Origin of the sequence: Pseudomonas sp. Yb2C2, assembly GCF_052112325.1 — a bacterium.
GTDB classification, from domain to species: domain Bacteria; phylum Pseudomonadota; class Gammaproteobacteria; order Pseudomonadales; family Pseudomonadaceae; genus Aquipseudomonas; species Aquipseudomonas marginalis.
In genome coordinates this window covers 1-52,138 of record NZ_JAVAJK010000033.1, presented here as the reverse complement: position 1 = coordinate 52,138, position 52,138 = coordinate 1, and the positions used below count along the sequence as shown (strand labels likewise).

At 61.2% G+C, this 52,138-nt stretch carries 51 protein-coding genes and 1 other RNA gene; 29 read left to right on the top strand and 23 right to left on the bottom strand.

Annotated elements, in window-relative coordinates; all coding sequences use genetic code 11:
* Nucleotides 1–573, top strand: a 573-nt coding sequence (locus tag Q8X51_RS29935; protein ID WP_407694993.1) for a hypothetical protein, incomplete at its 5' end; no start/stop codon positions are given.
* Here Q8X51_RS29935 and Q8X51_RS29930 read toward each other — a convergent pair.
* Entirely contained in the window at nucleotides 570–1,034 is a 465-nt protein-coding gene (locus Q8X51_RS29930; protein WP_065926671.1) for a TIGR02444 family protein, read from the bottom strand. The genes Q8X51_RS29935 and Q8X51_RS29930 overlap by 4 nt on opposite strands.
* Before the next feature lie 50 nt (nucleotides 1,035–1,084).
* Here Q8X51_RS29930 and Q8X51_RS29925 point away from each other — a divergent pair, with 50 nt between their 5' ends.
* From Q8X51_RS29925 to Q8X51_RS29915, 3 genes are all read left to right on the top strand, one after another.
* The gene (locus Q8X51_RS29925; protein WP_065926670.1) at nucleotides 1,085–2,995 is read left to right on the top strand and encodes an ATP-binding cassette domain-containing protein; all 1,911 of its coding nucleotides are present in this window, start codon (nucleotides 1,085–1,087) and stop codon (nucleotides 2,993–2,995) included.
* Nucleotides 2,995–3,567 carry a mechanosensitive ion channel family protein gene (locus tag Q8X51_RS29920; RefSeq protein ID WP_003176850.1) on the top strand — a complete coding sequence of 191 codons (573 nt, stop codon included), beginning with the start codon at nucleotides 2,995–2,997 and terminating at the stop codon, nucleotides 3,565–3,567. Before Q8X51_RS29925 ends, Q8X51_RS29920 begins: the two co-directional genes overlap by 1 nt.
* Nucleotides 3,568–3,658: 91 nt before the next feature.
* Nucleotides 3,659–4,291, top strand: coding sequence for a LysE family transporter (locus tag Q8X51_RS29915; RefSeq protein ID WP_027608340.1), 633 nt, complete (start codon nucleotides 3,659–3,661; stop codon nucleotides 4,289–4,291).
* Nucleotides 4,292–4,442: 151 nt separating this feature from the next.
* Here Q8X51_RS29915 and Q8X51_RS29910 read toward each other — a convergent pair whose 3' ends face one another.
* The 4 genes from Q8X51_RS29910 to Q8X51_RS29895 are packed head-to-tail and all read right to left on the bottom strand — an operon-like array spanning nucleotide 4,443 to nucleotide 7,586.
* A complete protein-coding gene (locus tag Q8X51_RS29910; RefSeq protein ID WP_065926669.1) occupies nucleotides 4,443–5,183 on the bottom strand; it encodes a penicillin-binding protein activator LpoB in 741 nt (246 codons plus the stop codon).
* A gap of 3 nt (nucleotides 5,184–5,186) precedes the next feature.
* Nucleotides 5,187–5,774 (bottom strand): penicillin-binding protein activator LpoB, encoded by a 588-nt coding sequence (lpoB, locus tag Q8X51_RS29905; protein WP_027608342.1) that lies wholly within the window; start codon nucleotides 5,772–5,774, stop codon nucleotides 5,187–5,189.
* A gap of 35 nt (nucleotides 5,775–5,809) precedes the next feature.
* On the bottom strand, nucleotides 5,810–6,181 hold the full coding sequence (locus tag Q8X51_RS29900) for a YcfL family protein (RefSeq protein WP_015886478.1): 372 nt from the start codon (nucleotides 6,179–6,181) through the stop codon (nucleotides 5,810–5,812).
* A 10-nt stretch (nucleotides 6,182–6,191) separates the two neighbouring features.
* Nucleotides 6,192–7,586, bottom strand: coding sequence for a COG3014 family protein (locus tag Q8X51_RS29895; RefSeq protein ID WP_065926668.1), 1,395 nt, complete (start codon nucleotides 7,584–7,586; stop codon nucleotides 6,192–6,194).
* Nucleotides 7,587–7,854: 268 nt separating this feature from the next.
* On the opposite strand from Q8X51_RS29895, the gene Q8X51_RS29890 reads away from it, so the two are divergent.
* Together Q8X51_RS29890 and Q8X51_RS29885 are read left to right on the top strand one after the other, a co-directional pair.
* A complete protein-coding gene (locus Q8X51_RS29890; RefSeq protein WP_074847955.1) occupies nucleotides 7,855–9,750 on the top strand; it encodes a cytochrome c/FTR1 family iron permease in 1,896 nt (631 codons plus the stop codon).
* A gap of 1 nt (nucleotide 9,751) precedes the next feature.
* Complete coding sequence (locus Q8X51_RS29885) at nucleotides 9,752–10,207, top strand: YaiI/YqxD family protein (protein WP_065926879.1); 456 nt, start codon at nucleotides 9,752–9,754, stop codon at nucleotides 10,205–10,207.
* 29 nt (nucleotides 10,208–10,236) lie between these two features.
* Here the strand turns inward: Q8X51_RS29885 and elbB are convergent, their stop codons facing one another.
* Nucleotides 10,237–10,902: an isoprenoid biosynthesis glyoxalase ElbB gene (gene elbB / locus Q8X51_RS29880; protein ID WP_065948752.1), complete on the bottom strand. Its 666-nt coding sequence runs from the start codon at nucleotides 10,900–10,902 to the stop codon at nucleotides 10,237–10,239.
* A gap of 116 nt (nucleotides 10,903–11,018) precedes the next feature.
* On the opposite strand from elbB, the gene Q8X51_RS29875 reads away from it, so the two are divergent.
* The gene (locus tag Q8X51_RS29875) at nucleotides 11,019–12,254 is read left to right on the top strand and encodes a sterol desaturase family protein (protein ID WP_065926665.1); all 1,236 of its coding nucleotides are present in this window, start codon (nucleotides 11,019–11,021) and stop codon (nucleotides 12,252–12,254) included.
* On the opposite strand, the gene Q8X51_RS29870 is transcribed toward Q8X51_RS29875, so the two are convergent.
* Nucleotides 12,235–12,873, bottom strand: coding sequence for a DedA family protein (locus tag Q8X51_RS29870; protein WP_065926664.1), 639 nt, complete (start codon nucleotides 12,871–12,873; stop codon nucleotides 12,235–12,237). The two genes, Q8X51_RS29875 and Q8X51_RS29870, sit on opposite strands and share 20 nt — an antisense overlap.
* A gap of 208 nt (nucleotides 12,874–13,081) precedes the next feature.
* On the opposite strand from Q8X51_RS29870, the gene hemB reads away from it, so the two are divergent.
* Both hemB and ppk1 read left to right on the top strand, forming a co-directional pair.
* Nucleotides 13,082–14,095, top strand: a complete 1,014-nt coding sequence (gene hemB / locus Q8X51_RS29865) for a porphobilinogen synthase (RefSeq protein ID WP_065948754.1) — start codon at nucleotides 13,082–13,084, stop codon at nucleotides 14,093–14,095.
* A gap of 18 nt (nucleotides 14,096–14,113) precedes the next feature.
* Complete coding sequence (gene ppk1 / locus Q8X51_RS29860) at nucleotides 14,114–16,339, top strand: polyphosphate kinase 1 (protein ID WP_407693703.1); 2,226 nt, start codon at nucleotides 14,114–14,116, stop codon at nucleotides 16,337–16,339.
* 168 nt (nucleotides 16,340–16,507) lie between these two features.
* Here ppk1 and ppx read toward each other — a convergent pair whose 3' ends face one another.
* Nucleotides 16,508–18,010, bottom strand: coding sequence for an exopolyphosphatase (gene ppx, locus Q8X51_RS29855; RefSeq protein ID WP_027608352.1), 1,503 nt, complete (start codon nucleotides 18,008–18,010; stop codon nucleotides 16,508–16,510).
* Between the two features lie 495 nt (nucleotides 18,011–18,505).
* Between ppx and Q8X51_RS29850 the strand changes: the two genes are divergently transcribed.
* From Q8X51_RS29850 to Q8X51_RS29825, 6 genes are all read left to right on the top strand, one after another.
* Entirely contained in the window at nucleotides 18,506–19,165 is a 660-nt protein-coding gene (locus Q8X51_RS29850) for a DUF1120 domain-containing protein (RefSeq protein ID WP_065926662.1), read from the top strand.
* 83 nt (nucleotides 19,166–19,248) lie between these two features.
* Nucleotides 19,249–19,896, top strand: a complete 648-nt coding sequence (locus Q8X51_RS29845) for a DUF1120 domain-containing protein (protein ID WP_161985716.1) — start codon at nucleotides 19,249–19,251, stop codon at nucleotides 19,894–19,896.
* Between the two features lie 92 nt (nucleotides 19,897–19,988).
* Complete coding sequence (locus Q8X51_RS29840; RefSeq protein ID WP_074847951.1) at nucleotides 19,989–20,702, top strand: fimbria/pilus chaperone family protein; 714 nt, start codon at nucleotides 19,989–19,991, stop codon at nucleotides 20,700–20,702.
* A gap of 135 nt (nucleotides 20,703–20,837) precedes the next feature.
* On the top strand, nucleotides 20,838–22,346 hold the full coding sequence (locus Q8X51_RS29835; protein ID WP_407693702.1) for a fimbria/pilus outer membrane usher protein: 1,509 nt from the start codon (nucleotides 20,838–20,840) through the stop codon (nucleotides 22,344–22,346).
* Complete coding sequence (locus tag Q8X51_RS29830; RefSeq protein ID WP_407693701.1) at nucleotides 22,228–23,214, top strand: fimbria/pilus outer membrane usher protein; 987 nt, start codon at nucleotides 22,228–22,230, stop codon at nucleotides 23,212–23,214. Before Q8X51_RS29835 ends, Q8X51_RS29830 begins: the two co-directional genes overlap by 119 nt.
* A gap of 58 nt (nucleotides 23,215–23,272) precedes the next feature.
* Nucleotides 23,273–23,779, top strand: coding sequence for a hypothetical protein (locus tag Q8X51_RS29825; RefSeq protein WP_083221267.1), 507 nt, complete (start codon nucleotides 23,273–23,275; stop codon nucleotides 23,777–23,779).
* On the opposite strand, the gene Q8X51_RS29820 is transcribed toward Q8X51_RS29825, so the two are convergent.
* Genes Q8X51_RS29820 through Q8X51_RS29805 form a run of 4 tightly spaced genes read right to left on the bottom strand, consistent with a single transcriptional unit; the run spans nucleotide 23,760 to nucleotide 26,599 of the window.
* Entirely contained in the window at nucleotides 23,760–24,497 is a 738-nt protein-coding gene (locus tag Q8X51_RS29820; RefSeq protein WP_027608358.1) for an amino acid ABC transporter ATP-binding protein, read from the bottom strand. The genes Q8X51_RS29825 and Q8X51_RS29820 overlap by 20 nt on opposite strands.
* The gene (locus Q8X51_RS29815; protein ID WP_065926657.1) at nucleotides 24,484–25,134 is read right to left on the bottom strand and encodes an amino acid ABC transporter permease; all 651 of its coding nucleotides are present in this window, start codon (nucleotides 25,132–25,134) and stop codon (nucleotides 24,484–24,486) included. The genes Q8X51_RS29820 and Q8X51_RS29815 overlap by 14 nt, the downstream gene beginning before the upstream one ends.
* The gene (locus Q8X51_RS29810) at nucleotides 25,131–25,799 is read right to left on the bottom strand and encodes an amino acid ABC transporter permease (protein ID WP_017736949.1); all 669 of its coding nucleotides are present in this window, start codon (nucleotides 25,797–25,799) and stop codon (nucleotides 25,131–25,133) included. Before Q8X51_RS29810 ends, Q8X51_RS29815 begins: the two co-directional genes overlap by 4 nt.
* Before the next feature lie 14 nt (nucleotides 25,800–25,813).
* A complete protein-coding gene (locus Q8X51_RS29805; protein WP_027608360.1) occupies nucleotides 25,814–26,599 on the bottom strand; it encodes a transporter substrate-binding domain-containing protein in 786 nt (261 codons plus the stop codon).
* 255 nt (nucleotides 26,600–26,854) lie between these two features.
* On the opposite strand from Q8X51_RS29805, the gene Q8X51_RS29800 reads away from it, so the two are divergent.
* The 5 genes from Q8X51_RS29800 to Q8X51_RS29780 all read left to right on the top strand — a co-directional run bounded on the left by Q8X51_RS29800 (nucleotide 26,855) and on the right by Q8X51_RS29780 (nucleotide 32,087).
* Nucleotides 26,855–27,550: a FadR/GntR family transcriptional regulator gene (locus Q8X51_RS29800; protein ID WP_074847946.1), complete on the top strand. Its 696-nt coding sequence runs from the start codon at nucleotides 26,855–26,857 to the stop codon at nucleotides 27,548–27,550.
* A gap of 121 nt (nucleotides 27,551–27,671) precedes the next feature.
* Nucleotides 27,672–28,001 carry a thioredoxin TrxA gene (gene trxA, locus Q8X51_RS29795; protein ID WP_015886460.1) on the top strand — a complete coding sequence of 110 codons (330 nt, stop codon included), beginning with the start codon at nucleotides 27,672–27,674 and terminating at the stop codon, nucleotides 27,999–28,001.
* A gap of 234 nt (nucleotides 28,002–28,235) precedes the next feature.
* Nucleotides 28,236–29,495, top strand: coding sequence for a transcription termination factor Rho (gene rho, locus Q8X51_RS29790; RefSeq protein WP_003176825.1), 1,260 nt, complete (start codon nucleotides 28,236–28,238; stop codon nucleotides 29,493–29,495).
* Nucleotides 29,496–29,652: 157 nt separating this feature from the next.
* The gene (ubiD, locus tag Q8X51_RS29785; RefSeq protein WP_027608362.1) at nucleotides 29,653–31,119 is read left to right on the top strand and encodes a 4-hydroxy-3-polyprenylbenzoate decarboxylase; all 1,467 of its coding nucleotides are present in this window, start codon (nucleotides 29,653–29,655) and stop codon (nucleotides 31,117–31,119) included.
* Nucleotides 31,119–32,087: a CDP-6-deoxy-delta-3,4-glucoseen reductase gene (locus Q8X51_RS29780; RefSeq protein WP_074847944.1), complete on the top strand. Its 969-nt coding sequence runs from the start codon at nucleotides 31,119–31,121 to the stop codon at nucleotides 32,085–32,087. The genes ubiD and Q8X51_RS29780 overlap by 1 nt, the downstream gene beginning before the upstream one ends.
* A gap of 34 nt (nucleotides 32,088–32,121) precedes the next feature.
* Here the strand turns inward: Q8X51_RS29780 and Q8X51_RS29775 are convergent, their stop codons facing one another.
* Nucleotides 32,122–32,604 carry a sn-glycerol-3-phosphate transporter gene (locus Q8X51_RS29775; protein WP_323146231.1) on the bottom strand — a complete coding sequence of 161 codons (483 nt, stop codon included), beginning with the start codon at nucleotides 32,602–32,604 and terminating at the stop codon, nucleotides 32,122–32,124.
* Between the two features lie 329 nt (nucleotides 32,605–32,933).
* Here Q8X51_RS29775 and Q8X51_RS29770 point away from each other — a divergent pair, with 329 nt between their 5' ends.
* Nucleotides 32,934–35,321, top strand: coding sequence for a TonB-dependent receptor plug domain-containing protein (locus tag Q8X51_RS29770; RefSeq protein WP_407693700.1), 2,388 nt, complete (start codon nucleotides 32,934–32,936; stop codon nucleotides 35,319–35,321).
* Nucleotides 35,322–35,348: 27 nt separating this feature from the next.
* Nucleotides 35,349–36,002 (top strand): gamma-glutamylcyclotransferase, encoded by a 654-nt coding sequence (locus tag Q8X51_RS29765; protein ID WP_065926652.1) that lies wholly within the window; start codon nucleotides 35,349–35,351, stop codon nucleotides 36,000–36,002.
* Here Q8X51_RS29765 and glpT read toward each other — a convergent pair.
* Both glpT and Q8X51_RS29755 read right to left on the bottom strand, forming a co-directional pair.
* Entirely contained in the window at nucleotides 35,999–37,336 is a 1,338-nt protein-coding gene (gene glpT, locus Q8X51_RS29760; protein WP_074847938.1) for a glycerol-3-phosphate transporter, read from the bottom strand. The genes Q8X51_RS29765 and glpT overlap by 4 nt on opposite strands.
* Before the next feature lie 230 nt (nucleotides 37,337–37,566).
* Nucleotides 37,567–38,544: an NADPH:quinone oxidoreductase family protein gene (locus Q8X51_RS29755; protein WP_137211702.1), complete on the bottom strand. Its 978-nt coding sequence runs from the start codon at nucleotides 38,542–38,544 to the stop codon at nucleotides 37,567–37,569.
* 150 nt (nucleotides 38,545–38,694) lie between these two features.
* Here Q8X51_RS29755 and Q8X51_RS29750 point away from each other — a divergent pair, with 150 nt between their 5' ends.
* Nucleotides 38,695–39,102 carry a flagellar basal body-associated protein FliL gene (locus Q8X51_RS29750; RefSeq protein ID WP_027608369.1) on the top strand — a complete coding sequence of 136 codons (408 nt, stop codon included), beginning with the start codon at nucleotides 38,695–38,697 and terminating at the stop codon, nucleotides 39,100–39,102.
* 121 nt (nucleotides 39,103–39,223) lie between these two features.
* On the opposite strand, the gene Q8X51_RS29745 is transcribed toward Q8X51_RS29750, so the two are convergent.
* From Q8X51_RS29745 to Q8X51_RS29730, 4 genes are all read right to left on the bottom strand, one after another.
* Nucleotides 39,224–40,342, bottom strand: a complete 1,119-nt coding sequence (locus tag Q8X51_RS29745; RefSeq protein WP_407693699.1) for an ABC transporter permease — start codon at nucleotides 40,340–40,342, stop codon at nucleotides 39,224–39,226.
* Entirely contained in the window at nucleotides 40,342–43,059 is a 2,718-nt protein-coding gene (gene rbbA / locus Q8X51_RS29740; protein ID WP_407693698.1) for a ribosome-associated ATPase/putative transporter RbbA, read from the bottom strand. Before rbbA ends, Q8X51_RS29745 begins: the two co-directional genes overlap by 1 nt.
* A complete protein-coding gene (locus Q8X51_RS29735) occupies nucleotides 43,056–44,021 on the bottom strand; it encodes an HlyD family secretion protein (protein WP_407693697.1) in 966 nt (321 codons plus the stop codon). The genes rbbA and Q8X51_RS29735 overlap by 4 nt, the downstream gene beginning before the upstream one ends.
* A gap of 136 nt (nucleotides 44,022–44,157) precedes the next feature.
* Nucleotides 44,158–44,607 carry an EVE domain-containing protein gene (locus Q8X51_RS29730; protein ID WP_065948758.1) on the bottom strand — a complete coding sequence of 150 codons (450 nt, stop codon included), beginning with the start codon at nucleotides 44,605–44,607 and terminating at the stop codon, nucleotides 44,158–44,160.
* Between the two features lie 121 nt (nucleotides 44,608–44,728).
* Here Q8X51_RS29730 and Q8X51_RS29725 point away from each other — a divergent pair, with 121 nt between their 5' ends.
* Nucleotides 44,729–44,950 carry a hypothetical protein gene (locus Q8X51_RS29725; RefSeq protein ID WP_162556796.1) on the top strand — a complete coding sequence of 74 codons (222 nt, stop codon included), beginning with the start codon at nucleotides 44,729–44,731 and terminating at the stop codon, nucleotides 44,948–44,950.
* Nucleotides 44,951–44,957: 7 nt separating this feature from the next.
* Here the strand turns inward: Q8X51_RS29725 and Q8X51_RS29720 are convergent, their stop codons facing one another.
* The 4 genes from Q8X51_RS29720 to Q8X51_RS29705 form a co-directional block, all read right to left on the bottom strand.
* A complete protein-coding gene (locus Q8X51_RS29720; RefSeq protein ID WP_407693696.1) occupies nucleotides 44,958–45,587 on the bottom strand; it encodes a 5-formyltetrahydrofolate cyclo-ligase in 630 nt (209 codons plus the stop codon).
* Nucleotides 45,588–45,645: 58 nt separating this feature from the next.
* A non-coding RNA gene (gene ssrS / locus Q8X51_RS29715) (6S RNA) lies at nucleotides 45,646–45,824 on the bottom strand.
* A 30-nt stretch (nucleotides 45,825–45,854) separates the two neighbouring features.
* The gene (locus Q8X51_RS29710) at nucleotides 45,855–46,172 is read right to left on the bottom strand and encodes a cell division protein ZapA (RefSeq protein WP_027608375.1); all 318 of its coding nucleotides are present in this window, start codon (nucleotides 46,170–46,172) and stop codon (nucleotides 45,855–45,857) included.
* A complete protein-coding gene (locus Q8X51_RS29705; protein WP_007982902.1) occupies nucleotides 46,169–46,378 on the bottom strand; it encodes a TIGR02449 family protein in 210 nt (69 codons plus the stop codon). Before Q8X51_RS29705 ends, Q8X51_RS29710 begins: the two co-directional genes overlap by 4 nt.
* Nucleotides 46,379–46,516: 138 nt before the next feature.
* On the opposite strand from Q8X51_RS29705, the gene Q8X51_RS29700 reads away from it, so the two are divergent.
* From Q8X51_RS29700 to Q8X51_RS29680, 5 genes are all read left to right on the top strand, one after another.
* A complete protein-coding gene (locus Q8X51_RS29700) occupies nucleotides 46,517–47,074 on the top strand; it encodes a YecA/YgfB family protein (protein ID WP_407693695.1) in 558 nt (185 codons plus the stop codon).
* Between the two features lie 24 nt (nucleotides 47,075–47,098).
* Entirely contained in the window at nucleotides 47,099–48,421 is a 1,323-nt protein-coding gene (gene pepP / locus Q8X51_RS29695) for a Xaa-Pro aminopeptidase (protein WP_065926645.1), read from the top strand.
* Entirely contained in the window at nucleotides 48,418–49,605 is a 1,188-nt protein-coding gene (ubiH, locus tag Q8X51_RS29690) for a 2-octaprenyl-6-methoxyphenyl hydroxylase (RefSeq protein WP_065948761.1), read from the top strand. Before pepP ends, ubiH begins: the two co-directional genes overlap by 4 nt.
* A gap of 61 nt (nucleotides 49,606–49,666) precedes the next feature.
* Nucleotides 49,667–50,884: a 2-octaprenyl-3-methyl-6-methoxy-1,4-benzoquinol hydroxylase gene (locus Q8X51_RS29685; RefSeq protein ID WP_176718760.1), complete on the top strand. Its 1,218-nt coding sequence runs from the start codon at nucleotides 49,667–49,669 to the stop codon at nucleotides 50,882–50,884.
* A 95-nt stretch (nucleotides 50,885–50,979) separates the two neighbouring features.
* Complete coding sequence (locus Q8X51_RS29680; RefSeq protein WP_053127831.1) at nucleotides 50,980–51,984, top strand: extracellular solute-binding protein; 1,005 nt, start codon at nucleotides 50,980–50,982, stop codon at nucleotides 51,982–51,984.
* The last annotated feature ends 154 nt before the right edge of the window (nucleotides 51,985–52,138 follow it).

Genomic DNA, 52,138 nt, shown 5'->3' with positions numbered 1-52,138 from the left:
GCGAAGCCAGTTGCTAAAACCGCTGCTGCGAAACCAGCCGCGAAGCCAGTTGCTAAAACCGCTGCTGCGAAACCAGCCGCGAAGCCAGTTGCTAAAACCGCTGCTGCGAAACCAGCCGCGAAGCCAGTTGCTAAAACCGCTGCTGCGAAACCAGCCGCGAAGCCAGCGGCTAAAACCGCTGCTGCGAAACCAGCCGCGAAGCCAGTTGCTAAAACCGCTGCTGCGAAACCAGCCGCGAAGCCAGCGGCTAAAACCGCTACTGCGAAACCAGCCGCGAAGCCAGTTGCTAAAACCGCTGCTGCAAAGCCGGCCGCGAAGCCAGTTGCTAAAACCACTGCCGCCAAACCAGCCGCCAAACCTACTGCTGCAAAGCCAGCCGCCAAGCCAACTGCAAAGCCTGCTGCTGCAAAGCCAGCCGCCAAGCCAGTTGCAAAGCCTGCTGCTGCGAAACCAGCACCGGCCAAGCCAGCAGCACCTGCTGCTACCCCGGCAGCGACCACCGCTCCAACCGCATCGGCCAGCAGCACCCCTGCACCGGTAGCGCCAAGCACCACCCCAACCAGCGCTTCCTAAGTGCCGGTGATCATGACGCGCAGCTGCTGCAGCGCGTCATGGTCAAGGTTGGCGGCATCCTCAGCCGCCAGTCCTTCCAACCACCGCGGTTGAGTCATCTCCCCTTTCGGCCATGCCTGCGTCAACGCTTCCAGGCGCGTCAGCAATTGCCGTTCGGCATCCAGTTCCAGGGCTTTGACCCGCTCGCGCAGCGCCGCCAGTTGCTCATCCTGCTGCACCTTGGCACGCCATTGCACACGCAACTGCCGCAAGGGTTCGATCACCTGCGCCTGCCACGGCCGGGCCAGCTGTTGCAGGGTGCGCATACGCTCCGGCTCGAGTGCCACGCCCCGCTGTTCCAGCCACGCGCCGCAGAGCAACAGGCACACGTCCGCCCCTTGCTCCTGCAAGCGCAGGCAGGCGGCTTCGACGCCCGGACGGGCGTAAGTCGAGAGAGCAAAGCTCCACAGGTCAGCGTTCATATTCACACCCAAGCCAGCGGCCAACGAAGCTGGTAGACTCCGCCGCCATTATGATCCGACTTCAAAGCCTAACATTACAGCGTGGCCCGCAACGTCTTCTCGAAGACGCCGAGCTGACCCTGCACGCCGGTCACAAAGCCGGCCTGATCGGTGCCAACGGCGCCGGCAAATCCACGTTGTTCGCCCTGTTGCTGGGTGAGCTGACCCCGGATTCCGGGGACTGCTTGCTGCCGGCCGACTGGCGCATCGCCCATATGCGCCAGGAGATCGACACCCTGGACCGCATCGCGATCGACTACGTGCTCGATGGCGACCTGCGCCTGCGCCAGGTGCAGCACGACCTGGCCGAGGCCGAGAAAGCCCAGGACGGCGCCGCCCAGGCCCGCCTGCACGCGGAACTCGACAGCGCCGACGGCTACACCGCCGACGCCCGCGCCCGCAAGATGCTTGCCGGTCTTGGCTTCACCAACGAACAGATGGATCGTCCGGTCGCCGACTTCTCCGGTGGCTGGCGCATGCGCCTTAATCTGGCCCAGGCGCTGATGTGCCCCTCGGACCTGCTGCTGCTCGACGAACCGACCAACCACTTGGACCTCGATGCGATCCTGTGGCTGGAGGACTTCCTCAAGAGCTATCAGGGCACCTTGCTGCTGATTTCCCACGACCGGGACTTCCTCGACGCCGTGGTCGACAACATTGCCCACGTCGAACAGAAGAAGATCACGCTCTACCGTGGCGGCTACACCGCGTTCGAACGGGCGCGTGCCGAGCGCCTGGCCCAGCAGCAGCAGGCGTTCGAGAAGCAGCAGGCGCAGCGCGCGCACATGGAAAGCTACATCGCCCGGTTCAAGGCCCAGGCCACCAAGGCCCGCCAGGCCCAGAGCCGGATCAAGGCCCTGGAGCGCATGGAAGAACTGTCGGCGGCCCACGTCGATTCGCCGTTCGACTTTGTGTTCCGCGAATCGGTGAAAATCTCCAGCCCGTTGCTGGACCTCTCGGATGCCCGCCTGGGGTATGGCGAGAAAACCATCCTGGAGAAGGTCAAGCTGCAGCTCACCCCAGGTGCGCGCATCGGTTTGCTCGGCCCGAACGGCGCGGGCAAGTCGACGCTGATCAAGAACCTGTCGGGCGAGCTGCAACCCCTGGCCGGTCGTTTGACCCGTGGCGAGAACCTGGTGGTGGGCTACTTCGCCCAGCATCAGCTGGACTCCCTCGACGCCAAGGCCAGCCCGTTGCTGCACCTGCAACGCCTGGCGCCGACCGAGCGCGAGCAAACCCTGCGTGACTTCCTCGGTGGCTTTGACTTCCGTGGCGCGCGCATCGATGAGCCGGTGCTGAACTTCTCCGGCGGCGAAAAAGCCCGCCTGGCCCTGGCGTTGATTGCCTGGGACCGCCCGAACCTGCTGCTGCTCGACGAACCGACCAACCACCTCGACCTGGAAATGCGCCTGGCGCTGACCATGGCCTTGCAGGAGTTCAGCGGTGCGGTCCTGGTGGTGTCTCACGATCGCCACTTGCTCAAGAGCACCACCGACAACTTCCTGCTGGTAGCGGATGGCAAGGTCGAAGAGTTCGACGGCGACCTGGACGACTACGCCCGCTGGCTCACGGACTACCGCCTGCGCAATGCGCCGGTCAGCAACACCCCGGTCAACCCGGACAAGACCGATAAGAAAGCCCAGCGCCAGGCCGCTGCCGCACTGCGCCAGCAGTTGGCGCCGCACAAGCGCGAAGCCGACAAGCTTGAGGCCGAGTTGGGCAAAGTGCACGAGCGCCTGGCCAAGATCGAAGCCAGCCTGGGCGACAGCGCCGTGTACGAGGCTGCGCGCAAGGATGAGCTGCGCGACCTGCTGGCCGAACAGGCCAGGCTCAAGGTGCGCGAAGGGCAATTGGAGGAAACCTGGATGGAAGCCCTCGAACTGCTGGAAACCCTGCAAGCGGAGCTGGAGGCGCTGTCCTGATGGAAGCCTTGCAACTGCCGTTGCCTGCGCAATGGATCGAGCCTGTATGGATCGGCGTGCAAATCCTGCTGATCCTGCTGGCCGGCTACCTCGCCCAGCGGTTTGTCGCCAAGGGCCTGACGCGCCTGGGTGAGCGCTACCCGTTTCCGCCACAACTGCTGATGCCCCTGCGTGGCGGATTGCGCTGGCTGATCATGGGCAGTGCGTTGATCTTTGTGCTGGGCCGGCTGGGTGTGTCCGCCACGGTGTTGTGGACCGCGCTGTCGGGGTTTGTCGCAGTGGCGGCAGTGGCGTTCTTCGCCATGTGGTCGGTGTTGTCCAACCTGCTGTGTGCGATCCTGATCTTTACCGTCGGACCGTTTCGCCTCGGTGACATCGTCGAGTTGGTGGATACCGTCGACAAGCCCGGCGTGAAGGGCAGGGTAGTGGCGATCAACTTGCTCTACACCACACTGATCGAAGTGGAAGCGGCAGGCACCGACAGCGCCATCGTACAGGTGCCTAACAGCCTGTTCTTCCAGCGCTCGGTGCGGCGTTGGCCCGGCACCCATGTGTTCCCTGGCGACCGCTAGCATTTACCGCGTGTAAAAATCTATAGCCAGCCTCTGCTCGGCGGAGTTAGCTTAAGGCCCGACAATCGCTGACTCTTCCCCGAGGTGTGCTATGGCACTCGACACGTGGCTGGCCTTTTTCCTGGCCAGTTGGATCATCTCCCTTTCCCCTGGCGCCGGCGCCATCGCTTCGATGTCCAGCGGCCTGCAATACGGCTTCCTGCGCGGTTACTGGAACGCCATTGGCCTGCAACTGGGCCTGGCCATGCAGATTGCCGTGGTAGCGGGCGGTTTGGGTGCCATTCTGGCGGCGTCGTCGACCGCGTTCTATGCGATCAAGTGGTTTGGCGTGGCGTACCTGGTGTACCTGGCCGTCAAGCAATGGCGTGCCTTGCCCATGGACATGGCCGATGACGCGGCGATACGCCCGCTCGGCAAGCCGATGGCGATGATGTTCCGTGGTTTCCTGGTCAACGCCAGCAACCCCAAGGCCCTGGTGTTCATGCTGGCGGTGCTGCCGCAGTTCGTGAATCCCCAGGCGCCGTTGCTGGTGCAGTACCTGATCATCGGTGCGACGATGATCAGCGTCGATATGATCGTGATGGCGGGGTACACAGGGTTGGCGTCGAAAGTCTTGCGCCTGTTGCGCACGCCTAAGCAGCAGAAGCGTGTGAACCGCACGTTTGCCGGCTTGTTCGTGGGGGCTGCGGGTTTCCTGGCCAGCTTGCATCGCGCAACGGCGTAAACCTCGGTACCTCTGAAGAAACCGAGTTAAAAGTGTGGGAGGGGGCTTGCTCCCGATGGCGGTGTCTCAGTTACAGCTAAGCTGACTGACACCCTGCTATCGGGAGCAAGCCCCCTCCCACATGGGTTGTGTGTTTCCAAAGGATTACCCTTCAGCGCAGGATCTTCGGCGCTTCATCCCTTGGCAGGTTATTGCGCAACACCGGCTGGCCAGGCTCTTGATAGCCGCCGCCCAACTGTTCCGCCAGTTGCCGTGCCACGTCCTCACCCAGCGCCTTCGACACTTCCTTCACCACTCGCGGCCGGTTCAGGCTCACGCGTATGTCGCGGCTGTTCACCAGCTTGGTGTCCTGGCCTTCGCCCATGGCGGTAAACGCCGAGGTGATTTCGTAGGTGCGGGTGTTGATCAGGCTGAAATCCGCCACCAGCGTCAGGCCCAGCACCGCCGAGTAGCTGTTGGTGTGGTCCAGGGCGTTGATGTCCTGGGTGAAGTCGATGTCTGACAGCGTACCGAACAGCACATAGTCCGCGCCCTTGAAGTGACCGGCCTTTATGCGCTTGATCACGTCATAGACGTCACCCTTGGCATCGGCGGTGTAGGGCGTGCCCTGCACCAGCTGGAACTGGCGGGACTTGAGAATCTCCCCCTTGATATCACCGCTGAACTTGCGCAGCTCGGTTTGTTCGATGTAGCTGCTACGGCTCTCGTACTCGCTGTAGTTCGATGCACCGCTGGCGTTGTAGCTGCTTGCCTGGAAGTTGTTGCTGGCCGAAACCTGGTGGATGTACTCCTCGACCTGCGCCTGGTAGGCCAGGTCGGTCACCGCGATCTTGGGTGCAGCCGAGGCGCCAAAGGCGCACAACAGGCCGATCAAACCGATCCATGCACGCATTGCCTAGCGCTCCGTGGTCTTGCGGATTTCTTTTTCGTCCATCCATTCGGCCAGGCCGCTCTCGACGTCGATCAGCTGCAGGCTGAACTTGTAGAACACGTCCTTGTAGTCCGAGCTGCGCTTGACGATGGAACTGATGGAGCCTTCCAGGCGGTACTTGGCGGCGACCATGTTGCCGGTCTTGCTGACGCTGGATTTCTTGTACAAGCCGCTCTGGTTCTGCAGCTTGAGCTGGTCGACCTGGCTTTGCATGTCGGTGTTGTCACTGGCGAAGCGTGCGGTGCCGGTCTTCATCAGCTGGGTCTTGATCGACGTGGTGATCTCACGGGTGTCGATGTACTCGCTGGTCTTGTTCTTCACGTCATACACCTGCACCACCGGGCGGCCTTGCAGGATGCCGGACTGGGCGAGGGAGCGGGTCATGCTTTCGGCGATCATCTGCAGGTCGGTGGAGCCGAACTCGTTGGTCACCAGTTCCACGGCCTTGGTGTCGCCGTAGCTGATGTTTTTACCACCCAGTACCGGGGAGGTATTCGCGCAGCCGCTGGCCAGGACGGCAACCACGGCGAGAATCGAGAAGCGTGCAAGCATGGGGAAATCTCTCAGCAGCAAAAAGAATGAACGGCTCAAGGGGTTTTGACTTCAAGGCGGAAGTCCGCGGCCTGGGGCACATTGGCAATGGCGGGCAGGAAGGTCGCCTGGTTGGCGTACAGGTTCAGCACTTTCCAGGTCTCTTCATCGCCCACCGGGAAACCATCGGCGCCCAGCCAGGCGAAGCGGTAATACATCATCTGGTTACTGCTGGTGATATTGCTCAGTTGCACCTTGGCGGTGAGGAAGCCGTTCTCGCGGGCCACACGAATGGCGCCGACCGCGATGCCCTTGAACTTGCCCATCACCACGATCTTGCTCGCGGCGCTGCCAGGCTCCGGTGGTGGCGGGGTGGCGCAGCCGGCAAGCAGGACCAGCGCCAGTGCGCCGAGGATAAAGTGACGCATAGGGTGCTCCTTAAGGTTGTTTGAGGGCGATGGCCTGGGTTGTCGTGCCGGGCAGCACATGGGCGGCGAGGCCACCGGCGAACACTTGGTTGCCGACCACGCGCAGGGTGATCACCTGGTAGCGCTGGTCGGCCTTGATCGTTACCAGCGTGCCACCCAGGGCGTTGGGCAGGCTGACCTGGTGTTCACCACGCTTGAGGCGCAGACGCGTGACTTGGGTCATGTCCGGCAGGGTGCGCCAGGTGCGGGTGTCGGCGCCTTCGGTCACGGCCGAGGCGATACCCAGTACCAGGCCTGCCATGGGGTTGGTCTTGTTCAGGTTGTTCTGCGCCACACCACGGCTTACCGCACGCACGGTAGTGCGCAGGATGATGCCTGGCATGTCGTCACGCAGGGCGCGGCGGGACATGGCCGTGGTGCTGTTGAGCGCCGTGAGGTTCTGTTGCTGGCCGTCGACACCGATCTGGGCAAAGGTCGCTGTGGAGGTGTCGGCCTTGATCACCGGGAACGACAGCGGGGTGATCACCAGATTGCCATTGATCGGGATCGGCAGCGGCAGGCGTATCGAGTCGCGGGCGGGTGCGAGGCCGCTCTGCACCACGATCAGGACGTCGGTTTCGTCACTGCCGACCTTGGATTTATCCAGGTCGAGCAGCGCTTTTTCCAGCAGTGGTGTGTTAGGGCGCAGCTCGACGGCCTTGCGATAACCGGGGGCTGCCAGGTCTTTTTCGCCCAGGGCTTCGTAGACGAAGCCGGCCAGGTAATGGCTGAACGCACTCTGGTAGCTGTTCTTCAGGCCGACCACCTCCGGCGCGTCGAGGGCCTGCACCGGGTAGCCGTGCAGGTCCTTGATCTGGGTGGTCACGCCCTGTTGCTCGGCTTCGTCTTCGCGCTTGAGGTATTCCTTGTCGCGCAGGTCGGCGATCACCGCTTCGCGTTCGTGGGTCTTCTTGATTTCGGTGCGTGCGCCGTCGAAGTCGTTCAAGGCCAGCAGGTTCAGGGCCATCTGCGTGGTCAGCATGACTTTTTCGTAGTCATAGCCTTCGTAGCGACGCACCTTGTCATTGGCCAGGAAGCTGCCGAACTGGGAAAGGTATTTTGCGCTGTCGAACTTGACCGACTCTTCCCACTTGTAGACTTGCAGGTCGGCGCTGCGCCAGGCGGTCTGGCTGCCGGTCAGGTCGCCCTTGGCCCGCAGCAACTCGCCCTTTTCGAAGAAATACAGCAGGTCTTTGTCTTCGCCGGTGTTGTTCTTTTCCAGCAGGGTCAGGGCGGCGTCGACATTGCCGGTGGCGAGTTGCTGGTTGGTGGCTTGCAGCTCGGCGTCGTAGCTGCGGAACATTGAACAGCCGCTGAGCAAAGTGACTGCCGCGAGCGCGAGCGGAGGTAAGGCGCGAAAAACCATGTCACTTCTTCCCTGAAAGTAGTCAACCAATATGGTTATTCCTCATAAAACCGAGGAACGAAATTCCCTTTCGCACTAACAGGGCGCGGCATTATAAGCATCGTTACTGGCAAAACAATGGCTTTTTGCCTCGATTGAGCTGACAGCGATGCCAGTAACCCATCTCCAAAATGCCCCGTCCGCCCACACGACAAATCACTAACGCCTTGAGTCAAACCCTTTAACGCTTAACAATGTGTTACTTCGTATTTCCACTTGAGATTCATTCATGACTGGCCCCTTCCGTTTTCTCGCCTGGCTGCTGTTGCCGGCATTGATGTCGTGCAGCTTCAACCTGCTGGCCGCGACTGCCGAGGGCGCTCCACAAGCCCTGCATCTGCTGGACTACATTGGCGCCGACTACCCACCGACGGTAGAGGCGGGCAAGGTGGTGGATGATTCGGAATACCGCGAGCAGGTGGAGTTTCTTGGGGTCTTGCAGGGGTTGGTGGCGGATTTGCCGCAAAAGCCTGAGCGCGCGGAACTGGTGAAGGGGGTCGAGGAACTGCTGGCGGCTGTCACCGCTCATGCAGACGGCGCGACCGTCGCTCGCCAGGCCCGCCAGTTGGGCGCCAAGCTGGCAGTCGCGTATGAAGTCAGCCAAGCCCCGGCCATCACGCCCGACCCGACGCGCGGCGCACCGCTCTACGCCCAGCACTGTTCAGTGTGCCACGGCACTGCCGGTGCCGGCGATGGTCCGGCCGGCGTGGGGATGACGCCGCCTCCGGCCAACTTGACGGATGCTGCGCGCCTGGATCGCCTGAGCCTTTACGCGATCTACAACACCCTGGGCCTGGGTGTCGAAGGCACTGACATGCCGTCCTTTGCTGACCAACTGGACGACCGCCAGCGTTGGGACCTGGCCACCTACATCGCCGGCTTCACCGCCGACCCGGCTGCGGCGAAAAGCGAGCAGCCCTTCAACCTCGCCGACCTGGCCCGCCAGACGCCTAATGAAGTGCTGGCCGCAAACGGCCCAACCGCTGCCGCGACCTTCCGCGCCCAGCGTGCGCAACCGCCGCAGGTCAAGCGTGGCCCGGCGCAGTTGCTCGATTACACCGCCAGCACCCTGGACAAGAGCCTCGCAGCGTTCCGTAACGGTGACCACGAGCAAGCCTATGATTTGTCGGTGGCGGCGTACCTGGAAGGCTTTGAGCTGGTGGAAAGCTCACTGGATAACGTCGATGCCAACGTGCGTAAGGACACCGAGAAGGCCCTGATGGCTTACCGGCAGTCGTTACAGGACGGTCTGCCGATCGAGCAGGTGCAGCAGCGCCTGGACGTGGCCAAGGGCAAGCTCACCGAGTCCGCAGGCTTGCTGGGCAGCGATGGCTTGAGCTGGTCGTTGAGCTACATTTCCGGTCTGCTGATCCTGCTGCGTGAAGGCCTGGAAGCCATCCTGGTGCTGGCGGCGATCCTGGCGTTCCTGCGCAACACCGGCCAGCAATCGGCGGTGCGCAGCGTCAACGTCGGCTGGGGCCTGGCACTATTGGCCGGCTTGGCCACCTGGGCATTGGCGGCGTATGTGATTGATGTCAGCGGCGCCCAGCGCGAATTGCTCGAAGGCTGCACGGCGCTGTTCGCCAGTGTGATGGTGCTGTGGCTTGGCGTGTGGATGCACGACCGCCGCCATGCCGCGGCGTGGCAGGACTACATCAAGAGCAGCCTGGTGGGCGGCGGTGGGCGTTTCGGTTTTGCGATATTGGCGTTCTTCTCGGTCTACCGCGAGCTGTTCGAAGTGATCCTGTTCTACGAAACCCTGTGGCTGCAAGCGGGCCCGGCCGGGCACAACGCGGTGCTGGCGGGTGGTGCCACGGCGTTGGTGCTGCTGGTGGGCCTGGCCTGGGTGATCCTGCGCGGTTCGGCGAAACTGCCGCTGGCGCTGTTTTTCGGCATCAATGCGGGGCTGTTGTGCGCGTTGTCGGTGGTGTTCGCCGGGCATGGCGTCAAGGCGTTGCAGGAAGCCGGCATCTTCGGCACGCGGCCAGTGGCGTTCTTTGACTTCGACTGGCTGGGCATCCACGCCGATGCGTACTCGTTGAGCGCACAGGCCGTGGCGATCCTGGCCATTGTGGTGCTCTATGGCCGCAGCCGGCTGGCAGAAAAGCAGCGAGTGGCGGCATAACATGCGCGTATGGATCGATGCAGACGCCTGCCCCCGGGCCGCCAAGGAGCAGGTGGTGAAGTTCGCCCTCAAGCGCCAGTTCGAGGTCGTCCTGGTGGCCGGCCAAAGCCAGATCAAGCCGAGCTTCTCGTGCGTGAAGTTGATCGTGGTGCCCAGCGGCCCGGACGCAGCAGATGACTATCTGGTGGAGCACGCAGTGCCCGGCGAACTGGTGATCTGCAGCGATGTGCCCCTGGCCGACCGCCTGGTGAAGAAGGGCGTCACGGCCCTCGACCCTCGGGGCAAGGAGTTCAGCCCGGCGAACATGAGTGAGCGATTGGCGGTGCGCAACCTGTTTACCGACCTGCGCGAGCAGGGCCAGATGGGCGGTGGACCACCGCCCCATGGGGAGAAGGACAAGCAGGCATTTGCCAACTCACTCGACAGGATACTGACGCGGTTAATGCGCCAGTCCTGATCCGTTGGAGAGGGAGCCCGGCATCCCCACTAATCGTTCTCGTGGGTCAGCTCCAGCACCCGGTCCACCAGCTTGTTGATGCCTGAGGCCACTTCACTGATGCTCTTGCCGAGCATATAGGCGGGCGTACTGACCAACTTGCGTGCGGTGTCCTCGACAATGTCTTCCACGCTGCATTCCTGGTGGGTGGCGCCCATCTTGTCCAGGGCCGCGGCAGTGTCGGTGTCGTTGCCGATGGTGCAGGTCACGCCCGGGCCGTAGATCTTCGCGGCCAGGGCCGGCGAGATGCAGATCAGCCCCACCGGCTTGCCCGCTTCGGCAAAGGCTTCGGCCAGTTCCAGCACGTGCGGGTTGACGCTGCAACCCGCGCCCTCGACGGCAAAGTTGGACAAGTTCTTCGCCGCACCGAACCCACCGGGTACGATCAGCGCATCGAACTCGTCGGCGTTGGCGTCTCGAATATCCTTGATCTCGCCCCGGGCAATGCGGGCCGACTCCACGAGCACGTTGCGCGACTCGGGCATTTCCTCGCCGGTCAGATGGTTGATCACATGCAACTGGGCGATATCGGGTGCAAAACACTGGACCTGAGCACCGCGCTGATCCAGGCGCAGCAGGGTGATCACGCTTTCGTGGATCTCTGCGCCGTCGTACACGCCGCAGCCGGAAAGGATCACTGCAATCTTTTTGCTCATGGGCATTTCTCCTGGAGTCTTGGCGTTAAATGTCTACTAATTTGTCACCTGTTGCCAATGGGATCTCGCGCTGCTGCACCTAATCTTGATGTAACAAAAATAGACCGGACCAGACCATGGACTTCGTGCCTTACGCGGTACCGTTTTTCATTGCCTTGATTGTGGTGGAGCTGCTCGCCGACCGTTGGCGTGGCCAGCGCAACTACCGGGTGGCGGACGCCATCAACAGCCTCAGCACCGGCGTGCTGTCCACCACCACCGGGCTGTTGACCAAGGGTATGGGGCTGCTGACCTACGCGTTCGCCCTCAAGCACCTGGCGTTGATCGAACTGCCTGCCCACAGCGTCTGGACCTGGGTATTCGCCTTTGTGTTCTACGACTTCTGCTACTACTGGCTGCACCGGATGGGGCACGAGCGCAATATCCTGTGGGCCGCGCACTCGGTGCATCACCAGAGCGAGGACTACAACCTCAGCACCGCCCTGCGCCAGACCAGCACCGGCTTCCTGCTGAGCTGGATCTTCTACCTGCCCCTGGCCGTGCTTGGCGTACCGCTGGTGGTGTTTATCAGCGTGGCGTCCCTCAACCTGTTGTATCAATTCTGGGTGCATACCCGGCACGTGCCCAAGCTTGGCTGGTTCGAGTGGTTTTTCGTCACGCCCTCCAATCATCGGGCCCACCATGCACAGAACGCTCTCTACATGGATCGCAACTACGGCGGTGTGTTCATTCTTTGGGACCGGCTGTTCGGCACCTTCCAGGAAGAAGACGACAACGAGCCGGTGATTTTCGGCGTGACCACACCCTTGGCCAGCTGGAATCCGTTATGGGCCAACCTGCAGTTTTATGCACAGCTTTGGCGTGATGCACGGCGTACCGAAAGTAAGTGGGACAAGCTGCGCATCTGGTTCATGCGCACCGGTTGGCGCCCGGCGGACGTGAAGGCCAAATACCCCGTGGCCAAGCCGGATTTGAGCCAGTTCCGCAAATTCGACGTGCCACTGGACGCGCGCCAACAGGTCTACATCGCCCTGCAGTTCGCGGCGTATGTGGGGTTTGGCAGCTATTTGATGAATGTCGGCGAGGGTCTGCCCAGCGCAGCGCTGATTGTCGGCTGGGGGGCGATGGCGCTTGGATTGTTCACCCTGGGGGTAGCCCTGGAGAATCGCCCGTGGGCGTTAAAGGCAGAGCTGATACGCCTGGCGCTGAATGTGCCGTTGGTGTGGCTGGCGCCGGTGGTCGGGCTGTGGCCGGCCAGCAACCTGGGCTGGCTGGGCCTGGTGAGCTACAGCCTGCTCAGCGTGATTGGCCTCTACTGTTGCAGGGGCCGGCTTACTCGACTGGTGTCTTAGGCGCTTCTACCGGGACGGGCTCGGTGGCGGCGAGCCGCGCCTTGGCATCGGCACAGGCCTGGCGGGCGATACGGGCGTTCTTGAAGCGGCGGCGCAGCCACAGACCAAAGCCCAGCAGCAGCAAGGCGCCCAGTACCCATAGCTCGTATTTCTTGACGCTGCCCAGCATGCCTTCCAGTACCGCGCCGAAATGATAAGCCGCAGCGCCCAGGGCCGCCGCCCAGATTGCAGCACCTATACCGTTGAGGATCAGGTAGCGCAGTGGCGGGTAGCCTGACAGGCCGATCGCAACAGGCATTACCGTGCGTAAGCCGTAGACAAAGCGGAAGCTCAGCACCCAGATATCCGGGTGCTTGCGGATATGTTCCAGGGCCTTGTCGCCCATCAATTGCCAGCGCGGCTTGCGCGCCAACAGTTTGCGGCCGTGCTTGCGCCCCATGTAATACCAAAGCTGGTCGCCGGCGTAGCTGCCGAAGAAGGCAACGACCACCACCAGGTTGATATCCATGTACCCACGGAACGCCAGGAAGCCTGCGAGAACCAGGATGGTTTCGCCTTCGAAGAACGTGCCTAGGAAGAGGGCAAAGTAGCCGAAGTCATGCAGAAATTGTTGAAGCATGGTCTGGGTGCTGGCGAAATGAACGCGCAGCCTACGCCTTCGTGAACATTCATGAAAGTATCGAGATGTGTCACGAAGTGAACAATTCCTACATTAACCGACGAATGCGACTACAGGTCGCATCGTTAAGCACAACTGTCATACCTTCGTCATAATGCCCGCTTATAACTGCAACGCTCGCCCGTGAACCCGGGCTCAGGAGTCTGTCGTGAGCTTTACCCCTGCCAATCGCCTGTTCCCTGCTACCCGCCTGCGCCGTAATCGCCGTGATGATTTTTCTCGCCGCCTGGTTCGTGAAAACGTACTGACGACGGATGATCTGATCCTGCCGGTGTTTGTACTCGACGGTGAAAATCGCCGGGAATCGGTAGCGTCGATGCCGGGTGTAGAGCGTCTGACCATTGATCTGCTGCTTGAAGAGGCGGCGGGCTGGGTCGACCTGGGGATTCCGGCGTTGGCGTTGTTTCCGGTCACGCCGTCTGAACTCAAGTCCCTTGATGCTGCCGAAGCCTGGAACCCGGACGGTATCGCCCAGCGCGCCACCCGCGCCCTGCGCGAGCGTTTCCCGGAGCTGGGGGTGATCACCGACGTGGCGTTGGACCCGTTCACCACCCACGGGCAGGATGGCATTCTTGACGAAGACGGCTATGTTCAGAACGACATTACCGTCGACGCGCTGGTCAAGCAGGCCTTGTCCCATGCGGCAGCAGGCGCCCAGGTGGTTGCGCCGTCGGACATGATGGATGGCCGCATCCAGGCGATTCGCGAAGCCCTGGAACTGGCCGGCCACGTCAATGTGCGGATCATGGCCTACTCGGCCAAGTACGCCAGCGCCTACTACGGCCCGTTTCGCGATGCGGTGGGCTCGGCGCTGAACCTGGGCAAGGCCAACAAGGCTTCGTACCAGATGGACCCGGCCAACAGCCATGAAGCCTTGCACGAAGTGGCGGCGGATTTGGCCGAAGGTGCCGACATGGTGATGGTCAAGCCGGGGATGCCGTACCTGGACATCCTTTACCGAGTCAAAGAGGAATTCAAAGTGCCGACCTTTGTGTATCAGGTCAGTGGCGAATACGCCATGCACATGGCTGCAATCCAAAATGGCTGGTTGAGTGAAGGGGTAATCCTAGAATCCTTGACGGCCTTTAAACGTGCCGGGGCTGATGGCATCCTGACCTATTTCGCCGCCCGCGCCGCCCAATTGCTTAGAGAGCAACAATAGCCCTCACAGGAACATTCGATGAATACCGAAGGACTCTCCGAAGTTGCCGTAAAAGACGCTCACCCGGTGGTGGAACAAGTCACCGAGACCCCGCCGGAGCACGAGCCGGCCGCGCCTGTGGTGGTAGCCGAAGCGCCAGCCCCGGCCCCGGTGGTCGCCGTGGTGACCAACCTGGATGACAGCAGCCTGTACATCCACCGCGAGCTGTCACAACTGCAATTCAACATCCGCGTGCTTGAACAGGCACTGGATGAGTCCTACCCGTTGCTGGAACGCCTGAAATTCCTGCTGATTTTCTCCAGCAACCTGGATGAATTCTTCGAGATCCGCGTCGCCGGCCTCAAGAAACAGATCACCTTCGCCCGTGAACAAGCTGGCGCGGACGGCCTGCAGCCGCACCAGGCGCTGGCACGCATCAGCGAGTTGGTGCACGGTCATGTGGATCGCCAGTACGCGATCCTCAATGACATCCTGTTGCCGGAACTGGAAAAGCATCAGGTTCGCTTCATCCGTCGCCGCCACTGGACTACCAAGATCAAGACCTGGGTGCGTCGCTACTTCCGCGACGAAATCGCGCCGATCATCACCCCGATCGGCCTGGACCCGACGCACCCGTTCCCACTGCTGGTGAACAAGAGCCTGAACTTTATCGTCGAGCTGGAAGGTATCGACGCTTTCGGTCGCGATTCGGGCCTGGCGATCATCCCGGCGCCGCGCTTGCTGCCACGGATCATCAAGGTACCCGAAGAGGTGGGGGGCGCTGGCGACAACTATGTATTCCTGTCGTCGATGATCCATGCCCACGCCGATGACCTGTTCCAAGGCATGAAGGTCAAGGGCTGCTACCAGTTCCGCCTGACCCGTAACGCCGATCTGGCGCTGGATTCCGAAGACGTCGAAGACTTGGCCCGCGCCCTGCGCGGCGAGCTGTTCTCGCGGCGCTACGGTGATGCGGTGCGCCTGGAAGTGGCCGACACCTGCCCGAAACACCTGTCGGACTACCTGCTCAAGCAGTTCAACCTGGGCGAGACCGAGCTGTACCAGGTCAATGGCCCGGTGAACCTCACGCGCCTGTTCAGCATCACTGGCCTGGACAGCCATCCGGAGCTGCAATACACCCCGTTCACCCCGCAGATCCCGAAACTGCTGCAAAACAGCGAGAACATCTTCAGCGTCGTGAGCAAGCAGGACATCCTGCTGCTGCACCCGTTCGAGTCCTTCACCCCGGTGGTCGACCTGCTGCGCCAGGCTGCCAAGGACCCGCACGTGTTGGCCGTGCGCCAGACCCTGTACCGTTCCGGTGCCAACTCGGAAATCGTCGACGCGCTGGTAGACGCCGCGCGCAACGGCAAGGAAGTCACTGCGGTGATCGAGTTGCGCGCGCGCTTTGACGAAGAGTCGAACCTGCAATTGGCCAGCCGCCTGCAAGCGGCCGGCGCGGTAGTGATCTACGGCGTGGTGGGCTTCAAGACCCACGCCAAGATGATGCTGATCCTGCGCCGTGAAGCCGGTGAAATCGTGCGTTACGCCCACCTGGGCACCGGCAACTACCACGCCGGCAACGCCAAGCTCTATACCGACTACAGCCTGCTGACTTCCGACGACGCCTTGTGTGAAGACGTCGGCAAGTTGTTCAGCCAGTTGATCGGCATGGGCAAGACGTTGCGCATGAAGAAGCTGCTGCACGCGCCGTTCACCCTCAAGAAGGGCATGCTCGACATGATTGCCCGCGAGACCCAGTTCGCCCTCGAGGGCAAACCGGCGCACATCATCGCCAAGTTCAACTCGCTGACCGATCCGAAGATCATCCGCGCGCTGTACAAGGCCAGCCAGTCCGGCGTGCGTATCGACCTGGTGGTGCGTGGCATGTGCTGCCTGCGTCCGGGCATTGTCGGCGTGTCGCATAACATCCATGTGCGCTCGATCATCGGCCGCTTCCTGGAACACACGCGGGTGTTCTACTTCCTTAACGGCGGCGAGGAGCAGATGTTCCTCTCCAGTGCCGACTGGATGGAGCGCAACCTCGACAAGCGTGTGGAGACCTGCTTCCCGGTCGAGGGCAAGAAGCTGATCATGCGGGTCAAGAAGGAGCTGGAAAGCTACCTCACTGATAACACCCACAGCTGGAGCCTGCAGTCGGATGGCCGTTACGTGCGTAACACGCCGACTGGCAACCAGAATCCGCGCAGCGCCCAGGCGACGTTGCTGGAAAAGTTGGGTAGCCCGATTCTGTCGGTGAGCTAACAGACAACACGCTCTGAAAATGTGGGAGGGGCGGTACGACGACTCGACTTGCTCCCGATTGCGGTGGTTCAGTCAAAGTATTCGCGACTGACACACCGTAATCGGGAGCAAGTCGAGTCGTCGCACCGCCCCTCCCACATTTGTTTTTGCAGTGTTCATGAGATCGGGTTAGCGCAGGTTCAGGCTGAACCCCACCCGCGTTAGCCACTCCGCTTCCTGGGCGAAGTCCGCCTGGGTCAGCTGGTTCTCATCCAGCCAGCCTTTGGGGAATACGACATCCAGGCTGTCGCCATTGGCACGCAGGGTTACCTGGGGCATCTGCTGGGTGCCACGAATGTGGTGGAACAGGATCGCGAAGCGCAGCAGCACGCACAGGCGGATCAGCTTGATGCCTTCATCGCCGAACTCGGCAAACTTGTCCTTGGGAATATTGCGACGATGGCCGCGCACCAGCAGCGCGAGCATCTGCTGGTCTTCCCGGGAGAAACCCGCCAGGTCGGAGTGCTCGATCAGGTAGGCGCCGTGCTTGTGGTAGTGGTAGTGGGCGATATCCAGGCCCACTTCATGCACCTTGGCCGCCCAGCCGAGCAGTTCGCGCCATACGCCGTCTTCCAGGTCCCAGTCTTCGGCGACCTGATCGAACGCATGCAGGGCTTTACGCTCCACGCGGGCTGCCTGCTCCTGATCGACGTGATAGCGCTCCATCAGCGACGTGAGCGTGCGCTCTCGTACGTCTTCATGATGATGGCGGCCCAGCAGGTCATACAGCACGCCTTCGCGCAGGGCGCCGTCACAGTGGTCCATGCGTTGCAGTTCGAGGGCGTCGAAGATCGCCTCGAGAATCGCCAGGCCGGCCGGGAAGATGGTGCGACGGTCGGGCTTGATGCCGTCGAAGTCGATCTTCTCGGCATCCCCCAGCTTGAACAGCTTGCGCTTGAGCCAGGCCAGGCCTTCGGCGTTGACCTCGCCGGTGCCATGGCCGCCGGCCTTGAGCGCCAGGCCGATGGCACGGATGGTGCCGGACGAGCCGATGGCTTCATCCCAGGTCAGGCGGTGCAGGGCGTGCTCGATGCTCATGATCTCCAAACGCGCTGCCGTGTAGGCCTGGGCGTAGCGCGCCGGGGTGATCTTGCCGTCCTTGAAATAGCGTTGGGTATAACTGACACAGCCCATCTGCAGGCTTTCGCGCAGCAGCGGTTCGAAGCGCTGGCCGATGATGAACTCGGTACTGCCGCCGCCGATGTCCGCCACCAGGCGCTTGCCGGGGGTATCTGCGAGTGTATGGGACACGCCGAGGTAGATCAGGCGCGCTTCTTCGCGGCCGGAGATGACTTCTACGGGGTGGCCGAGGATTTCCTCGGCGCGACGGATGAATTCGCCCCGGTTACGGGCTTCGCGCAGGGCGTTGGTGCCGACGATTCGCACGGCGCCCAGGGGCATGCCGTTGATCAGCTGTGCAAAACGCTTGAGGCAGTCGAGCCCGCGTTGCATGGATTCTTCATTGAGCTGGCGCTCATCGTCGATCCCGGCAGCCAGTTGCACTTTCTCTCCGAGCCGCTCAAGGATGCGGATTTCGCCGTTCTGGGCCTTGGCCACGACCATGTGAAAGCTGTTGGAGCCCAGGTCGATGGCGGCGATCAGGGACAGATTCTTGGCTTGGGATTGCGGCATGGTTTGGGGGTCTCGGTCGATAACCTTGCCATCGTGCCACGATCGATCGCTGGAGCCAACGCGTAGTAACAGAGGATTTTTCCTCGTATACCTATAAGTGCTTTCTGCGTGGCACGTAGGACCGGCCCACAAATGATGTATTACAAAGCCAGAAAGCACTGGATTTTGTACTGGCTATTCTTGGTTTTATTGAGTGTGTCGATAAGTCTTACGCCGTTTTATGTTTGTCCTAACTTGCTGTGTCCCTGTTCGTATACATGGGGTTGTTTTTTAGAGTGGAGATAGGGATCACTCTTACATGAGGTGTCATTTTTTCCGGTTTTATTATTCTCTTGGAATATGAATACTCACGTTCGGCACCTGTCCCGGGTGGTGTTTATAGGTCGGAGCTTCAAGGACGAGATATTCATATGCGCACCAGGCGTGACGCAGGGGAGGTGTTCTGATCATTCAATAACTGGCCAGCCTATGGTCATTGCTATGGATGAAAGTTAGATGAAGAAGAATTACCCAGTAGTGGCGGGCCTATGCCTCGTCGTTGCGAGCCTGACTGTCCAGGCTGCCGATGTACGTGTAAAAGGCGCGATCGCTCCAGCCAGTTGCAGTTTTACACTCACCCGCTCGGTCATTGACTATGGAACTATTCACCCGAGCAGCCTGAGTCCGACAAGTTATACCAAGCTGGATAAGAAGAGTGTTCCCTATACGGTGAGGTGCAGTGGTCAGTCTAAAATAAAAGTGGGTATCAAGAGCGTTGATAATCGAGCTGGCTCGAGAATACCAGGCATGATGCTGGGGCAGTTTGGCGGGAACTATAAGGATCTCTACAATTTTGGTCTGGGGGCCACTTCCAGGGGGCAGAAAATCGGAGGTTATGTAGTGCATCTTCGAAATTCTGTAGCTGACGGCAAGTCGGTAGGGATTGTTAGCTCGGAAAATAACGGCGTACGATGGGAACCAAACAGTACCCAGGCAGTAGGCCACACTGCCAATATAGCCAGTTGGCGTGCGGGGAATGTGTATGCGCCTATATTGGTTAATGCTGTTTCCGGCAATGTTGAAGTTCAAGCCGTCATAAACAAGACGTCCGAACTTGATATGAGCAACCAGATCAACCTGGACGGCCATTTCACCCTGGAGTTGCGCTACCTCTAGGCTTCTCCACACAGGTATCCATGGCGTGCTGACTATGAAGTGTCAATCAGCACGTGTCTCTTTGGCTATTGTCGATGATTGCTATGAAGAAGATTATTTCGTTATCAGGTATGTTTCTCGCTATGCTGGGTTTGAGTGCGCAAGCTGCGGACTTACGAGTGAGAGGCTCCATTGCGCCTGCCAGTTGCAGTTTTACTATTGTTAATTCAACGATAGATTACGGTCGGATTGATCCTAGGTCACTGAGTGCTACTAACTACACCAAACTGGCCAAAAAGGGAACGCCTTACACCGTCAGGTGTGCATCGCCCACGTTTGTTGGTATTAAGGCACAGGATAACCGCGCGTCCAGCAAGGTGCGCGGCATGATGGTGAGTCAGTACAATATTACTTATAACGATGATTTCAATTATGGTCTTGGGTTTACCTCGAAGAATGAAAAAATCGGCGGCTACGTGGTTTTCATGGAAAACAACATTGCCGATGGTAAAACTGTACGGGCTGCGCGGTCTAATAATAATGGCGCGAGTTGGGGGATCACCGATCCTGTCTTGGGGCAGTCAGCCAACGTTGGAAGTTGGCGTACGAGCGCCAGCTATTCGCCGATTAAAATAACCGTCGTCTCGGGGAATTTGAATGTTCAACCAGTGATCAATAAAACATCTGCGCTGAGCATGAATAACGAAATAAAACTTGATGGCCATACAACCCTGGAATTGGTCTATCTCTAAAAGCTTCCAGGCGATTCAGGTCGGCTTGCAGTCTCTTTGGCGACAGCCCACCTGATTCGGCGTGTTTCGTTATTGCTGTGAAGGAAGTGTTGATGCTTGTTTCTACAAGAAAAAAATCTATTCTGGCCGGTTGTTTGTGTCTCGGTTTTGTTTTCTGCCGTGCCGCGTATGCAGACGGCATGGAACCGGAAACAACAGTTGTCATTCTCAATGAGGCGGATGGTGAAGTCAGCATCAATGTCACCAATACGGACCCAAGTCCTGCCCTGCTTCATTCAGTTATCGAAGATATACCGGAAGACCCGGAGCCTTTAGCCGTCATTACTCAGCCCGTTGCGCGTGTCGATAGCGGTGAGCGGCAAATGGTCAGGGTTATGGCAATCAATAAGGAGCCTCTCAAAACCCAACGTTTGAAGCGCATTACGTTTGAAGGTATTCCCCAGGCACAACCCGGCTCGGGCGCGACAATTGGTATCAGCCTACGGCAAAACCTGCCGCTCATTCTCCACCCCAAAGGTTTACCCCAACATCATGCACCGTGGGAACTGCTGACCTGGAGCCTTCACGGCAATACCTTGAGCGCACGCAACAACAGCCCCTATGTGGTGCGCCTGGCGGCTGAGGTGGTCTTGAACCCGCAGAAGGTGAATGCGCTTTTGCCGCGTACCTATATCTTGCCGGGCGAAACCCTCAGCGTTGCCGTGGAAAAACGTTCTGCAGCCACGTCGGTCACCCTTATGCCGGCCACGCTCTATGGGTTTTCCGTCGATAGCTACGAGGCTTTGCTCGTAGCGAATCAGCCGTGACCTGCCATGGGAAAAAAAGCCAGCAGGTTTTGTAGCGCCGTACGTGGGCAGCCATCCCGGGCGCCAATAAAACCTGAGGAGGCTTTCAGGCGAAGCGGAATCAGCCTTTCGGTTTGGGCGGTGGTGGTGTCGGGAATGGCCGCTGACGTTTACGCCGCGCCGGCGGCGGTGCTCGGATTTGACCTTGCCACCTTGCAGGCGCGTGGTATCGACCCTTCAGTTGCGCGCTACTTTCAGCAAGCCCCTCGGTTCAGCGAGGGCACGCGCGTCGTCGATTTGACGGTCAACGGTAATCCCATCGGGTTGACTGACGCGCGGTTTAACCATGAAGGCGCGCTGTGTTTCAATCGTGGGCTATTGGATCGGGCGGGACTGCAGATTCCCGCCACGGTGATCGATAAGCAAGTCTCTGCCGCCCAGGCCTGTCATGACTTTATTGCCGAGTATCCGAAAACGGTAGTGACCTTGCGCCCAGGGCGTGAGGAGGTTGTGCTGGTCGTCCCGACCCAGGCGCTGCGCGACATGCAACAAAGCACTGGTCATTACGCCCGGGGAGGTGCAGCGGCGCTGGTTAACTACGATGTCCAAGGCGTCAATGCCCACTCGCGGGGGGATCGAGGGCGCTTTTTATCCGCTTCAACGGAAATGGGTTTCAATGTGGGCAATTGGATCGTCCGCAGTCGTCAGCTCTATCTCTCCAACGATGAGCGTTCGGCGACTGAGCATCTGTATGCATACGCGCAGCGCGATATCGCTCCCTTGGCTTCGACATTTCAGGCAGGCCAGATATCGGCTGATAGCCCCGTGTTCGGTGGTGTTCAACTGATCGGTGCACAGCTGTTTCCTGACGGAATGGAAAACCGCACCAGCAGCAATGGCGTTTTGGTTGAAGGGCGGGCGCGGAGTCAGTCGCGGGTGGAGGTCCGGCAGTCCGGCGCATTGATTTATACCACTCTCGTCCCGGAAGGGCCGTTCACCTTGCGCAATTTGCCACTGCTCAATGGCACCAGCGACCTCGACGTCAGGGTTATCGAAATCAAGGGGGGGCAACACAGTTTTATCGTGCCGGCCGCCTCGTTCCGTGGATCGGTTCCGATTAAATCGGGATATACCGCTGCAATAGGAAAGGTGCGTGATGTGGATCGAAGGGGCGCCGCCGAACCTCTGTTGGCCATGGCCAGCGGAACGTGGGCGTTAGGGGAGGATACGGCCCTCAGTTCGGGAGTTCAGGGCACGGACAACTACCACTCGGTGGGCCTGGCGTTGGACAGTAGCTTTGACCAGCGGTTTTCACTGGGATTGCGCAATAACCTTTCCCATGACCGTAAGCAAAAGGCACGCGGTTCGCGTAGCGGCGTTTCGTTTGGCAGTACGCTGCCGGGCAACGTCCAGATGAACTTGAGCGCCACTCGCCAGACGTCGGGTTACCGGGATGTGCTCGAAGCTGTTGGCGGCGAGCCCGGCGAGGTACAGGGCGCGCGCCAGGCACCAGTACACGGCAGGCTTCAGTTGGTCAGACCCTCAATTGGGTGGCTTCGCTGTCGGTTATTCCCGTTCGGCTCATTTCGACAATCGTACTTCCCAGCATATCTACGGCGCGTGGAACAAAAACTTCAGGCACGCCAATGTTGCGGTGAGCATTGACTCCCAGGTAGGTGCGTCAGGCGACTCCAGAGACAAAAATGATGGCTTGGGCATGCGCTTGCAGATCACTGTTCCACTGGGCAGTGACCGCTCCGTGACCTCGACGGTTCGACGCCAAGGGCGTCATGCCGGTATCGGTACAGCCTACAGCGAGCGCGTGAATGACACCCTGAACTACGAGTTAAGGGGCGAACGCGACCTGAGAGGTACCAGCGATCAGTCGGTGGGTGGAACGCTCAACGCGACGTCTCGTTATACCCAGCTCGGCCTGGGGCTCAATCGAGACTCGTCCAGCACGATCTATAGCGGGCAGCTACAAGGCGCCGTGGTTGCTCACGAGCGAGGCCTGACACTGTCTCCCTACCGTGTAGAGGACACTTTCGGTGTGGCGTCGGTGGGGAATATTCCGGGTGCTCGCATCAGTACCCCTCAGGGGCCCGTCTGGACCGACCGCTGGGGAATGGCCGTGATTCCCGGCTTACCCGCTTATCAGGGCAGCCTTGTCGAGGTGGACGGTAAAAGCTTGCCACGCCAGGTTGATCTCAATAATGGCACGAAGATGCTGGAGGTCGGGCGAGGCTCGTTCAGTACGGTCGAGTTTGAGGTCTCGAAGGTTCGCCGGATGCTGGTGCGTGTCAGCGACCCAAGCGGGCAGCCGTTGCCCAAGGGGACGTCGGTGCTTGCCGCCGATAACACGTTCCTGACCACGGTGGTGGGGGACGGAATGATCTTCCTCAACAATATTGAGCATTCCCAGGTACTGACCTTGTCGTCGCCGAATGCGACTCCCTGCAAACTGCAACTCGATCTGGCGGAGCCCAGCTATGACGGCCAACTGTATGAAACCTCCTCGGCAGTCTGTCGTTAAGGCTGCCCTTGCCTCGGGACGCTTTCCAGGCGGGGTGGGATTACTGGCGGGTCTCTTGATGATTGCTGACGTTTCGGCGTCGGAATGCCACCTGTCATTGAGCCGGCCGCAGATCGACTACGGGCCGTTGCGCGTCGACACACAGCCCGGCCCCCACGGTGTTTCCATCGGTAGACGCACGGTGCACCTCAGCGTGGTTTGCCCTGAGGCGGCGGTGATTGCGCTGCGTTTCCGCGGTGCGCCAGCCGATGCGCAGGGTTTCAGTTTTGGCCATCACGGGCGCTTTGATCTGAGCCTTCGGCAGGCATTGCTGGATGGCCAGGCCGTCGAACTGGTGTCGATGCACAACCGCACTGAACGAGACGGGCAGCTGCGCCCCGGCGGTGTGCTGGTGCCACTGAGGGCCGGGCAGCCAATCGCCGGTCGAGTCTTTTCGGCTCAGGTGCAGGTCGATACCTATCTAGCGGGCACCCACCCCGCCGTGCGCGATAAAACCCTGCTGGAGGGGGGAGGCCGTTTCGAAATGGTGCCCGATGGCTGGGCGATCAGGCGTGCGCTTCGGTAGTGCCGATGAAGTTCGCCAACTCAGCAGTCTGCGGGTTGGCAAACAATACCTTCGGATCGCCGACTTCATGCACCTTGCCCTGGTGCATGAACACCAGCTTGTCGCCGACTTCCCGGGCGAAGCGCATTTCGTGCGTCACCATGATCAAGGTCATGCCGTCCTTGGCCAGTTGGCGCACCACGCTGAGTACTTCATTGACCAGCTCCGGGTCCAGGGCCGAGGTGATTTCATCGCACAGCAGCACCTTGGGCGACATGGCCAGGGCGCGGGCGATGGCAACGCGTTGCTGCTGGCCGCCGGACAGGCGATCGGGGAACGCGTCGAATTTCTCACCCAACCCCACGCGTTCCAGCATTTGCCTGGCCAGTTGTGCTGCCTTGGCCTTAGGCACTTTCTGCACCACTTGCGGTGCGAGCATGACGTTTTCGCCCACGGTCAGGTGCGGGAACAGGTTGAACTGCTGGAACACCATGCCGACTTTCTGCCGCAGGCTGCGCAGGTCGGCGCGGGCGGCGTCGAGGTATTCGCCATCCACCTCGATCACGCCGTCGTTGATCGATTCCAGGCCATTGAGGGTCCGTAGCAAGGTGGACTTGCCCGAGCCGCTGCGGCCGATGATTGCCACGACCTGGCCTTCTTCAACGGTCAGGTCGATGCCCTTGAGGACGTGGTGATCGCCGTAATACTTATGCAGGGCGGAAATTCTAAGCAGAGGCATGCAGTCTCCTTTCCAGGTAGCGCGCACTGAGGGACAAGGGGTAGCAGAGCAGGAAGTAACCGAGGGCCACCAGGCCGTAGACCATGAAGGGCTCGAAGGTGGCGTTGGCGAGCATGCCGCCGGTCTTGGTCAGTTCGGTAAAGCCGATGATTGAAGTGACGGCGGTGCCTTTGACCACCTGCACCGAGAAGCCCACGGTAGGCGCCACGGCGATCCGCAGGGCCTGGGGCAGGATCACGTAGCGCAGTTGTTCAAGCGGGTTCAACGCCAGGCTGGCCGATGCTTCCCACTGGCCATGGGCGATGGAGTCGACGCAGCCGCGCCAGATTTCGGCGAGGTAGGCGCTGGTAAACAGCGTCAAGGCGATCGCGGCCGCCAGCCAGGGCGAAATATCCACGCCGAGCAGGGCAATGCCGAAAAAAACCAGGAACAGCTGCATCAACAACGGGGTGCCCTGGAACAGTTCGATATAGGTGCGCGCAACATTGCGCGCGAATGCCTTGCGGCTGATGCGCATGGTCATCACCAGCAAACCGATCAGGCCGCCGCCGATAAACGCCACGATCGACAGCAACAGCGTCCACTGCAGGCCCGTAAGCAGGTTGCGCACGATGTCCCAGAAGGAAAAATCACTCATCGGCTATTCCTCATCACAAAGCGGCGGCCGATCCAGTTGAGCAACTGGCGAATCATCAACGCCATGCACAGGTACACCAGGGTGGTCAGGGCATAGGTTTCGAACGCGCGGAAATTGCGCGACTGGATAAAGTTGGCGGCAAAGCTCAGCTCCTCGGTGGCGATCTGCGAACACACCGCCGAACCGAGCATCACGATGATGATCTGGCTGCTCAGGGCAGGCCACACCTTGCCCAGCGCCGGCAGCAGCACCACATGGCGAAACGCTTCGAAACGCGTCATCGCCAGCGCGGCGGCGGCTTCCAGTTGCCCGCGCGGGATGGCCTGGATGCCGGCGCGGATGATCTCCGTGGAGTAGGCCCCCAGGTTGATCACCATCGCCAATACGGCTGCTTGCCACTCGGTGATTTTCAATCCCAGGGAGGGCAGGCCGAAGAAGATGAAGAACAACTGCACCAGGAACGGCGTGTTGCGGATCAACTCGACATACACACCGAAGAACCAGGCAAAGGGCTGGATCTTCCACGCCCGCACCACGGCGCCGACAGTGCCCAGGGCGACGCCCAGGATTGCGCCGATGGCCGTCAGCTCAAGGGTGAACAGCGCGCCGCGCAACAGCAGATCGGTATTGGCCAGCACCGGCACAAAGTCGAATTGATAGGCCATCAATCAGCTCCGCTTCAGAGATCAGCAGGCAATGGCTCTTTGAGCCACTGCATCGCGTTCTTTTCCAGGCTGCCGTCAGCCTTGGCCGCCACCAGGATCTGGTTGACCTTCTCCAGAAGCGCCGGCTCGTTCTTGTTCACGCCCACGTACACCGGCGAGTCCTTGAGCTTCACTTTCAGCGCCGGCACGCGTTTCGGGCTGCGTTCGCTGATCGCCACCATGACCACGTTGCCGCTGGCGATCAGGTCGACCTGGCCGGCCAGGTAGGCTGCGATGGTAGAGTTGTTGTCTTCGAAGCGCTTGATGGTGGCTTCCTTCGGCGCTACGGCGGTCAGCTCGATGTCTTCGATGGCGCCACGGGTCACGCTGATGGTCTTGCCCTTGAGGTCGTCGGTGCTGCTGATGGCGGCATCAGGCGGGCCGAATACGGCCAGGTAGAACGGTGCGTAGGCCTTGGAGAAGTCGATGACCTTTTCGCGCTCGGGGTTTTTGCCCAGGCTGGAGATCACCAGGTCGACCTTGCCGGTGGTGAGGAACGGGATGCGGTTGGTGCTGTTGACCGGGGTCAGCTCCAGCTTGACCTTGAGTTGGTCGGCCAGCAGTTTGGCGGTGTCGATGTCCAGGCCACGGGGCTTCATGTCGGGGCCCACCGAGCCGAACGGCGGGAAGTCCTGGGGCACGGCGACCTTGAGGGTGCCACGGGCGACGATATCGTCCAGACCGTTGGCCTGGGCGGGTGCCTGGCTCAGCATCAGGCTGGCAAACAGGGCAGTGAGCAGGGCGCTGCAGCGCTTGGTCATGGCAACTCTCCGAGAAGGGCGAAGGAATTTTCTGGATTTGCTCAGTGCATAGCCCATGCCAGTACGGCGCAGATCGTCTGCGAGGCGCGAGTTTGTTGAGCTTTGGTGGTCTTACTGGTCTGAACAGTTGTGCGCGTTTTCGCACCCTTTTCGAGCGTCGGTAAAACTGCGCGAGCCCCTTTGGGGCGTGGCTTGCCGTGGTCTACGAATAGCTTTACAACTAGCCGTTCTGTTGACAAAAACCTCGAGTTTTTTATGAATTCCATCGCCCAAGCCGTACCGGAAGCGGCCCTGCAGGCCATCCGCAAACTGATCAAGGAGCAAGGCTTCGGGCCGGGCGATGCACTGCCGTCCCAGCGCGACCTGGCGGTGCAATTGGGCGTCAGCCGGGCGTCGCTGCGCGAGGCGCTGTCGTCCTTGAGCGCCTTGGGTGTGGTCAGTGTGCAGCCGGGCAAAGGTGTGTTCGTGCAGGCGGTGGAGGATGCGCCGGGCTTTGCCTGGCCTTTTGCAGCCCAGGCCACGCCGCTCGATATCTTCCAGTTGCGCTATGCGCTGGAAGGGTTTGCGGCGGGTTTGGCGGCGGTCACGCTGACGATCGATGAGCTGGACAGCCTGGAAGACAACGTCGAGGCCATGCGCAAGGTGCTCAAGGCCGGCGACTTCGAGGCGGCCGCACGGCTGGACTTCGAATTCCACCAGCGCATCCTGCTGGCCAGCGGCAACCAGGCGATGGTGAGCATCCTGAGTGCCAGTGCCGAGGTGTTTCTGGAAAGCCAGAAACTACCGTTCATCCGGCCGGAGCGGGCCATGGAAACCTGGCAGGAACATCGCAAAATCCTGCGCGCCCTGGCCCGGCGGGCCAGTGCGTCGGCGCAGAAAACCATGCAGGAGCACGTACGCAACGCGGCGTTGCGCACGGGGATTGCCTTCGTGACTCCCGTGACGCCCTGAGTTGGGCTATGCGCAAACTCATGCGCCATCATAGGAAGACTCAATCAGAGGCGGCTTCCTGAACGGGGGAAGGGCGGCTATGATGGGCAACGTTTTTTTTGCTTACAATCCGGAGACATCCATGAGCAACGATCTTATCAAGCACGTCACCGACGCGACCTTTGAGGCCGAAGTACTCAAGGCTGCTGGCCCGGTGCTGGTTGACTACTGGGCTGAATGGTGCGGCCCTTGCAAAATGATCGCTCCGGTCCTGGACGACATTGCAACCACCTACGAAGGCAAGCTGACCATTGCCAAGCTGAACATCGACGACAACCAGGAAACCCCGGCCAAGCATGGCGTGCGCGGTATTCCTACGCTGATGCTGTTCAAGAACGGCAACGTCGAGGCCACCAAGGTGGGTGCGCTGTCGAAGTCCCAGCTGCAAGCTTTCCTCGACGCCAACATCTAAGCGTCGTCAAAAAGCCCCGCAAATAGCGGGGCTTTTTCGTGAAACAGGGCTAGACGCTCCGAAACTCAGGTGGTACATTCGGCCCCGCACTGGTTTCTCCACTGCCCCCTGCAAGCCGTCGCCGACGCATTCCTTTTCGATTAGTACGCGATCCTGTCGCCTTCTCCGCGGCGCGGCCTCATTAAGCCAAAAGCTTAATTTCCCCCCCTCCATAAATGATTACGTCATTCCTATATGAATCTGACTGAACTCAAGCAAAAGCCGATTACCGACCTGCTCCAACTGGCCGAAGAAATGGGCATAGAAAATATGGCCCGTTCGCGCAAGCAGGACGTGATTTTCTCCCTGCTGAAAAAGCACGCGAAAAGCGGCGAGGAAATCTCCGGTGATGGCGTGCTGGAGATTCTCCAGGACGGCTTCGGCTTCCTCCGCTCTGCAGACGCCTCCTATCTCGCCGGCCCAGACGACATCTATGTCTCGCCGAGCCAGATCCGTCGCTTCAACTTGCGCACCGGTGACACCATCGTTGGCAAGATCCGCCCACCGAAGGAAGGCGAGCGTTACTTCGCCCTGCTCAAGGTCGACACGATCAACTTCGATCGTCCCGAGAACGCGAAAAACAAGATTCTCTTCGAGAACCTGACGCCGCTGTTTCCGACCGTGCGCATGAAGATGGAAGCCGGTAACGGTTCCACCGAAGACCTGACCGGTCGCGTGATCGACCTGTGCGCCCCGATCGGCAAAGGCCAGCGTGGCCTGATCGTCGCACCGCCGAAAGCCGGTAAGACAATCATGCTGCAGAACATTGCAGCGAACATCGCACGTAACAATCCTGAAGTTCACCTGATCGTATTGCTGATCGATGAGCGTCCGGAAGAAGTCACCGAAATGCAGCGCACCGTGCGCGGCGAAGTGGTTGCCTCGACGTTCGATGAGCCGCCGACCCGCCACGTGCAGGTTGCCGAAATGGTGATCGAGAAGGCCAAGCGCCTGGTCGAACACAAGAAGGACGTGGTGATCCTGCTCGACTCCATCACCCGTCTGGCCCGTGCCTACAACACCGTGATCCCGAGCTCCGGCAAGGTCCTCACCGGTGGTGTCGATGCCCACGCCCTGGAGAAACCGAAGCGTTTCTTCGGCGCCGCGCGGAACATCGAAGAAGGCGGCTCGCTGACCATTATCGCCACCGCACTGGTTGAAACCGGTTCGAAGATGGACGAAGTGATCTACGAAGAGTTCAAGGGTACCGGCAACATGGAACTGCCCCTGGACCGTCGCATCGCGGAAAAGCGCGTGTTCCCGGCGATCAACATCAACCGCTCCGGCACCCGCCGCGAAGAGTTGCTGACCGCCGACGACGAACTGCAGCGCATGTGGATCCTGCGCAAGCTGCTGCACCCGATGGACGAAGTGGCAGCCATCGAGTTCCTGATCGACAAGTTGAAAACCACCAAGACCAACGACGAGTTCTTCCTGTCGATGAAACGTAAGTAATAACGACGTTTCAGGTCCGAAAAAATGGCGCCCCCAGGGGCGCCATTTTTTTTGTGTCGGTTTTTCGGTCCCTGCAACGGCCAAATGCACCTCGATAAGCTGCCAGCAGCCCTCAGAGCAGGTAGGATGTACGCCTATTTTACGGGTGGCATGGTTAATGAAATTCAAGGATCTTCGGGATTTCGTGCAGCAACTTGAGCAGCGCGGAGAGTTGAAACGTATCCAGATGCCGATTTCACCGGTGCTGGAAATGACTGAGATTTGCGACCGCACCTTGCGTAACAAGGGCCCGGCGCTGCTGTTCGAGAACCCGACCGGTTTTGACATACCGGTGCTCGGCAACCTGTTCGGTACCCCCGAGCGTGTGGCCTTTGGCATGGGCGCCGAGGCGGTCAGCGAATTGCGCGAGATCGGCAAGCTGCTGGCGTTCCTCAAGGAACCCGAGCCGCCCAAGGGCTTGAAGGATGCCTGGTCGAAGCTGCCGATCTTCCGCAAGATCATTGCCATGGCACCCAAGGTGGTCAAGGACGCGGTGTGCCAGGAAGTGGTCATCGAAGGGGATGACGTCGACCTCGCCATGCTCCCCGTGCAAACCTGCTGGCCCGGCGACGTCGGCCCGCTGATCACCTGGGGCCTGACCGTCACCAAGGGCCCGAACAAGGACCGCCAGAACCTGGGGATCTACCGCCAGCAAGTGATCGGCCGCAACAAGGTGATCATGCGTTGGCTGAGCCACCGTGGCGGTGCCTTGGACTTCCGTGAATGGTGCGAGAAGCATCCCGGCAAGCCGTTCCCGGTCTCCGTGGCCCTGGGCGCCGACCCTGCGACCATCCTCGGCGCCGTGACCCCGGTGCCCGACAGCCTGTCCGAATACGCCTTCGCCGGGTTATTGCGTGGCAACCGCACCGAGCTGGTGAAGTGCCGTGGCAACGACCTGCAAGTGCCGGCCACCGCTGAAATCATCCTCGAAGGCGTGATTCATCCAGGCGAGATGGCCGATGAAGGCCCGTACGGCGACCACACCGGCTATTACAACGAAGTCGACAGCTTCCCGGTGTTCACCGTGGAGCGCATCACCCATCGGATCAAACCGATCTACCACAGCACCTACACCGGTCGGCCGCCAGATGAGCCGGCGATTCTGGGGGTGGCGCTGAACGAAGTGTTCGTGCCGATCCTGCAGAAGCAATTCCCGGAAATCACCGACTTCTACCTGCCGCCGGAAGGCTGTTCGTATCGCATGGCCATCGTGACCATGAAGAAGTCGTATCCCGGCCATGCCAAGCGGGTCATGCTGGGTGTGTGGTCGTTTTTGCGACAGTTCATGTACACCAAGTTCGTTATCGTCACCGACGACGACATCAATGCCCGGGACTGGAACGATGTGATCTGGGCCATCACCACGCGCATGGACCCCAAGCGCGACACGGTGATGATCGATAACACGCCGATCGACTACCTCGACTTCGCGTCGCCGGTGTCGGGGCTGGGCTCGAAGATGGGCCTGGACGCTACCCACAAATGGCCGGGTGAAACGACCCGCGAGTGGGGCCGGGTGATCGTCAAGGATGAGGCCGTCACGGCACGTGTCGATGCGATTTGGAAAGAATTGGGAATAGATTGATGCGTGTAACCCTGCAACCTTCCGGCGCCGTGCTGGAGCTGGTCCCCGGCGAGCGAATCCTCGAAGGCGCGCGCCGCCTGGGCTACGAATGCCCCCAGGCGTGTCGCAATGGCGTGTGCCACGTGTGCGCCGCACTGCTGGTGGAGGGCCGGGTGCAGCAAGCCGGTGAAGTGCGCGACCATGGTGAGTTCTACACCTGCATCGCCGAGCCGCTGGAAGATTGCATTGTGTTGTGGGATGGCGTGCTGGCGCCGGGAGAGTTGCCGTTGCGCAAGTTGTCGTGCCAATTGAGCGAGTGCGTGGAAGTGGGCGGCGATGTGTGGCGTGTGCGCCTGCGGGCCCCGGCCGGCAAGGCGGTGCGCTACCACGCCGGGCAATACCTGATGATCGAGCGGGAGAATGGCGAGAAGTCGGCATTTTCCCTGGCGTCGGCGCCCCACGCCGGTCGCGAGCTGGAACTGCATGTACTGGCCCGCGAGGACAGCGCGCGCAACTTGCTGGAGCAATTGCAGCGCAACCAGATGGCGCGCATCGAGCTGCCCTTTGGCGACACCCACCTGGCCGAGCTGCCGGACGGGCCATTGGTGCTGATCGCCGCCGGGACCGGCATGGCGCAGATGCACAGCCTGATCGAGCATTGCCGCGCGTCCGGCTTCAAGCACCCGGTGCACCTGTACTGGGGCGTGCGTCGCCCGGAAGATTTCTACGAGATCGAGCACTGGGACCAATGGTTGCAACTGCCCAACCTGTTCCTGCACAAGGTGGTCAGCGACCTGTGTGGCTGGGAAGGGCGCTGCGGCCTGCTGCATGAAGCGGTGTGCGAAGACATTGCCGACCTCAAGGCGGTGCATGTCTACGCCAGCGGTTCACCGGCGATGATCTACGGCACGCTGGATGCACTGGTCGATGCCGGCATGGATGCGCACCAGATGCGCGCCGACGTATTCGCCTACGCCCCGCGGCCCTGACGCAACCGAACTGTGGAGCGGGGCTTGCGCTCGCTCAGAATCGCACTCCGGTCGTGACCATTGCCGCATTGAACCCCAGCAGCACCAGTTCCGCTGCCACCGGCCCGTAATGGGTGCCTACCGACGGGATGATCACCGGCGCCACGCCGAAACGGTTCAGGGGGATCTTGTCACGGTATTTGCCGCGATAGCCCTGGATCGCCCCGCCTGTGACCTTCAGGTACACCGCAGAGTCGGTCATCTCATAGCGCTTGCCTGCGTAGACGTAGTAGGAGCGCTGGCTGAACGAGTTGCGAAACGTCGCCCCGCCATACACCAATCCTGATGCCTCATTGCGCTCCAGGCCGATCAGGTCCTGGTTGTTGTTGTGGTCTTTGTCCGGCGCGAAGTGCCGGGTATAGACGCTGGTCTGCGCGTACCAGAAGCCTTTGTCGTCCTCGGCAGGCGGTGTTTCGCCAGCCAGTGCGGTGGTGGCCTGGGCCAGGAACAGCAGGCCAGGCAGTCGAAATTTCTTCATGGGTGCGACCTCGATAGGCGGTTTGATGGGCGGCTAGGTGGGTCGTGAACGTGCGCGCCAGTTTGACGGCTTGGCGTGCTCCCAGGCTGAACCGGGGCTGAAAGTAGCCGGATTGCCCTGTGCAATCCTGACGAAAGGGCGTCGGGCTTATGCATTCGCTTATGCTTTAAAGGTATTTAATTTGTTACATAAATATCTTTAAGCTATATCTCAACGGACTACCGATTTTCTTCCAATAACCATTAACTGACCGCCACCGCCCGCCAGCCGGATCGATCTTGCGAACTCAGAACACTGACGTTCTGATTCTTGATTCAAAGGGGAGCGGTATGGGGAGCTACACGCAACACGCGCTGTACACAGCGATTTTGTCGGCTAATTTGCTGGCCGCTGTGGGCTTCAATCCTGTCCTGGCGGCCGAAGCGCCCGCCACCGATGCACCCAAACTCGACACCGTGATCGTCACCGGCACCCGCGCCCAGGAGCGTACCGCCAGTGCTTCGCTGTCTCCGATCGATGTGATTTCCGGCGATAGCCTGCGCAGCACGGGCTCTGATGAGTTGGGGGCGGTGCTGGCGCGCCTGATTCCGTCGATCAACTTCCCGCGCCCAAGCCTGGTGGATGGTGCCGAACTGGTGCGCCCTGCGCAGTTGCGCGGCCTGTCACCCGATCAGGTGCTGGTGCTGGTCAACGGCAAGCGCCGCCACACCAGTGCCTTCGTCAACCTGGGCGGTGCGGTGGGCCGTGGGTCGGCACCGGCGGACCTGAATGCGATCCCGCTGTCGGCGGTGGACCATATCGAAGTGCTGCGCGACGGTGCGTCCGCCCGCTACGGCTCGGATGCGATTGCCGGGGTGATCAACGTGATCCTCAAGCACGCCGACCATGGCGGTTCGATCTCCACCAAATTCGGCGAATACAAGAAGGGCGACGGCATCCAGCGCAATGTCAGCGGCAACACCGGCCTGGCATTGGGCGACAACGGCTTTATCAACCTGTCGGCCGAAGGGGCTGACAATGACTACACCAACCGCGCCGGGGATGACTACCGCACGGGCAGCGTCGGCTCTACCACCTATGGCCAGCGCGTGTTCCGCCAGGGTGAGCCGGCCACCAATGAAGGCAAGTTCCAGTTCAACTCCGAATATTCCTTCAACGATGCGGCCGAGTTCTACACCTTCGGCGGCTACAGCAAGCGGCGCGGCGAGACGGCGGCGTTCTACCGGGCGAGTAATGCGTCCAACAACATCCCGGCGCTCAACCCCAACGGTTACCTGCCGCTGATCAAGGGCAACCTTGAAGACACCTCATTGGTGGTGGGCCTGCGCGGTTTGCTGGCCTACGACTGGCATTACGACCTGTCGGCCAACTACGGCAAGAACGAGTACGCACTCAGCACCGAAACCATCAACACCTCCCTGGGCCTGGCCACGCCGCGCAAGTTCGACAATGGCACCCTGAGCAACGACCAGAAGCAAGTCAGCCTGGACCTGTCCCGCGAGTTCGACGTGGGCTGGCTGCCTTACCCGGTGTCCGTGGCGTTTGGCGGTGAATACCTGCACCAGGGTTATGAAATCGAGGCGGGCGAGCCGGCCTCCTACTTCCAGACCGGCAGTTCCGGACTGGGTGGTTTCCGTGATGCCGACGCGGGCACCAGCACGCGCCACAACTGGGCCCAGTACCTGGACCTGGAAACCAACTTCACCGAAAAACTCAGTGCCTCGGCGGCGGTGCGCCATGAGGACTACAGCGATTTTGGCTCGAATGTCAGCGGCTCGCTGTCGGCCCGTTATGACTTCACCCCGCAGGTGGCTGTGCGCGGCAGTGTTTCCAACGGTTTCCGCGCGCCGTCCCTGACCCAGCAGAACTTTGCCTACACCTCATCGCAGTTGATCGGCAGCACCATCCAGGAAGCCGGCACCTTCCCGGCCAACAGCCAGGTGGCGCGTTTACTCGGCGCCGAAGACCTCAAGGCCGAGAAGTCGCGCAACTACAGCCTTGGGCTGGTGCTGGAGCCGGCCGATGACCTGACGGTGACGGTGGATGTGTACCGCATCGACATCCGTGACCGTATCAGCCTGTCGTCCAACCTCGGCATAAACGCGGCGACGCGCGCCTATTTGCAGGCCAACGGTGTCGGCAATATCGACTACACCACCGCCCGCTACTTCACTAACGCCACCGACACCAGCACCGACGGCGTCGACCTGGTCGCCAACTATCGCTATCAGTTCGACAGCGGCATCCGCTGGAACAGCACCGTGGGCTACAACTACAACCACACCAAGGTGACGGATGTGAAGGCCAACCCGGCCATCCTCGACAGCCTGGGCGCGAACCTGGTGCGCGTGGACCGCCGCGAGCGCATCGGTTTGCTGGGGGATACCACGCCGCAGCACAAGCTGAGCCTGGGTAACGACTTCACTTACGGCCATTGGGCCCTGCACAGCAACCTGGTGCGCTATGGTGAATTCACCAGCTACCAGGCGGACAAGGTCAACGACCAGACCTTCAAGGCGGCCTGGGTGCTGGACCTGTCGGCGGACTACAGGCTGAAGAATTGGACCTTCACCCTGGGCGGCGACAACGTCACCGATAAATACCCGGAGAAGGTCAACGCCTTCGCCAGCAGTGGTGGCAATCTGGCCTATAGCACTTTTTCGCCGTACGGTTACAGCGGCGCGTTTTATTACGGTAAAGTTGCTTACAACTGGTAACACACAGGAGGCGTACCGCTTTTCGCCATGACCGCCATTGAATCCGATCTTCTGCAATTGGCTTACCCTCCGCGGCTCGATCTGGGGCCGCAACTCACTCACGAACAGTTAATGAGCTCGATGCAGGCCACCATGGGCCGGCACAAGGGTGGCCCGGTCTGGCTATTTGCGTATGGTTCGCTGATCTGGCGCCCGGAATGTTCGTCGACTGAGCGGGTGCGGGCACGGGTCCACGGTTATCACCGGGGCCTGTACCTGTGGTCCCACGAGCATCGGGGTACGCCGGAATTGCCGGGGCTGGTCTTTGGCCTGGATCGCGGAGGTTCGTGCAGCGGGTTCGCCTACCGCTTGCCGGAAGATCAACTGGAGGCTTCGCTTTACGCCTTGTGGCAGCGCGAGATGCCTTACCCGTCCTACCGGCCGCACTGGCTCAGTTGCCGCCTTGAAGATGGCAGCCAGGTGCAGGCGTTGGGGTTTGTGTTGGAGCGGCACTTGCCCAGCTACGCCGGCAACCTGCCCGATATCGTGCTGAACCACGTGCTGCAAAGCGCTTGCGGGCGTTACGGCACCACTCGCGATTATGTCGAGCAGACCGTCAACGCCCTGCGTAGCCACGCCATGCCAGATAAAAACCTGGAGGCGCGGCTCAAGCGTTGTGCCAAGGATTGCTCAGGCGATTAACGCGCCGAGCTGACGCTGTTGGTGTGCCACAGCGTTGGGATCAGGAACGCGATGGCCAGCAGGCATGCGCCGATCAGCAGCACGAAACCACCGTCCCAGCCGAAATGGTCCACGGTGTAGCCCATGGCCGCACTGGCTGCCACCGAACCGCCCAGGTAGCCGAACAGACCGGTGAAGCCCGCAGCCGTACCGGCGGCTTTCTTCGGTGCCAGTTCCAGCGCCTGCAGGCCGATCAGCATCACCGGGCCGTAGATCAAAAAGCCGATCGAGAACAGCGCGATCATGTCGACCATCGGGTTGCCCGGCGGGTTGAGCCAGTACACCAGGGTCGCCACGGTCACCAGCGCCATGAACACGATGCCGGTCAGGCCACGGTTGCCACGGAAGATCTTGTCCGACATCCAGCCGCACAACAGCGTGCCCGGAATACCTGCCCACTCGTAGAAGAAGTACGCCCAGGACGATTTATCCACCGTGAAGTGCTTGGCTTCCTTGAGGTAGGTCGGTGCCCAATCCAATACGCCGTAACGCAGCAGGTAGACGAACACGTTGGCGAAGGCGATGTACCAGAGCATTTTGTTGCGCAGCACGTACTTGACGAAGATTTCCTTGGCGCTGAATTCGTCTTCGTGGCTGGCGTCGTAGCCTTCCGGGTAATCATTCTTGTACTGCTCGATCGGCGGCAGGCCCACCGATTGCGGGGTGTCGCGCATGGTGATGAAGGCAAACGCCGCCACCGCCAAGGCCACCGTGGCCGGTACATAGAACGCCGCATGCCAGTCGTTGAACCAAGCCATACCCAGCAGGAACAGCGGGCCGATCAGGCCGCCGCCGACGTTGTGCGCCACGTTCCACACTGACACCACGCCGCCGCGTTCTTTCTGCGACCACCAGTGCACCATGGTCCGGCCACTTGGCGGCCAGCCCATGCCCTGGGCCCAGCCGTTGATGAACAGCAAAATGAACATCATGGTCACACTGGACGTTGCCCAAGGTGCGAAACCGAAAATGAACATCACCCCCGCTGAAACCAGCAGGCCGAAGGGCAGGAAGTAGCGCGGGTTGGAACGGTCGGACACCAGGCCCATGAGGAACTTGGACAGGCCGTAGGCGATCGCGATCGCCGACATCGCCAGGCCCAGCTCACCGCGGGTGTAACCCTCGTCGATCAGGTAGGGCATGGCCAGGGAGAAGTTTTTGCGCAGCAGGTAGTACCCGGCATAACCGAAGAAAATACCGGCGAAGATCTGCCAACGCAGCCGTCGATAGGTACTGTCGATTTTTTCTTCAGGCAGGGGCACTTGGTGTGCGGCAGGACGAAAGAAAGCAAACATTCAAGAGCTCCAGATTTCTTGTTTTGACTGCGGATGCGAATGTTACAGTTTCGTTACCGAAAATAGCATTGCCTCTTATGCGCAAACACAGGAAATGAGAGCAATTGCATGTTCTCTTATGAACATGTCGTAAATGGATACGTGTGGGTCGTTATCGATTTTAAGACCGCAGGAGAACAAATGTGGGAGGGGGCTTGCCCCCTCCCACATTTGATTGCATTTCAGATCGGTTAGCGGGTCTGGACGACGACCTTGCCGACGGCCTTGCGCTGGCCGAGGTCATTGATCGCCTGGGCAGCCTGCTCCAGCGGATACACCTGCGACACCAACGGCTTGAGCTTGCCCTCACCGTACCAAGTGAACAGTTGCTGGAAGTTCGCCGCATTGTCCTGGGGCTGGCGCTGGGCAAACGAACCCCAGAACACCCCGACCACCGCCGCACCCTTGAGCAGCGCCAGGTTCACCGGCAGTTCCGGGATGCGCCCGCTGGCAAAACCCACCACCAGCAGGCGGCCGTTCCAGGCAATCGCGCGAATGGCTTGGTCAAACAGGTCGCCGCCCACCGGGTCGTAGATCACATCGGCGCCGTTGCCGTCGGTCAGGCGCTTGATCTCGTCCTTGAGGTTGGCTTCGTTGTAGTTGATCAACTCATCGGCGCCGGCGGCCTTGGCCACGGCGAGTTTGTCGGCGCTGCTCGCGGCGGCGATCACCCGCGCGCCCATGGCCTTGCCGATTTCCACGGCGGCCAGGCCCACGCCGCCGGAAGCGCCGAGGACCAGCAGGGTTTCGCCGGGTTGCAGGTTGGCGCGTTGTTTGAGCGCGTGCATCGAGGTGCCGTAGGTCATGCTGAAGGCGGCGGCGGTGTTGAAGTCCATGCTCGGCGGGATCGGCAGCACGTTGTAGCCTGGCACCGCGACCTGTTCGGCGAAGCTGCCCCAGCCAGTGAGCGCCATGACCCGGTCGCCGACTTTCAGGTGGCTGACCTTTTCCCCCACTTCGCTGACCACCCCCGACGCCTCGCCACCCGGCGAGAACGGGAAGGGTGGCTTGAACTGGTATTTGCCCTCGATGATCAGGGTGTCGGGGAAGTTGACCCCGGCGGCATGCACGTCGAGCAGGATTTCGTTCTTCTTGATCGTGGGGCTCGCGACGTCTTCCAGCACCAGGGTTTCGGCGGGGCCGAAGGCTTTGCACAGCACAGCTTTCATCGGGCTATTCCTTTTGGTGTCGTGGCCGATAAGTGTAGGAGGGTAGGCCTGCGGGTCAACGAGCATGCTCGGCCCTGATAAGTCGCCATAAGCTTGTGCTCTGCCTTGCTAGCGTTATGCTACCCGGCAACCGAATGTGAGGAATGAACTGTGAAAGCGTGGATCCTATTGATGCTGGCCCTGACCTTGCCGATGGCAGCCCAGGCCGAAGAAGCCAAAGAAGGCGAGGCGCCGAAGGTCAGTTACATCAGCCTGAGCCCGCCGTTTGTGGGTAACTACGGCCTGGATGGCACAGCCAAGCTCAAAGTGTTCAAGGCCGACATCGCCCTGCGCGTGACCGGCGAGGAAGCAGCCAAAGCGGTCAAGGCCAACGACGCATTGATCCGTAACCAGTTGGTCGCGCTGTTCACCCAGCAGACCAACGAGGCCATGAGCACGGTCGACGGTAAGGAGAAGCTGCGCCAGGAAGCCCTCAAGCAAACCCAGCAAGTGATGAACGACGAGACGGGCAAGCCAATGGTGGAAGACCTGTTGTTCAATAACCTGATCATTCAGTAACGCGCTGCCCCGTAGCAGCTGCCGAACGCAAGCGAGGCTGCGTAGGGCGCGACTCGGTCCTGAATCGGCAGCGCGGCCGACGCAGCCTCGCTTGCGCTCGGCAGCTGCTACGGGGGCTTCGTCAGGAAGCCAGGCTCTTCCTGAACCGCGCCAACGCCACCGCAAAAAACAACAGCCCGATCCCCGCCAGCGCCAGCAAGTCCGGCCACACCACACTCACCCCCGCGTCGCGAAACAAAATCGCTGCGCTCAGGCTCACAAAGTGCGTCGACGGCGAGCCCTGCATCACCCACTGCAACCACTCGGGCATGCTGTCCAGCGGCGTGCTGCCGCCTGACAACAGCAGCATCGGGATAATCACCGGAATCGCCAGCAAGCCGAACTGCGGCGTCGAGCGGGCGAGGGTGGCGAGGAAGATCCCCAGTGCCGTACTGGCAAACAGATACAGGGCAGTCACAAACAGGAACAACCCCAGCGACCCGGCCAGCGGCACGCCGAGCAGCCCTTTGACCACCACCTCCAGCGATAGCCAGGTGCACAGCACCACCACCAGCATATTGCTCCAGATTTTCGCCAGCATGATTTCCAGTGCGGTCAGCGGCAGTACCAGCAGGTGGTCGAGGGTGCCGTGCTCGCGCTCGCGCAACAGCGCGGTGCCGGTGAGCACGATGGCCAGGATGGTGATGTTGTTGACGATCTGGATCACGGCCAGGAACCAGCCGCCCTCCAGGTTGGTGTTGAACAGTGCTCGGGTCGTGAGCAGCGCGGGCGCCTGGCGGGTGGCTTCGGTTTGCCCGCTGTAGTTGAGCAATTCGCGCTGGAAGATCCGCCCGATATAGCCGGCGCCCATGAACGCCTGGCTCATCGCCGTGGCATCGACGTTCACCTGCACGCCAGGCTGGCGACCGGCCAACAGGTCGGCCTGGAAGTTGGCCGGTACGTTGATCACGAAGGTGTACTGGCCGCTGTCCATCACCTTGTCCAACTGGTCATAGGCCAACGGTGCCGGTGCTTGGAACTCGGGCGGTTGCAGCGCCTCGGCCATCTGCCGTGAGAGCGCGCTGTGGTCTTCATCGACAAACGCTACGCTGGCGTTGTGCACGCCGATCACCGAGCCGGCGGCGGGCATGTAGATGGCGACGGTGAAGGCGTAGAACAGAAACAGCAGCAAGACGCTGTCGTGGCGCAGGCTGGTGAGTTCCTTGATGCCCAGCCGGAAGATGTGTGCGAGCTTGTGCATCAGGCCTCCTGCTTCTTGAGCATGACCAGGCTCAACCCGGTGAACCCGATAAAGAAGCCGAACAGCGCCAGGCATTGTGGCCACAACTGGCGCAGATCCAGGGCCTTGGTGAAGGTGCCCACGGCAATATCCAAAAAGTGCCCGGCCGGAAACAGTGCGCCCATCAAGGCGGCGGCGCCTTCCAGGGACGAGCGCGGCACGATCAGCCCGGAAAACTGGATGGTTGGCAGGCTGGTGATGATCATGGTGCCGAGGATCGCCGCGATCTGGGTACGGGTGAACGCGGAAATCAGCAGGCCCATGCTGGTGGTGGCCAGCACATACAGCAGCCCGCCAAACGCCAGCGTCAGGCCGCTGCCCTTGAACGGCACACCGAACAGCCAGCGATTCATCGCCACCAGCAGCGCCAGGTTGACCAGGCTCACGGCCAGGTAAGGCGCCTGTTTACCGAGCAGGAATTCCAGGCGCGTCAGGGGTGTGGCGTAGAAGTTGGTGATCGAACCCAGTTCTTTCTCGCGCACGATGCCCAGGGCGGTGAGCATCGCCGGGATAAACGCCAGGATCAGTGCCATCACGCCGGGGCCGATGGCATTCACGCTGACCACGTCCTGGTTATAGCGAAAACGGGTTTCCAGTTTGGCGGCTGCCTGGGCGCTGCGCGGCAGGCTGCTCAGTTCGGCCAGTTGCTGCAGGTTGCCTTGGTGCACCGCCTCCACATAGTTGCGGCTGGTTTCCGCACGAAACGGCATGCCGCCATCGAGCCACGCGGCCACGGTGGGTTGGCGCCCGGCATAGAGATCGCGACCAAAGCCGGGCGGGATCTCCAGGGCCAGTTTGATTTCCGAGCGTTGCAGGCGTCGGTGTAATTCATTGGCATCCTGGATCGGCGCCTGCTCGGCGAAGTAGCGCGAGCTGCGGAAGGCTTCCAGATAGGCGCGGCTTTGTGGCGTCTGGTCCTGGTCGTAGACGGCGAAGGCGAAGTTTTCCACGTCCAGGGAAATGCCGTAGCCGAAGATCACCATCATGAACATCGCACCGAGCAGGGCGAAGGCCATGCGCACTTTGTCGCGCAGCAATTCCTTGCCTTCGCGGCTGGCCACGGCCAGCAGGCGAGACAGGCTGAAACCACGCTTGCTGATGGGCGGCGCATGGGTTTCGCTGACGGTTTTGGCCGACGTGGCGGGTTCGGCATCGCCTTGGGCTTGCTCAAGGCAGGTGACGAACGCGGCTTCCAGGGTGTCGCCGTTGAACTGCCGTTGCAGTGCATCCGGTGTGTCGCAGGCCAGTACCTTGCCGGCATGCATCAAGGAGATGCGGTCGCAGCGCTGGGCTTCATTCATGAAGTGGGTAGACAGGAAGATCGTTACCCCTTGTTCACGGGACAACTCGATCAACAGTCGCCAGAAATCATCCCGGGCTGCCGGGTCGACGCCCGAGGTGGGCTCATCAAGGATCAATACTTCCGGGCGATGCAGCACCGCCACGGCCAATGACAAGCGTTGGCGCAGGCCGAGGGGCAGCTCCCCGGACGGCTGCTCGGCCACTTCACCGAGGTCGAAGCGCTGGATCAGCTCATCGATGCGCGGGCCGCTGTCGGCCTTGGGCAAATCGAACAGTTGCGCATGCAGCACCAGGTTCTGGCGCACGCTGAGTTCGCCATACAGCGAGAAGCTTTGCGACATGAACCCTACGCGCTTGCGGGTGGCCAGGTCCTTGGCGTTCACCGGGTTGCCCAGCAGCGTGGCGCTGCCTTCGGTGGCCGGCATCAGCCCGGTGAGGACTTTCATCGTGGTGGTCTTGCCGCAACCGTTGGAGCCGAGGAAGCCGAAGATCTCGCCACGGCCGATGGCAAAGCTGACCTTGTTCACCGCCGTGAAGTCGCCGAAGCGCAGGGTCAGGTCGTGGGCTTCGATGGCGATATCGGTGTTGGCGTTTTCCCTGGGCGGGATCACCAGCGGTTGGTTGTCATGGGCGCTGTCGCCCTGGAAGTAGGTGAAGGCCTCATCCAGTTTGCCGCTGGGGGTCGCTGCCGCCAGTTCGCTGCTGAGCCCGTCGGCGATCAGCTTGCCACGGTCGAGCATCATGCAATGTTCGAATTGCTCGGCCTCCTCCATATAGGCCGTGGCCACCAGCAGCGTCAGTTGCGGGCGCTCGCTGCGCACGGTCTCGACCAGTTCCCAGAAGCGCCGCCGCGACAGCGGGTCGACGCCGGTGGTGGGTTCGTCGAGGATCAACAAGTCCGGGTCGTGGATCAGCGCGCAGCACAGGCCGAGCTTCTGCTTCATGCCGCCGGAGAGCTTGCCGGCCGGGCGCTCGGCAAAGCGTGCAAGGTCGGTGGCCAACAGCAGGTTGTGCATGCGCTGGTCGCAGTCGGCTTTGGACAGGCCGAACAGCGTGGCGAAGAAGCGGATGTTTTCGCGGATGGACAGTTCGGGGTACAGGTTGCCGCCCAGGCCCTGGGGCATGAAGGCGATGCGTGGGTACAGGCTGTTGCGGTGACGACGGTTGGCGATGGAGCCGCCGAGCACCTCCAGTTGGCCGTCCTGGAGCCTTTTAACCCCGGCGATCAACCCCAACAGGCTCGACTTGCCCGCTCCATCCGGGCCGATCAGTCCGCAGCGCGTGCCGGTGGGCAGGCTGAAGGCAATGTCGATCAAGGCCTGCTGCTTGCCGTAACGGTGGTTGATGCCGGTGGCGTGCAGCGCCAGGCCGGTCATTGCAGGTTGGCCGGCCAGTCGATGTCAGCCATGCGCACGTAGCCGGCGCCGGGCATGCCCGGTTTGGCCTGGGGCACGGCGCTGGGTTGGGTCAGGCGCAGCTTGACGCGAAACACCAGTTTCTGGCGTTCGTCGCGGGTTTCCACTTCCTTGGGGGTGAACTGCGACTTGGCGGCAACAAAGCTGATCTTGGCCGGCAACGGTTGCTGGGGCAGGGCATCGAGCAGGATGCGTGCGTCGCTGCCAACCGTCAGGCGACCGGTGACGGAGGCGGGCAGGTAGAGGTTCATGTACTGATCCTCGGGGTCGATCAGCAACAGCACGCGCCCGCCGGCACCGAGGACCTCGCCGGGCTCGGCCAGGCGCAGTTGGATAATGCCGTCGATGGGCGCGCGCAAGCTGCTGTCATCGATTTCGCTGGTCAACTGGGCGACCTGGGCCTGGGCGGCACCGATGGCGGCCTTGACCGAATTGACCTGGGCTTGCGCGGCGATCACGGCGGCGTTGCCGGTGTTCTGGTGGGCCTGTTGCTGGTCGATCAACTGGCTGCTGGCAAAGCCGCGTTTGTACAGTTCCTGGGTACGCTTGAGTTCCTGGTTGGCCAGCAGTTGCTCGCTTTGACGCAGTTGCACATTGGCCTCGGCGGCGGCGAAGTTTTCCCTGGCGCGCAGCACTTCGGCTTCGGCCTGGGCGCGCTGGGCTTCCAGGGTGCGGGTGTCCATGCGCGCCAGCAACTGGCCCTTGAGCACCTTGTCACCTTCATCCACCCGCACCTCGGCCAGGCGACCGGGGATCTTGGCGGCGATCTGCACTTCGGTGGACTCCAGGCGACCGTTGCCCATGCCCAAGCCTTCGGGCAGGCGATCCTGGGTGGACTTCCAGTAACCGAAGCCGCCGGCGGCGAGCAACAAGGCAATCAACAAAGCGGCAAACAGGTGGGAGGAGCGGGGCGTGATCGACATGGGTGCATCCTGCGGCGTTAGCGTCCTAGTTTGACCGAGGCAGCCCGAGGGGCGTTGATGCCGGTCAAATGAAGCGCAAGCCTAACCCGGTTCAGGTGCAGATGCATGCGCCGGGAGCGTGACCGCAGGGTTCTGGTCAGCGCAGTGCCAGCACCGCCGCCCATTGCTCTGCCGTGACCGGCATCACGGACAAGCGACTGCCTTTTTGTACCAGGGGCAATTCGGCGAGGGCGGTTTGCTGTTTCAGGTAGCCCAGGCCCAGCACCTTGGGAAAGGTCTGGACGTGCGCGACATTGATCGCGCTCCACGGGTTTTTCTCCGGGGTGGCCTTGGCGTCGAAGTAGTGGCTGTCCGGCTCCAGTGCGGTAGGGTCCGGATAGGCGGCCGCGATGATCTTGCCGATGCCGGCAATGCCGGGCTCGGGGCAACTGGAGTGGTAGAAGAAAAATTGGTCACCCACTGCCATGGCGCGCAGAAAGTTGCGTGCCTGGTAGTTGCGGACACCGTCCCAGCGCGCTTCGCCCAGCGTTTCCAGGCCGTTGATGGAGAGTTCTTCGGGCTCGGATTTCATCAGCCAGTAGGCCATTTTTGCGCTCCTGAAAAAGCAGTGGGCAAGTTGTCAGGCAATTTGATGACAAACCGACAGTCGGTTGGCGTCAAGGTTTGCGTGTTGGTTCACGTTATCGCAGAATGCCGGGATTTTAAGCTTGACGCAGCTGCAACGGACTACTTGGAACGTTGTTGTCATCGTGTACGAGATGCCTGAAGGGGGGCAATCGATGCAACGTAAACCGGATTTACTATGGATATTGGTGATTTTGTTTGGTCTGGGCGTCGTGACCACCGGGTATGCGCAAAGCTTGTGGTCGAACAAGACCGATGCGCCAGTTGAACTGACTCAGCAGCAGCCGCAACCCTTCAAGCGCTGACCCTTCTTCAAGGCGCCGTAGCTTCCTGCGGCGTTTCTGCGACATACCACTGCCTGTCGGTAACGGTGCCAGCCAACGGCACATCCCAGCTGGCCTGTGCCAATCGATCGACCTTCTGACATTCATGGGCCAGGCCCAGCAGTGTCGGCTTGCGCCAGCCCTGGCGACGCGCCAGGTAGGCGAGGCTGCGGTCGTAGAAACCGCCGCCCATGCCCAGGCGGCCACCGGCATCATCGAATCCCACCAACGGCAGCAACACCAGATCCAGCGCCCACACCTTGCGCTGGCGCCTGGCATTGACCCGTGGCTCCAGAATGCGAAAGCGATTGGGCAGCAGCGTTTCCCCAGGCTTCACGCGCTGGAACACCATCTTGGTCCGTGGCCAGGCGCTGAGCACCGGCAGGTAAGTGACCTTGCCCCGGCGCTGTGCCGCACGCAGCAGCAGGCGCGGATCGATTTCACCGTCCGTCGGTAGATATAAAGAAACATGCTTGGCCCGGCGAAACAGCGGGTGCTGTGCCAGTTGCCGATACAGGCCATGGGCGGCCTGGCGCTGCTCGCTGGGCGTGAGGGCGCGGCGGGCTTTGCGCAACATGCGTCGAAGGTGCGGACGGGAAAGCGGCGCAGGTTCGTTCATGGTTTTTCGGCTCATAAAACAATGCCAGTCCGGGGACTGGCATTGAGTTCTGGAATTCAGGCTCCCCGACAGAGCCGCTGTCGACTCAGCCCTTGAACCCGAAAGTTCAAGGTGGAAGAAGCAGTAGGCTTTAAGGCTTTCCGTCTAGCGGACATGCACACCAGCCCAACGTGCAACTTCCAGGGTAGTGCGAATCGGCTCCGGGACATCGCCGACTGGCAAGCACGCCAGGGAGTGGGGCGAGTATACCTTAAACAGTCGCGGCAATCAGCCCTTGGGTTGCTCTGTGTCGCTGGAAAGCACCAGGTCCACGCGTTCGAGCAGGTCGCGCACCTGCTCACGTGTCGAGCCGCTGGCCTGTACGTCAGGGCGCTCCTGCTTATGCAGCAGGTCGTGGGTAATGTTCAGGGCGGCCATTACGGCGATGCGGTCGGCACCAATGACTTTGCCGCTGCTGCGGATTTCGCGCATCTTGCCGTCCAGGTAGCGGGCGGCGCTCACCAGGTTGTTGCGCTCTTCCTGGGGACAGATGATCGAATATTCTTTGTCGAGGATCTGCACGGTGACGCTATTGCTTGAACTCATGAGTCTTGCTCCAGGGCCTTCAGGCGCGAAATCATCGATTCGACCTTACGCCGGGCGATTTCGTTTTTTTCAATGAGGTGAGCGCGTTCCTCGCGCCAGGTCTTTTCCTGAGCTAATAGGAGTCCGTTTTGACTCTTAAGTTGCTCGACCCGAGTAATTAGCAATTCGAGTCTGGCCATCAGCGCTTGCAGGTCGGTGTCTTCCATTGGGTTCCACTGGATTTGTCTGATGAATGGCAACTGCAGGATAAACGATCTGACGCCCTCGATAGTCTTGGTGCGTCTGCCGGTGCTAGGATACAGCGCTCCATTCTAGACATTGCGCCGTCTGGCGCCTAGCTCACCATGCCCATTCAGAACTCCCCGTACGATGCTTTTTCCAAACTGCTGAGCACCAGCGGCCATCCTTGCTCGCCCGCCGAGCTGCATGGCGTGCTGCTCGGCCGCAGTTGCACCGGTGTTGGCTTTGATGCCGACAACTGGCTGGCCGATGTGGCCGAGCTGCTGGAAACCGAACCGACCGACAACGTGCGTAACGCGCTTATCGGCCTGCAAGAGATGGTCAAGGGCGAACTGACCGGTGATGACGTCACCGTGGTCCTGCTGCTGCCGACCGACGATGCACCGCTCCCCGAACGCGCCGCCGCACTCGGCCAATGGTGCCAGGGCTTCCTCCATGGTTTCGGCGTGAACGCCAGCGGCCTGGAACTGAGCACCGACGCCAAGGAAGTGCTGCAGGACCTGGCGGCTATCTCCCAGGTGCAAGACGCCCTGGAAGAGTCCGAAGACGGCGAAGGCGACTACATGGAAGTCATGGAATACCTGCGCGTCGCGCCGTTGCTGCTGTTCACCGAGACCAGGAAGTCCGCTGAGCCTGCTGCACCCAAGCCTTCGCTGCATTAAAAGAGAAAGGAAGCCAATCTGCCCATGATCCATATCCCCAAAGCGGAATACACCCGGCGCCGCAAGGCGCTCATGGCGCAGATGGAACCCAACAGCATCGCGATCCTGCCGGCTGCCGCCGTGGCGATCCGCAATCGCGATGTGGAGCACGTCTATCGCCAGGACAGCGACTTCCAGTACCTGAGCGGTTTCCCCGAGCCGGAAGCGGTGATCGTGCTGATGCCCGGTCGCCAGCATGGCGAGTACGTGCTGTTCTGCCGCGAACGCAATGCCGAGCGCGAATTGTGGGACGGCCTGCGTGCGGGCACCGAAGGCGCCATCCGTGACTTTGGCGCCGACGATGCCTTCCCCATCACCGATATCGACGACATCCTGCCCGGCCTGATCGAAGGCCGCGACCGGGTGTATTCGGCCATGGGCAGCAACGCCGAATTCGATCGGCACCTGATGGAGTGGATCAACGTCATCCGCTCCAAAGCGCACCTTGGCGCCCAGCCACCGAACGAGTTTGTTGCCCTGGATCATCTGCTCCACGACATGCGCCTGTATAAATCGGCGGCGGAAGTGAAGGTGATGCGCGAGGCAGCGCGCATTTCCTGCGCGGCCCATGTGAAGGCCATGCAGGCCAGTCGCGCCGGCTTGCATGAGTTCAGCCTGGAAGCCGAGCTGGATTACGAATTCCGCAAGGGCGGCGCGAAGATGCCGGCCTATGGCTCCATCGTCGCCACCGGGCGCAACAGCTGCATCCTGCATTACCAGCAGAATGACGCCGTGCTCAAGGATGGTGACCTGGTGCTGATCGATGCCGGTTGCGAAATCGACTGCTACGCCAGCGACATCACGCGCACCTGGCCGGTCAATGGCAAATTTTCGCCGGAACAGAAGGCGATCTATGAAATCGTGCTGGCTTCCCAGGAGGCCGCCTTTGCCGAGATCGCGCCGAACAAGCATTGGAACCAGGCCCACGAGGCGACGGTGCAGGTCATCACTGCCGGGCTGGTGAGTCTGGGGTTGCTGAAGGGCGACGTCGACGAACTGATCGCCAGTGAAGCCTACAAACCCTTTTATATGCATCGCGCTGGCCATTGGCTGGGGATGGATGTGCATGACGTCGGCGAGTACAAGGTGGGTGGCGAATGGCGAGTGCTGGAAGTCGGCATGGCACTGACCGTGGAGCCAGGCATCTACATCTCGCCGGATAACCAGACCGTAGCGAAGAAATGGCGTGGCATTGGCGTGCGCATCGAGGACGACGTGGTGGTGACCAAGCAAGGCTGTGAAATCCTGACCGGCGGCGCCCCCAAGAGCGTCGTTGAAATCGAAGCCCTGATGGCGGCCGCCCGATGAGCCGGGTCAACCTGGCGATTATCGGCGGCGGCCTGGTGGGCGCGAGCCTGGCGCTTGCGTTGCAGGCCGGTGCCAAGGCGCGTGGCTGGAAGATCGTGCTGATCGAACCCTTCGCGCCCGGCGACAGCTACCAGCCGAGCTACGATGCGCGGTCTTCGGCGCTGTCCTACGGCGCCCGGCAGATTTATCAGCGCCTGGGCCTGTGGCAGCAGATCTCGCGCCGCGCCGAGCCGATCAAGCAGATCCATGTGTCGGACCGTGGGCGCTTCTCCACCGCGCGACTGTCCGCCATGGAGGAGGGCGTGCCAGCCCTCGGTTACGTGGTGGAAAACGCCTGGCTCGGTCAATGCCTGTGGCAAGGCCTGGACAAGGACGTGGTGAGTTGGCGCTGCCCGGCGGAAGTCACACGCATGGAGCCGCTGCCCGATGGCTACCGCCTGACCCTCAACGATGAAACCGTGCTGGAATGCGACCTCGCGGTGCTCGCCGACGGCGGCCGCTCCGGCCTGCGCGAGCAACTGGGCATTGGCGTGAAAACCCGTCCGTACAACCAGAGCGCGCTGATCGCCAACATCACCCCGAGCGAAGCCCACAACGGCGAAGCGTTCGAGCGTTTCACCGATGAAGGCCCGATGGCCCTGCTGCCGCTGCCGGACAACCGTTGCGCACTGGTATGGACCCGTATCGGCATGGACGCACAGCGCCTGGCCAGTCTCGATGAACGCAGCTTCCTGAGCGAGTTGCAGGGCGTGTTCGGCTACCGCCTGGGCACCCTCAAGCAAGTCGGCGCCCGTCATCTGTATCCGTTGACCCTGGTGGAAGCCGAAGAACAAGTGCGCTCGCACCTGGCGATCCTCGGCAATGCCGCCCACAGCCTGCACCCGATTGCCGGGCAGGGGTTCAACCTGTCCCTGCGTGATGCGCACGCCTTGGCCGAGGCCTTGCTGGCCGGGCCGGCGGTGCCGGGCGACCTGGCGACGTTGCAGGCTTATCGCGAGCGTCAGCGCATGGATCAGAAGTTGACCGTGGGTTTCTCCGACCAGGTCACGCGGCTGTTTGGCAGCGCGCAACCGCTGGTCGCCCTGGGCCGCAATATGGGCCTGCTGGGCCTGGACCTGCTGCCACCGGCCAAGCGTTGGTTCGCCCGTCAGGCCATGGGCCTGGGTACCCGTCCCGATGCGTGAGACTTATCAATCCTTTTACGTGCGGTGCAAGCCGCCAGCGAGACAGGCTTAAAGCATGGACATGCGCGCAGATGTGCTGATTGTCGGGGCCGGAATGGTCGGAAGCGCCCTGGCGCTGGCATTGCAAGGCAGCGGCCTGCAAGTGTTGCTGCTCGACGGCAGCCCGCTGAGCGTCAAGCCGTTCGACCGCGCGGCGGCCTTCGAACCCCGTGTGAGTGCCTTGTCGGCGGCCAGCCAGCGCATCCTCGAGCGCCTCGGTGTGTGGGATGGCATCGTTGAACGACGCGCCAGCCCGTACGGCGAGATGCAGGTGTGGGACGGCAGCGGCACCGGGCAGATTCACTTTTCGGCGGCCAGTGTGCATGCCGAAGTGCTCGGGCATATTGTCGAGAACCGTGTGGTCCAGGATGCCTTGCTCGAGCGTCTGCACGACTGCGACCTGGGCCTGCTGGCGAATGCGCGCCTGGAGCAGATGCGCCGTTCCGGCGATGACTGGCTGCTGACCCTGGCCGATGGCCGCACATTGCGCGCGCCGCTGGTGGTGGCCGCCGATGGCGCCAACTCCGCCGTGCGCCGCCTGACCGGCACCGCGACCCGTGAATGGGACTACCTGCATAACGCCATCGTTACCAGCGTGCGCAGCAGCCAGCCGCACCAGCGCACGGCCTGGCAACGCTTTACCGACACCGGCCCGCTGGCGTTTTTGCCGCTGGAGCGGGACGGGCAGCAAGATTGGTGCTCGATCGTCTGGTCGACTACGCCGGTTGAATCCGAACGCCTGATGGCGCTGGATGATGAAAGCTTCTGCCGTGAACTGGAGCGCGCCTTTGAAGGGCGCCTCGGTAGCGTGGTCAGCGCCGATCCGCGTGTGTGCGTACCCTTGCGTCAGCGCCACGCCAAACGCTATGTGGCCGAGGGCCTGGCATTGATCGGCGACGCCGCCCATGTCATCCATCCATTGGCCGGGCAGGGCGTCAACCTGGGTTTCCTCGATGCGGCGGTGCTGGCCGAAGTGTTGTTGTCGGCCACCGAGCGCGGTGAACGTCTGGCCGATGTGAAGGTGCTCAGCCGTTACGAGCGCCGACGAATGCCCCATAACCTGGCCCTGATGGCGGCGATGGAAGGCTTTGAGCGCCTGTTCCAGGCCGATCAACTGCCGCTGCGCTGGTTGCGTAATGCCGGGTTGAAGATGGTCGACCAGATGCCCGAAGCCAAGGCCGTGTTTGTGCGCCAGGCCCTCGGGTTGAGCGGGGATCTGCCGGACCTGGCCAAGCCCTGACAGGTTTGTGCAACATTTGGTAACGGCTCCGCCGAGCGTTACCAAATGTGAGTCCCTATCATTTGCGCTTATTTTGCAAATGAGAGACCGCCCCCATGTTGGCACCCAAGCGCCTCCTGACTGCCCTGGCACTCACCCTGATCGGCAGCACCACCGTGCAGGCAGCCGACGAAGTGGTGGTCTACTCCTCGCGTATCGACGAACTGATCAAACCGGTGTTCGACGCCTACACCCAAAAGACCGGTGTCCAGGTGAAGTTCATCACCGACAAGGAAGCCCCGCTGATGCAGCGCATCAAGGCCGAGGGCGAAAACGCCACCGCCGACCTGCTGCTCACCGTGGATGCCGGCAACCTCTGGCAGGCCGAGCAAATGGGCATTCTGCAACCGTTCACCTCGCCGGTAATCGACAAGAACATTCCCCTGCAATACCGCTCTTCGGCGCATGCCTGGACCGGTTTGAGCCTGCGCGCGCGGACCATCGCGTACTCCACCGATCGGGTCAAACCGGGTGACCTGACCACCTACGAGGCCCTGGCCGACAAACAGTGGGAAGGCCGCCTGTGCCTGCGCACGGCGAAAAAGGTCTACAACCAATCGCTGACCGCCACCCTGATCGAAACCCACGGCGCGGCCAAGACCGAAGAAATCGTCAAGGGCTGGGTGAATAACCTGTCTACCGACGTGTTCTCCGATGACATCGCGGTGCTGGAGGCAATCAACGCCGGGCAATGCGACGTGGGTATCGTCAATACCTACTACTACGGCCGTCTGCACAAGCAGAAGCCGGACCTGGCGGTGAAGCTGTTCTGGCCGAACCAGGGCGACCGTGGCGTGCATGTGAACCTGTCGGGTATCGGCTTGACCAAGCACGCACCACACCCGGAAGCCGCCAAGGCATTGGTGGAGTGGATGACCACGCCTGAGGCGCAGAAGATCTTTGCCGACGTGAACCAGGAATTCCCGGCCAATCCGGCGGTACCGCCGTCGGCTGAAGTGGCGACTTGGGGCAAGTTCGTGGCAGATACATTGCCGGTGGAAGTGGCGGGCAAGCGCCAGGCTGAAGCCATTCGCCTGATGGATCGGGCGGGCTGGAACTAAGTACAATTTGTAGGACGCCGCAGATCCAAATGTGGAGGGGCTTGCCCCCGATGTCGGAGTGTCAGTCTACTCATCGTGGACTGGCACCCCGAAATCGGGGGCAAGCCCCTCCCACATTGGATTGTGGTGATTTGAAGATTTCATTATTGAGAAC

What these genes read in the sequence shown, in the direction of transcription:
- Q8X51_RS29930 (WP_065926671.1), bottom strand. Translation starts at nt 1,034, where the DNA reads ATGAACGCTGACCTGTGGAGCTTTGCTCTCTCGACTTACGCCCGTCCG.
- Q8X51_RS29925 (WP_065926670.1), top strand. Translation starts at nt 1,085, where the DNA reads ATGATCCGACTTCAAAGCCTAACATTACAGCGTGGCCCGCAACGTCTT.
- Q8X51_RS29920 (WP_003176850.1), top strand. Translation starts at nt 2,995, where the DNA reads ATGGAAGCCTTGCAACTGCCGTTGCCTGCGCAATGGATCGAGCCTGTA.
- Q8X51_RS29915 (WP_027608340.1), top strand. Translation starts at nt 3,659, where the DNA reads ATGGCACTCGACACGTGGCTGGCCTTTTTCCTGGCCAGTTGGATCATC.
- Q8X51_RS29910 (WP_065926669.1), bottom strand. Translation starts at nt 5,183, where the DNA reads ATGCGTGCATGGATCGGTTTGATCGGCCTGTTGTGCGCCTTTGGCGCC.
- lpoB (WP_027608342.1), bottom strand. Translation starts at nt 5,774, where the DNA reads ATGCTTGCACGCTTCTCGATTCTCGCCGTGGTTGCCGTCCTGGCCAGC.
- Q8X51_RS29900 (WP_015886478.1), bottom strand. Translation starts at nt 6,181, where the DNA reads ATGCGTCACTTTATCCTCGGCGCACTGGCGCTGGTCCTGCTTGCCGGC.
- Q8X51_RS29895 (WP_065926668.1), bottom strand. Translation starts at nt 7,586, where the DNA reads ATGGTTTTTCGCGCCTTACCTCCGCTCGCGCTCGCGGCAGTCACTTTG.
- Q8X51_RS29890 (WP_074847955.1), top strand. Translation starts at nt 7,855, where the DNA reads ATGACTGGCCCCTTCCGTTTTCTCGCCTGGCTGCTGTTGCCGGCATTG.
- Q8X51_RS29885 (WP_065926879.1), top strand. Translation starts at nt 9,752, where the DNA reads ATGCGCGTATGGATCGATGCAGACGCCTGCCCCCGGGCCGCCAAGGAG.
- elbB (WP_065948752.1), bottom strand. Translation starts at nt 10,902, where the DNA reads ATGAGCAAAAAGATTGCAGTGATCCTTTCCGGCTGCGGCGTGTACGAC.
- Q8X51_RS29875 (WP_065926665.1), top strand. Translation starts at nt 11,019, where the DNA reads ATGGACTTCGTGCCTTACGCGGTACCGTTTTTCATTGCCTTGATTGTG.
- Q8X51_RS29870 (WP_065926664.1), bottom strand. Translation starts at nt 12,873, where the DNA reads ATGCTTCAACAATTTCTGCATGACTTCGGCTACTTTGCCCTCTTCCTA.
- ppk1 (WP_407693703.1), top strand. Translation starts at nt 14,114, where the DNA reads ATGAATACCGAAGGACTCTCCGAAGTTGCCGTAAAAGACGCTCACCCG.
- ppx (WP_027608352.1), bottom strand. Translation starts at nt 18,010, where the DNA reads ATGCCGCAATCCCAAGCCAAGAATCTGTCCCTGATCGCCGCCATCGAC.
- Q8X51_RS29850 (WP_065926662.1), top strand. Translation starts at nt 18,506, where the DNA reads ATGAAGAAGAATTACCCAGTAGTGGCGGGCCTATGCCTCGTCGTTGCG.
- Q8X51_RS29845 (WP_161985716.1), top strand. Translation starts at nt 19,249, where the DNA reads ATGAAGAAGATTATTTCGTTATCAGGTATGTTTCTCGCTATGCTGGGT.
- Q8X51_RS29840 (WP_074847951.1), top strand. Translation starts at nt 19,989, where the DNA reads ATGCTTGTTTCTACAAGAAAAAAATCTATTCTGGCCGGTTGTTTGTGT.
- Q8X51_RS29835 (WP_407693702.1), top strand. Translation starts at nt 20,838, where the DNA reads ATGGCCGCTGACGTTTACGCCGCGCCGGCGGCGGTGCTCGGATTTGAC.
- Q8X51_RS29825 (WP_083221267.1), top strand. Translation starts at nt 23,273, where the DNA reads ATGATTGCTGACGTTTCGGCGTCGGAATGCCACCTGTCATTGAGCCGG.
- Q8X51_RS29820 (WP_027608358.1), bottom strand. Translation starts at nt 24,497, where the DNA reads ATGCCTCTGCTTAGAATTTCCGCCCTGCATAAGTATTACGGCGATCAC.
- Q8X51_RS29815 (WP_065926657.1), bottom strand. Translation starts at nt 25,134, where the DNA reads ATGAGTGATTTTTCCTTCTGGGACATCGTGCGCAACCTGCTTACGGGC.
- Q8X51_RS29810 (WP_017736949.1), bottom strand. Translation starts at nt 25,799, where the DNA reads ATGGCCTATCAATTCGACTTTGTGCCGGTGCTGGCCAATACCGATCTG.
- Q8X51_RS29805 (WP_027608360.1), bottom strand. Translation starts at nt 26,599, where the DNA reads ATGACCAAGCGCTGCAGCGCCCTGCTCACTGCCCTGTTTGCCAGCCTG.
- Q8X51_RS29800 (WP_074847946.1), top strand. Translation starts at nt 26,855, where the DNA reads ATGAATTCCATCGCCCAAGCCGTACCGGAAGCGGCCCTGCAGGCCATC.
- trxA (WP_015886460.1), top strand. Translation starts at nt 27,672, where the DNA reads ATGAGCAACGATCTTATCAAGCACGTCACCGACGCGACCTTTGAGGCC.
- rho (WP_003176825.1), top strand. Translation starts at nt 28,236, where the DNA reads ATGAATCTGACTGAACTCAAGCAAAAGCCGATTACCGACCTGCTCCAA.
- ubiD (WP_027608362.1), top strand. Translation starts at nt 29,653, where the DNA reads ATGAAATTCAAGGATCTTCGGGATTTCGTGCAGCAACTTGAGCAGCGC.
- Q8X51_RS29780 (WP_074847944.1), top strand. Translation starts at nt 31,119, where the DNA reads ATGCGTGTAACCCTGCAACCTTCCGGCGCCGTGCTGGAGCTGGTCCCC.
- Q8X51_RS29775 (WP_323146231.1), bottom strand. Translation starts at nt 32,604, where the DNA reads ATGAAGAAATTTCGACTGCCTGGCCTGCTGTTCCTGGCCCAGGCCACC.
- Q8X51_RS29770 (WP_407693700.1), top strand. Translation starts at nt 32,934, where the DNA reads ATGGGGAGCTACACGCAACACGCGCTGTACACAGCGATTTTGTCGGCT.
- Q8X51_RS29765 (WP_065926652.1), top strand. Translation starts at nt 35,349, where the DNA reads ATGACCGCCATTGAATCCGATCTTCTGCAATTGGCTTACCCTCCGCGG.
- glpT (WP_074847938.1), bottom strand. Translation starts at nt 37,336, where the DNA reads ATGTTTGCTTTCTTTCGTCCTGCCGCACACCAAGTGCCCCTGCCTGAA.
- Q8X51_RS29755 (WP_137211702.1), bottom strand. Translation starts at nt 38,544, where the DNA reads ATGAAAGCTGTGCTGTGCAAAGCCTTCGGCCCCGCCGAAACCCTGGTG.
- Q8X51_RS29745 (WP_407693699.1), bottom strand. Translation starts at nt 40,342, where the DNA reads ATGCACAAGCTCGCACACATCTTCCGGCTGGGCATCAAGGAACTCACC.
- rbbA (WP_407693698.1), bottom strand. Translation starts at nt 43,059, where the DNA reads ATGACCGGCCTGGCGCTGCACGCCACCGGCATCAACCACCGTTACGGC.
- Q8X51_RS29735 (WP_407693697.1), bottom strand. Translation starts at nt 44,021, where the DNA reads ATGTCGATCACGCCCCGCTCCTCCCACCTGTTTGCCGCTTTGTTGATT.
- Q8X51_RS29730 (WP_065948758.1), bottom strand. Translation starts at nt 44,607, where the DNA reads ATGGCCTACTGGCTGATGAAATCCGAGCCCGAAGAACTCTCCATCAAC.
- Q8X51_RS29720 (WP_407693696.1), bottom strand. Translation starts at nt 45,587, where the DNA reads ATGAACGAACCTGCGCCGCTTTCCCGTCCGCACCTTCGACGCATGTTG.
- Q8X51_RS29710 (WP_027608375.1), bottom strand. Translation starts at nt 46,172, where the DNA reads ATGAGTTCAAGCAATAGCGTCACCGTGCAGATCCTCGACAAAGAATAT.
- Q8X51_RS29705 (WP_007982902.1), bottom strand. Translation starts at nt 46,378, where the DNA reads ATGGAAGACACCGACCTGCAAGCGCTGATGGCCAGACTCGAATTGCTA.
- Q8X51_RS29700 (WP_407693695.1), top strand. Translation starts at nt 46,517, where the DNA reads ATGCCCATTCAGAACTCCCCGTACGATGCTTTTTCCAAACTGCTGAGC.
- pepP (WP_065926645.1), top strand. Translation starts at nt 47,099, where the DNA reads ATGATCCATATCCCCAAAGCGGAATACACCCGGCGCCGCAAGGCGCTC.
- ubiH (WP_065948761.1), top strand. Translation starts at nt 48,418, where the DNA reads ATGAGCCGGGTCAACCTGGCGATTATCGGCGGCGGCCTGGTGGGCGCG.
- Q8X51_RS29685 (WP_176718760.1), top strand. Translation starts at nt 49,667, where the DNA reads ATGCGCGCAGATGTGCTGATTGTCGGGGCCGGAATGGTCGGAAGCGCC.
- Q8X51_RS29680 (WP_053127831.1), top strand. Translation starts at nt 50,980, where the DNA reads ATGTTGGCACCCAAGCGCCTCCTGACTGCCCTGGCACTCACCCTGATC.